Annotated in this window: 53 protein-coding genes and 1 pseudogene (1 of these 54 only partly in view); 35 read left to right on the top strand and 19 right to left on the bottom strand. The window is 69.1% G+C overall.

Translation table 11 applies throughout. The annotated features are described in order from the left end of the window. On the bottom strand, positions 1-1,019 hold the beginning of the coding sequence (gene pulA, locus ACZ7DL_RS29145; RefSeq protein ID WP_470778576.1) for a pullulanase-type alpha-1,6-glucosidase. Its footprint begins 4,387 nt before the window's first position; the window shows 1,019 of its 5,406 coding nt (coding positions 1-1,019); the start codon lies at positions 1,017-1,019; its stop codon lies beyond the left edge, outside the window. 400 nt (positions 1,020-1,419) lie between these two features. Here pulA and ACZ7DL_RS29140 point away from each other — a divergent pair, with 400 nt between their 5' ends. After that, positions 1,420-2,976 (top strand): hypothetical protein, encoded by a 1,557-nt coding sequence (locus ACZ7DL_RS29140; protein ID WP_470778574.1) that lies wholly within the window; start codon positions 1,420-1,422, stop codon positions 2,974-2,976. Here ACZ7DL_RS29140 and ACZ7DL_RS29135 read toward each other — a convergent pair. From ACZ7DL_RS29135 to ACZ7DL_RS29110, 6 genes are all read right to left on the bottom strand, one after another. Then, the gene (locus tag ACZ7DL_RS29135) at positions 2,951-4,408 is read right to left on the bottom strand and encodes a DUF998 domain-containing protein (RefSeq protein WP_470778572.1); all 1,458 of its coding nucleotides are present in this window, start codon (positions 4,406-4,408) and stop codon (positions 2,951-2,953) included. The genes ACZ7DL_RS29140 and ACZ7DL_RS29135 overlap by 26 nt on opposite strands. Before the next feature lie 198 nt (positions 4,409-4,606). Next, positions 4,607-5,980 carry an alpha-amylase gene (locus ACZ7DL_RS29130; RefSeq protein ID WP_470778570.1) on the bottom strand — a complete coding sequence of 458 codons (1,374 nt, stop codon included), beginning with the start codon at positions 5,978-5,980 and terminating at the stop codon, positions 4,607-4,609. 132 nt (positions 5,981-6,112) lie between these two features. After that, entirely contained in the window at positions 6,113-7,798 is a 1,686-nt protein-coding gene (locus tag ACZ7DL_RS29125) for a glycoside hydrolase family 13 protein (RefSeq protein ID WP_470778568.1), read from the bottom strand. 170 nt (positions 7,799-7,968) lie between these two features. After that, positions 7,969-8,874, bottom strand: a complete 906-nt coding sequence (locus ACZ7DL_RS29120) for a sugar ABC transporter permease (RefSeq protein ID WP_470778566.1) — start codon at positions 8,872-8,874, stop codon at positions 7,969-7,971. Positions 8,875-8,893: 19 nt separating this feature from the next. Then, positions 8,894-9,898 carry a carbohydrate ABC transporter permease gene (locus ACZ7DL_RS29115; protein WP_470778564.1) on the bottom strand — a complete coding sequence of 335 codons (1,005 nt, stop codon included), beginning with the start codon at positions 9,896-9,898 and terminating at the stop codon, positions 8,894-8,896. 106 nt (positions 9,899-10,004) lie between these two features. Continuing rightward, positions 10,005-11,279 carry an extracellular solute-binding protein gene (locus ACZ7DL_RS29110; RefSeq protein WP_470778562.1) on the bottom strand — a complete coding sequence of 425 codons (1,275 nt, stop codon included), beginning with the start codon at positions 11,277-11,279 and terminating at the stop codon, positions 10,005-10,007. Positions 11,280-11,624: 345 nt separating this feature from the next. Between ACZ7DL_RS29110 and ACZ7DL_RS29105 the strand changes: the two genes are divergently transcribed. After that, positions 11,625-12,659, top strand: coding sequence for a LacI family DNA-binding transcriptional regulator (locus tag ACZ7DL_RS29105; RefSeq protein WP_470778561.1), 1,035 nt, complete (start codon positions 11,625-11,627; stop codon positions 12,657-12,659). Between the two features lie 68 nt (positions 12,660-12,727). After that, complete coding sequence (locus ACZ7DL_RS29100; RefSeq protein WP_470778559.1) at positions 12,728-13,591, top strand: phosphatase PAP2 family protein; 864 nt, start codon at positions 12,728-12,730, stop codon at positions 13,589-13,591. Here the strand turns inward: ACZ7DL_RS29100 and ACZ7DL_RS29095 are convergent. Together ACZ7DL_RS29095 and ACZ7DL_RS29090 are read right to left on the bottom strand one after the other, a co-directional pair. After that, entirely contained in the window at positions 13,579-16,590 is a 3,012-nt protein-coding gene (locus ACZ7DL_RS29095) for a bifunctional [glutamine synthetase] adenylyltransferase/[glutamine synthetase]-adenylyl-L-tyrosine phosphorylase (RefSeq protein WP_470778557.1), read from the bottom strand. The two genes, ACZ7DL_RS29100 and ACZ7DL_RS29095, sit on opposite strands and share 13 nt — an antisense overlap. Positions 16,591-16,969: 379 nt before the next feature. After that, positions 16,970-17,857 carry a DUF72 domain-containing protein gene (locus tag ACZ7DL_RS29090; protein ID WP_470778555.1) on the bottom strand — a complete coding sequence of 296 codons (888 nt, stop codon included), beginning with the start codon at positions 17,855-17,857 and terminating at the stop codon, positions 16,970-16,972. 127 nt (positions 17,858-17,984) lie between these two features. Here ACZ7DL_RS29090 and ACZ7DL_RS29085 point away from each other — a divergent pair, with 127 nt between their 5' ends. The 6 genes from ACZ7DL_RS29085 to ACZ7DL_RS29060 all read left to right on the top strand — a co-directional run bounded on the left by ACZ7DL_RS29085 (position 17,985) and on the right by ACZ7DL_RS29060 (position 25,845). Beyond that, a complete protein-coding gene (locus tag ACZ7DL_RS29085) occupies positions 17,985-18,881 on the top strand; it encodes an alkaline phosphatase family protein (RefSeq protein WP_470778554.1) in 897 nt (298 codons plus the stop codon). A gap of 1 nt (position 18,882) precedes the next feature. After that, positions 18,883-20,133: an MFS transporter gene (locus ACZ7DL_RS29080; protein WP_470778552.1), complete on the top strand. Its 1,251-nt coding sequence runs from the start codon at positions 18,883-18,885 to the stop codon at positions 20,131-20,133. Beyond that, a complete protein-coding gene (locus ACZ7DL_RS29075) occupies positions 20,130-21,149 on the top strand; it encodes a TolB family protein (protein ID WP_470778551.1) in 1,020 nt (339 codons plus the stop codon). Before ACZ7DL_RS29080 ends, ACZ7DL_RS29075 begins: the two co-directional genes overlap by 4 nt. A 139-nt stretch (positions 21,150-21,288) precedes the next feature. After that, positions 21,289-23,649, top strand: coding sequence for an Orn/Lys/Arg family decarboxylase (locus tag ACZ7DL_RS29070; protein ID WP_470778549.1), 2,361 nt, complete (start codon positions 21,289-21,291; stop codon positions 23,647-23,649). A 97-nt stretch (positions 23,650-23,746) separates the two neighbouring features. Beyond that, positions 23,747-24,850 carry a hypothetical protein gene (locus ACZ7DL_RS29065; RefSeq protein WP_470778547.1) on the top strand — a complete coding sequence of 368 codons (1,104 nt, stop codon included), beginning with the start codon at positions 23,747-23,749 and terminating at the stop codon, positions 24,848-24,850. Positions 24,851-25,047: 197 nt separating this feature from the next. Beyond that, positions 25,048-25,845: a TRADD-N-associated membrane domain-containing protein gene (locus tag ACZ7DL_RS29060; protein WP_470778546.1), complete on the top strand. Its 798-nt coding sequence runs from the start codon at positions 25,048-25,050 to the stop codon at positions 25,843-25,845. A gap of 107 nt (positions 25,846-25,952) precedes the next feature. Here the strand turns inward: ACZ7DL_RS29060 and ACZ7DL_RS29055 are convergent. From ACZ7DL_RS29055 to ACZ7DL_RS29045, 3 genes and pseudogenes are all read right to left on the bottom strand, one after another. Continuing rightward, positions 25,953-26,039: pseudogene (locus tag ACZ7DL_RS29055) on the bottom strand (glutamine synthetase); the annotation flags it as partial. A 254-nt stretch (positions 26,040-26,293) separates the two neighbouring features. After that, on the bottom strand, positions 26,294-26,809 hold the full coding sequence (locus ACZ7DL_RS29050; RefSeq protein WP_470778545.1) for a hypothetical protein: 516 nt from the start codon (positions 26,807-26,809) through the stop codon (positions 26,294-26,296). Then, positions 26,796-27,806, bottom strand: a complete 1,011-nt coding sequence (locus tag ACZ7DL_RS29045) for a hypothetical protein (protein ID WP_470778544.1) — start codon at positions 27,804-27,806, stop codon at positions 26,796-26,798. The genes ACZ7DL_RS29050 and ACZ7DL_RS29045 overlap by 14 nt, the downstream gene beginning before the upstream one ends. Before the next feature lie 715 nt (positions 27,807-28,521). On the opposite strand from ACZ7DL_RS29045, the gene ACZ7DL_RS29040 reads away from it, so the two are divergent. Continuing rightward, the gene (locus tag ACZ7DL_RS29040) at positions 28,522-28,983 is read left to right on the top strand and encodes a GntR family transcriptional regulator (protein ID WP_470778542.1); all 462 of its coding nucleotides are present in this window, start codon (positions 28,522-28,524) and stop codon (positions 28,981-28,983) included. Between the two features lies 1 nt (position 28,984). After that, positions 28,985-29,551 carry an HD domain-containing protein gene (locus tag ACZ7DL_RS29035; RefSeq protein WP_470778540.1) on the top strand — a complete coding sequence of 189 codons (567 nt, stop codon included), beginning with the start codon at positions 28,985-28,987 and terminating at the stop codon, positions 29,549-29,551. Here the strand turns inward: ACZ7DL_RS29035 and ACZ7DL_RS29030 are convergent. Together ACZ7DL_RS29030 and ACZ7DL_RS29025 are read right to left on the bottom strand one after the other, a co-directional pair. Next, positions 29,539-30,012, bottom strand: a complete 474-nt coding sequence (locus ACZ7DL_RS29030; protein ID WP_470778538.1) for an NUDIX domain-containing protein — start codon at positions 30,010-30,012, stop codon at positions 29,539-29,541. The two genes, ACZ7DL_RS29035 and ACZ7DL_RS29030, sit on opposite strands and share 13 nt — an antisense overlap. 3 nt (positions 30,013-30,015) lie before the next feature. Next, on the bottom strand, positions 30,016-30,741 hold the full coding sequence (locus tag ACZ7DL_RS29025; RefSeq protein ID WP_470778537.1) for an XRE family transcriptional regulator: 726 nt from the start codon (positions 30,739-30,741) through the stop codon (positions 30,016-30,018). Between the two features lie 716 nt (positions 30,742-31,457). Between ACZ7DL_RS29025 and ACZ7DL_RS29020 the strand changes: the two genes are divergently transcribed. The 14 genes from ACZ7DL_RS29020 (at position 31,458) to ACZ7DL_RS28955 (ending at position 43,046) form a co-directional block, all read left to right on the top strand. Further along, on the top strand, positions 31,458-31,721 hold the full coding sequence (locus tag ACZ7DL_RS29020) for a DUF6284 family protein (RefSeq protein WP_470778535.1): 264 nt from the start codon (positions 31,458-31,460) through the stop codon (positions 31,719-31,721). 23 nt (positions 31,722-31,744) lie between these two features. After that, complete coding sequence (locus tag ACZ7DL_RS29015) at positions 31,745-32,008, top strand: DUF6303 family protein (protein WP_470778533.1); 264 nt, start codon at positions 31,745-31,747, stop codon at positions 32,006-32,008. After that, entirely contained in the window at positions 32,005-33,012 is a 1,008-nt protein-coding gene (locus tag ACZ7DL_RS29010) for a DUF2637 domain-containing protein (protein ID WP_470778532.1), read from the top strand. The genes ACZ7DL_RS29015 and ACZ7DL_RS29010 overlap by 4 nt, the downstream gene beginning before the upstream one ends. Then, the gene (locus ACZ7DL_RS29005; protein WP_470778531.1) at positions 33,012-33,356 is read left to right on the top strand and encodes an RRQRL motif-containing zinc-binding protein; all 345 of its coding nucleotides are present in this window, start codon (positions 33,012-33,014) and stop codon (positions 33,354-33,356) included. The genes ACZ7DL_RS29010 and ACZ7DL_RS29005 overlap by 1 nt, the downstream gene beginning before the upstream one ends. Positions 33,357-33,404: 48 nt before the next feature. After that, positions 33,405-33,902 (top strand): hypothetical protein, encoded by a 498-nt coding sequence (locus ACZ7DL_RS29000; RefSeq protein ID WP_470778529.1) that lies wholly within the window; start codon positions 33,405-33,407, stop codon positions 33,900-33,902. Between the two features lie 19 nt (positions 33,903-33,921). Then, entirely contained in the window at positions 33,922-34,476 is a 555-nt protein-coding gene (gene traA, locus ACZ7DL_RS28995) for a plasmid transfer protein TraA (RefSeq protein WP_470778527.1), read from the top strand. Between the two features lie 12 nt (positions 34,477-34,488). Continuing rightward, positions 34,489-36,555 (top strand): plasmid transfer protein TraB, encoded by a 2,067-nt coding sequence (gene traB, locus ACZ7DL_RS28990; RefSeq protein ID WP_470778526.1) that lies wholly within the window; start codon positions 34,489-34,491, stop codon positions 36,553-36,555. Between the two features lie 170 nt (positions 36,556-36,725). Further along, complete coding sequence (locus ACZ7DL_RS28985; protein ID WP_470778524.1) at positions 36,726-37,034, top strand: hypothetical protein; 309 nt, start codon at positions 36,726-36,728, stop codon at positions 37,032-37,034. Between the two features lie 13 nt (positions 37,035-37,047). Further along, positions 37,048-37,308 carry a hypothetical protein gene (locus tag ACZ7DL_RS28980; RefSeq protein WP_470778523.1) on the top strand — a complete coding sequence of 87 codons (261 nt, stop codon included), beginning with the start codon at positions 37,048-37,050 and terminating at the stop codon, positions 37,306-37,308. 86 nt (positions 37,309-37,394) lie between these two features. Then, positions 37,395-38,282, top strand: coding sequence for a bifunctional DNA primase/polymerase (locus tag ACZ7DL_RS28975; protein ID WP_470778521.1), 888 nt, complete (start codon positions 37,395-37,397; stop codon positions 38,280-38,282). Positions 38,283-38,284: 2 nt separating this feature from the next. Beyond that, a complete protein-coding gene (locus ACZ7DL_RS28970) occupies positions 38,285-39,763 on the top strand; it encodes an ATP-binding protein (protein WP_470778520.1) in 1,479 nt (492 codons plus the stop codon). A gap of 439 nt (positions 39,764-40,202) precedes the next feature. Beyond that, positions 40,203-40,442, top strand: coding sequence for a helix-turn-helix transcriptional regulator (locus tag ACZ7DL_RS28965; protein ID WP_470778519.1), 240 nt, complete (start codon positions 40,203-40,205; stop codon positions 40,440-40,442). Positions 40,443-40,517: 75 nt separating this feature from the next. Beyond that, positions 40,518-41,768, top strand: a complete 1,251-nt coding sequence (locus tag ACZ7DL_RS28960; RefSeq protein ID WP_470778518.1) for a tyrosine-type recombinase/integrase — start codon at positions 40,518-40,520, stop codon at positions 41,766-41,768. A gap of 201 nt (positions 41,769-41,969) precedes the next feature. Next, on the top strand, positions 41,970-43,046 hold the full coding sequence (locus tag ACZ7DL_RS28955) for an MrcB family domain-containing protein (RefSeq protein ID WP_470778516.1): 1,077 nt from the start codon (positions 41,970-41,972) through the stop codon (positions 43,044-43,046). A 183-nt stretch (positions 43,047-43,229) separates the two neighbouring features. Here ACZ7DL_RS28955 and glnA read toward each other — a convergent pair whose 3' ends face one another. Beyond that, positions 43,230-44,591 carry a type I glutamate--ammonia ligase gene (gene glnA, locus ACZ7DL_RS28950; protein ID WP_470778514.1) on the bottom strand — a complete coding sequence of 454 codons (1,362 nt, stop codon included), beginning with the start codon at positions 44,589-44,591 and terminating at the stop codon, positions 43,230-43,232. A 318-nt stretch (positions 44,592-44,909) separates the two neighbouring features. On the opposite strand from glnA, the gene ACZ7DL_RS28945 reads away from it, so the two are divergent. Continuing rightward, complete coding sequence (locus ACZ7DL_RS28945; RefSeq protein WP_470778512.1) at positions 44,910-46,094, top strand: globin domain-containing protein; 1,185 nt, start codon at positions 44,910-44,912, stop codon at positions 46,092-46,094. 20 nt (positions 46,095-46,114) lie between these two features. Here ACZ7DL_RS28945 and ACZ7DL_RS28940 read toward each other — a convergent pair whose 3' ends face one another. Both ACZ7DL_RS28940 and ACZ7DL_RS28935 read right to left on the bottom strand, forming a co-directional pair. Continuing rightward, complete coding sequence (locus ACZ7DL_RS28940; RefSeq protein WP_470778510.1) at positions 46,115-47,158, bottom strand: FAD-dependent monooxygenase; 1,044 nt, start codon at positions 47,156-47,158, stop codon at positions 46,115-46,117. A 60-nt stretch (positions 47,159-47,218) separates the two neighbouring features. Beyond that, positions 47,219-47,692, bottom strand: a complete 474-nt coding sequence (locus ACZ7DL_RS28935; protein WP_470778508.1) for an RrF2 family transcriptional regulator — start codon at positions 47,690-47,692, stop codon at positions 47,219-47,221. Between the two features lie 138 nt (positions 47,693-47,830). Here ACZ7DL_RS28935 and ACZ7DL_RS28930 point away from each other — a divergent pair, with 138 nt between their 5' ends. The 3 genes from ACZ7DL_RS28930 (at position 47,831) to ACZ7DL_RS28920 (ending at position 51,300) form a co-directional block, all read left to right on the top strand. Further along, positions 47,831-48,514, top strand: a complete 684-nt coding sequence (locus ACZ7DL_RS28930) for a DUF3105 domain-containing protein (protein WP_470778506.1) — start codon at positions 47,831-47,833, stop codon at positions 48,512-48,514. Beyond that, entirely contained in the window at positions 48,511-49,143 is a 633-nt protein-coding gene (locus ACZ7DL_RS28925) for a DUF305 domain-containing protein (RefSeq protein WP_470778504.1), read from the top strand. The genes ACZ7DL_RS28930 and ACZ7DL_RS28925 overlap by 4 nt, the downstream gene beginning before the upstream one ends. A gap of 213 nt (positions 49,144-49,356) precedes the next feature. Then, positions 49,357-51,300, top strand: a complete 1,944-nt coding sequence (locus ACZ7DL_RS28920; RefSeq protein ID WP_470778502.1) for a S53 family peptidase — start codon at positions 49,357-49,359, stop codon at positions 51,298-51,300. A 58-nt stretch (positions 51,301-51,358) separates the two neighbouring features. Here ACZ7DL_RS28920 and ACZ7DL_RS28915 read toward each other — a convergent pair whose 3' ends face one another. Then, positions 51,359-51,625, bottom strand: a complete 267-nt coding sequence (locus tag ACZ7DL_RS28915; protein ID WP_470778500.1) for a DUF397 domain-containing protein — start codon at positions 51,623-51,625, stop codon at positions 51,359-51,361. Next, positions 51,612-52,442, bottom strand: coding sequence for a helix-turn-helix domain-containing protein (locus ACZ7DL_RS28910; RefSeq protein ID WP_470778499.1), 831 nt, complete (start codon positions 52,440-52,442; stop codon positions 51,612-51,614). The genes ACZ7DL_RS28915 and ACZ7DL_RS28910 overlap by 14 nt, the downstream gene beginning before the upstream one ends. A gap of 144 nt (positions 52,443-52,586) precedes the next feature. On the opposite strand from ACZ7DL_RS28910, the gene ACZ7DL_RS28905 reads away from it, so the two are divergent. The 6 genes from ACZ7DL_RS28905 to ACZ7DL_RS28880 all read left to right on the top strand — a co-directional run bounded on the left by ACZ7DL_RS28905 (position 52,587) and on the right by ACZ7DL_RS28880 (position 55,867). Continuing rightward, complete coding sequence (locus ACZ7DL_RS28905) at positions 52,587-52,811, top strand: hypothetical protein (protein WP_470778498.1); 225 nt, start codon at positions 52,587-52,589, stop codon at positions 52,809-52,811. Continuing rightward, the gene (locus tag ACZ7DL_RS28900) at positions 52,808-53,179 is read left to right on the top strand and encodes an ATP-binding protein (protein WP_470778496.1); all 372 of its coding nucleotides are present in this window, start codon (positions 52,808-52,810) and stop codon (positions 53,177-53,179) included. The genes ACZ7DL_RS28905 and ACZ7DL_RS28900 overlap by 4 nt, the downstream gene beginning before the upstream one ends. A 96-nt stretch (positions 53,180-53,275) precedes the next feature. Beyond that, positions 53,276-53,599 (top strand): hypothetical protein, encoded by a 324-nt coding sequence (locus ACZ7DL_RS28895; RefSeq protein WP_470778494.1) that lies wholly within the window; start codon positions 53,276-53,278, stop codon positions 53,597-53,599. A gap of 485 nt (positions 53,600-54,084) precedes the next feature. Beyond that, the gene (locus tag ACZ7DL_RS28890; protein ID WP_470778493.1) at positions 54,085-54,465 is read left to right on the top strand and encodes a TipAS antibiotic-recognition domain-containing protein; all 381 of its coding nucleotides are present in this window, start codon (positions 54,085-54,087) and stop codon (positions 54,463-54,465) included. A gap of 160 nt (positions 54,466-54,625) precedes the next feature. Then, on the top strand, positions 54,626-54,934 hold the full coding sequence (locus tag ACZ7DL_RS28885) for a hypothetical protein (RefSeq protein WP_470778491.1): 309 nt from the start codon (positions 54,626-54,628) through the stop codon (positions 54,932-54,934). A 372-nt stretch (positions 54,935-55,306) separates the two neighbouring features. Then, positions 55,307-55,867: a hypothetical protein gene (locus ACZ7DL_RS28880; protein ID WP_470778489.1), complete on the top strand. Its 561-nt coding sequence runs from the start codon at positions 55,307-55,309 to the stop codon at positions 55,865-55,867. Positions 55,868-56,100: the final 233 nt, after the last annotated feature.

Genomic DNA, 56,100 nt, shown 5'->3' with positions numbered 1-56,100 from the left:
CGCCCGGCCGCGTACCTGTCGAGCGCGGTCGCCCACTGGGTCCAGAACTCCATGTTCACGTGCTTGACGGTGTCGATCCGGAACCCGTCGACGCCGAAGTCCCGCACCCACCGCTGGTAGATCTTCTCCATGCCCCGCACGACCTCGGGACGCTCGGTCCACAGGTCGTCCAGGCCGGAGAAGTCGCCGTACGTGGTCGACTCACCGGCGTACGTCGAGTCGCCCCGGTTGTGGTACATCGTCGGGTCGTTGAGCCAGGCCGGGACCTTGCTCCGGGCGGTGGCCTTCGGCGTGTACGGGAACGAGCCGGTGCCGACGGCCGGGAACTTCGTGCCGCCGGCCGCGTAGTCGCCGTCGTCGAAGGGCTTGCCGTCCTTGGTCAGGTAGGGGAAGGCGCCCTTGGAGAGGTAGTCGTAGGACTTCTCCTCGTAGTCCACGACGTCGGCGGTGTGGTTGGTGATGACGTCGAAGAAGACCTTCATGCCCTTGGCGTGCGCCTTGGCGATGAGGGTCTGGAGGTCCTTGTTGGTGCCGAAGTGCGGGTCGACCTGGGTGAAGTCGGTGATCCAGTAACCGTGGTAGCCGGCGGAGGCGTTGGCGCCGGTGCCCTGCACGGGGCGATTCTTGAACAGGGGCGCCATCCAGATGGCGGTGGTGCCGAGCCCCTTGATGTAGTCCAGCTTCTTCGTCAGGCCCTTGAGGTCGCCGCCCTGGTAGAAGCCCTTGTCGGTGGGGTCGTAGCCGGTCTTGAGCCGGGAGCCGGTGAGTCCGCCGTGGTCGTTGGAGGTGTCGCCGTTGGCGAAACGGTCCGGCATGACGAAGTAGAACTGCTCGCGCGTGTCGTCGTGCCGGGCGGGCTGGGCGGCGAGGGTCGCGTCCGAGGGGGGCGCGGGCGGGGTGGCCGCCTCGGCGGCCAGTGGCTGGATCAGCGCGGCGGCGAGGGCGACGGCGGTGACGGCCGCGGCCCGTCTGACGTGGGCGGTACGGCGCGTCCGGGGCGCCGGCCATCTCGGTATCACAGGCGGGAACTCCTTGCGATTGCGGCTCTCTTGGGTCCGACCCCGCGCGACCGTATCGCCGACGAAAGGTTTACAGCAAGAGGGTTGAAACCCGTAGCAAGAAGTTTCACCTGAATCCACTGCCCTCGGGGCCTCCTGACGAGGGCGGCGGCTGCCGATGCGAGCGGTCCGGGTTGCGACGCGCTGTCCCCGGGGTGAGCGTGGAGGTGAGGGCGATTGCGACGGCGCAGAAACCAGCGAGAAGCGCACAGTGAGCAGCGAGAGCAATGGCGACTGAATCAACGGGCATGTCCCCCTTCGGAGAGCGTCCCCGTGCCGGCTCGTCGGTCACCGGCGAGCGGATCGTCCGGCTCCCCCGGCCGGCTCAACGCCCCGGTGGCTCAGCCCGTCCGGATCCGTGATGGCCAGAACCACCCGGCGACACGTCCTGCACCTGACCGGCGCCTCCGCCGTGGCCGCAGTGCTTGCGCTGCCCGCCGCTTCGGTGACTGCCGCGTCCGCGCCTCAGGCCCAGAGCGAGGCCAGGGCGGACCTGCCCATGCAGTCGACGCCTCCTGCACCTGAGCCTCCGTCGCCGACGCCGGCTTCCCCCTCGGAGCCGAGCGTCGAACCGACCACGACGCCGCCGGGCCCGTCGACGCCGGCCACCCCACCCTCGACGGAGCCGCCTTCCCCGACCACGACCAACAGGACCCCGACCCCGACCGAGACGTCCGAAACCGAGGAGCCGTCCCAAACCGAGGAGCCGTCGGAAACGGGGGAACCGTCCGAAACCGAAGAGCCGTCGGAAACCGGGGAACCGTCCGAAACCGAAGAGCCGTCGGAAACCGAGGAGCCGTCCGGTCCCGCCGAAAGCGACACATCGGCGTCCCCTGCTCCCGCGCAGCAGGAAGAGATGGAAAAGGCGACGGCGGACCTGAATCAGAAGAAGGAGGAGGTACCCGACGAGCTGGTTCCGAGCGTCGAGCGACTGACCACCAGCCTGGGCGCGGCGGAAGACCCAGGGACCCCGCCGCAGGAGCGTGACGCGGTCATCCGCAGCGCACAGGCGGTGAGCGCCACTCTGGCGGTGATCGGCGACACCGGGACACCCCGTGCGGTGCGGGAGGAGCTGACCGGGCTCGTGCAGCAGGTGACCTCCACCCTGGAAGCGGCGAACCAGCCGGAGTTGCCGCCCGAGGATCGGCGCACGCTCTTCTTCGTGGCGCAGAAGTCGGCATCCGCTCTCGACACGTTGGGCAGCCCCGGGACGCAGCGGGAAGTGCGGAAGGATCTGGCCGGAATCACCAGGGACTCGATGCGTCTGGCGCAGGCGCACCCCTCCGACCAGCAGGTCTCGCGGACCGTGCGGCTGCTGCTGGCAAGTGTGCCCACCATCAGCGACCCGAACTCACCCGAGGAGGGGCGGAAAGAGCTGGCGGAGACCACACACGCGGCCAGTTCGTCGCTGAACAAGGCCGGCGATCCGAGGGTGTCGGACGAGGAACGGGAACAGGCGCGAGAAGAGCTGGAGAAGCAGATCGAGCAACTGAAGGAGAAGCAGGAGGAAGTCGCCTCCGCTCAGGGTCTGCCGGACGTACGGCTCGGCAAGGCGGCCGAAGTCTGCACCAACTCCATCTTCGATGCCGCCCCGGAGGACATCCTCGGAAAGGATCTGAAGAGGCTGCTCCCCGATGCGTGGAACACGGAAGGCGTCAAGGACTTCTGGAGATCCAAAGAAAGGGGAGACGACGACTCCCTCGACGTCTTCACGCAGTTGCGGAACGACGAGTTCGCCGACACCCCGCTGGAAATCGAGCAGCTCGTCCCCAGGCTCGCCGACTCGGTACCGGCGAGCGAACTCTTCGGGACCCTCGGCACTCCGGCGCTCCACTGCCTGAGGGCCGCTTTGCAGCTCGACCAGGACTCGGGGGTCAGATCGGGGACCTGGGTCAAGATGGCCGAGGAGAAGGAATAGAACTCAACAATTCAGCCACGGACACCTCCGAATAGGCGTCGACGGTGGAGACGCCGAACCTCTCCACCTCCTTCTTCTCTTCCGCGTAGTCAACCCCCTTGCCCTCGAAGTGGTAGGAGGAGATGGAGTACACGGGACCGCTCCTGGGAGACCAGGTCGCCAGTACGTAGCGCGTGTTGCGCGTCACGTTGAACAGATTGTTGTCGTGGCGCACCCTGCCGAAGTAGACGAGCTTCTCCGGGCACTTCCCCACCGGGCAGTAGAACCGGCCCTCCGTCTTCTTCCACGACGGGTGCGGCTGACGGAAAGCGTCCACGTCGATCCATCCCCGGTCCTTCCGCATGTACGTGAACTGCAGGTCGACGTGGAGCAGGTCGTAGTCGACGTTTCTGGGTATCTGGAACACGTGCTCCCGAGTGTCCTCCTGCCCGCTCTCGAGAACTTTTCCAGGCTCGTAGAACCGCCCGCTGCTCAAGGGGAAGTAGGTGAGTCGATCGACGTGCCGCTCGCCCTCCTCCCTGCGCGCACCTAGATCGAAGCTTTCCTTCCATCCCTCCGAGAGCGAGTTTCCCCGCTCGGAATACTGCGCGGTCCTGCCGTACACCGTGAAGTCGTCGATGATGACGTACACCGAGAACGCCCCGGTGTTCTTGACGGTGAGTTTCAGCGGCACCTGGACGAACGGGAGCCGGCGGTCCGTCCGCGCCGTTCCGAACTCCGCCTTCAGAGCGAAGCGCATGGGGGCCACTGTGGGCTGGTACATGGTCGAGTACGCCAGACTGAGAGCGGTGAGGAGGGCCGACACGACTACTCCGGCCGCGAATTTCCTGGGTTGCGGAACCCCCCTCCAGGGCTTCTCCCTGAGCAGCAGACAGAGTGCCCACACCGACCAGCACCACAGAGGCATGAACGCCAGCAGGTAGGGCGTGTACTCCCTCTCGTCCAGCCACATCAGAAAAAGAAGGCTGTCGGTTGCCAGCGATATGAGGACGCCGAGCAGGACGATGGCACCGGCTACCCTGGACTGCCGTCTTCCCCAGTAGTCGAGTACCGAGATCGCTGCCGCGACCTGCGCCAGACCGGACGCGACGAACAGGGCCCCGGTGACGCGCTGCGCGAAAGTCAGCGCGCCGGAGGCGTCCGGCCATCCGATCAGCCCGTTCAGGACCGCGGACGCGAGCAGTCCCGCGATCATGAGGACGCTGGTCCCGCGTCTTCTCCAGGCCCGGTCGGGCCAGGTACCGCTGTCCCCTCCGCGCCAGCACACGGATGCGGGGTCGTCCACATCCACGTCCGGGTAACCGCGCCGGTCCAGTATTTTCCGCAGCTCACGCAGCGACCAGGCACTGCCTGCGGGGTCGCTGCCCACGGTGACCCGGCGAAGACCACGGCCGTCCGGTGCCTCGACGACGACCCAGGGACGGATGCTCATGGAGCCAGCCTCGAACCGGAGCCGGAACCGTGCATCCGGAGTTGCTCCGGTCGGCCCCGCGCGGACGGCCCTGCCCTTCGGATGCGGATGAGCGGCCGGCCCTGCCGTGCTGATCGGAGGGCGTCGGCAGGATGCGGAGAAGCCGCGCGTGCGGCCGGGCCCGCCGGGTGAACGCGGTGGGCCCGGCCTCAGGTGTGTTCAGCAGCTCGACTTGCCGGCGTAGAGCGCCAGCGCCGTGTTCGAGCCGAGGGTGGCGGTGAACTGTCCGCTGGAGTTCACGGTCACCGTGGTGTTGTTCTGGACGTTGCAGTACGTCCCGGCGGGCAGGGACGTCTGGTAGGTGCGGGTCAGCGACGAGGACTCGTGGTTGATGGCCACATAGCCCTTGCCGCCCCGGCCGAACGCGATCGCGTCGTTGCCGTTGTCCCACCAGTTCGAGACGGCCTGGCCGCGCGTCGCGTTGCGGAAGGCGACCATCGACTTGATCTCCGGCCAGGCGTGCTGGCACTTCCAGCCGTCCTGCCAGCAGGCGGTGACCGAGCCGTTGTTCGGCGGCCCGGCGTCGACGTCGGACCACTCGTAGCCGGAGTTGATGTCCGGGGCGCCGTAGGGGTAGGCGAGCATGAAGACGTTGGCCAGGGTGTAGTCGGCGCCGCTCTTGTAGTTCAGGGTGCTGCCGTTGCGCTCGGTGTCGTGGTTGTCCACGAAGACGCCGGCGCCCGCGCTGCTCAGGTAGCCCCAGCCCTCACCGTAGTTGCTCAGGTAGGCCAGCTTCTCGTTGGTGAAGACCCGCTTGAGGTCGTAGGCGTAGCGGAACTCCTGGACGTCGCCGTTGCCGGTGTACTCGGTGGGCTGGACGGCCTCGTTCGTGCCGTAGATGACCTCCTGCTTCCAGTACACGCCAGGATTGGTCAGGCGGCTCTTGATGTCGGCCAGGTCCGCCGCCGGGATGTGCTTGGCCGCGTCGATGCGGAAGCCGTCGACCCCCAGCGTGAGCAGGTCGTTCATGTAGCCCGCGATGGTCTTGCGGACGTACTCCTCGCCCGTGTCCAGGTCCGCCAGGCCGACGAGTTCGCAGTGCTGGACGTTCCAGCGGTCGGTGTAGTTCGTCACCTGGGCGGTGCAGTCGTCGAAGTCGTAGGAGGAGTAGAGGCCGGGGTAGGCGTACTTCGTGTACGACGAGCCGCCGGTGCCGGTTCCCGATCCCGCCGCCATGTGGTTGACGACCGTGTCGGCCACGACCTTCACGCCCGCCGCGTGACAGGTGTCGACCATGTTCCGGAAGGCCGTGCGGTCGCCGAGGCGGCCCGCGATCTTGTACGACACCGGCTGGTACGACGTCCACCACTGCGCGCCCTGTATGTGCTCGGCGGGCGGGGAGACCTGGACGTATCCGTAGCCGGCCGGGCCCAGGGTGGTGGTGCACTCCTTGGCGACCGAGTCGTACTTCCACTCGAAGAGGACGGCGGTGACGTCCTTGGTGCCGGGCGGGGAGGCGTGCGCGGTGGTTGGGGTCATGACAAAGGTGGCGGCCGTGAGGGCGAGCGCCACGGGGAGGATTCTGCGTGCCATGTGGGGTCCTTCGTCCTTGAAGGCGCTTGCTGAAATGTTCAGCAAACTTGCGGTGACGCAGATGTTAAAGGCCCGCTGTCCGAAAGACAGCGGGCCGTTGTGAAGTTGATGCAAGAACTGTCAGACGGGCCGTCAGGCCAGGGTCGTCCACCACACCGTCGTGTCGCCAGGCACCTTCGCCTCGCCGTCGGCCTCGGTCACCTCACCGCTGGTGAGCAGGACCCGGCCGTACGCCGGGGTCGTGACCGACTCGCCCGTGGTGTTGGCGACGCACACGAAGTCGCCGCGCCGGAAGGCCAGGACGCCCTCGGGCGCCCGCAGCCACTCGACCGCGTCGCCCGCGCCGAGGTCGGACTGGGCGCGGCGCAGGCGCAGCGCCGAGCGGTACAGCTCCAGCGTCGAGCCGGGCTCGCCGGTCTGCGCCTCGACGCTCAACTCGGCCCACGTCGACGGCTGGGGCAGCCAGCTGCCGCCGCTGCCGAAGCCGTAGGAGGAGCCCTCGCGGGTCCACGGGATCGGCACCCGGCAGCCGTCGCGGAAGCCGTCCTGGCCGGCGCCGCGGAAGTACGCCGGGTCCTGGCGCACCTCGTCGGGCAGGTCCACGACGTCCGGCAGGCCCAGTTCCTCGCCCTGGTAGATGTAGGCCGAGCCGGGCAGGGCCAGCATCAGCAGGGTGGCCGCGCGGGCGCGGCGCAGGCCCAGCTCGCGGTCGCCCGCGGTGCGGATCTGGGTGCCGAGGCCGGGCGGGTTGGCGAAGCGGGTGGCGTGCCGGGTGACGTCGTGGTTGGAGAGCACCCAGGTGGCGGGGGCGCCGACCGGGCGCATGGCCTCCAGGGTGCGGTCGATGACCTCGCGCAGCTCGGCCGCGTCCCACTCGGTGCCCAGGTACTGGAAGTTGAAGGCCTGGTGCAGTTCGTCGGGGCGCACGTAGTTGGCGGTGCGCTCGACGGTCGGGGTCCAGGCTTCGGCGACGAAGATGCGCTCGCCGGAGTACTCGTCGAGGATCAGCCGCCACTGGCGGTAGATCTCGTGGACGCCGTCCTGGTCGAAGAACGGCATGACATCGTTGCCCAGCAGTTTCAGCTGGTCGTGGGAGCCGAGGTCCGGCAGGCCCGCCGCCTTGACCATGCCGTGGGCGACGTCGATGCGGAAGCCGTCGACGCCCATGTCCAGCCAGAAGCGCAGGATGGAGCGGAACTCGTCGCCGACGGCCGGGTGCTCCCAGTTGAAATCGGGCTGCTCCGGGGCGAAGAGGTGCAGGTACCACTCGCCGGGTGAGCCGTCCGGCTCGGTGACCCGCGTCCAGGCCGGGCCGCCGAAGATCGACTCCCAGTCGTTGGGCGGGAGTTCGCCGTTCTCGCCCTTGCCGGGGCGGAAGTGGTAGCGCTCGCGCAGCGGGGAGCCGGGGCCCTCGGCGAGGGCGCGCTTGAACCACTCGTGCTGGTCGGAGGAGTGGTTGGGGACCAGGTCCACGATGATCCGCAGACCCAGCGCGTGGGCGTCGCGGATCAGCGCGTCGGCGTCGAGCAGATTGCCGAACATGGGGTCGACGGCACGGTAGTCGGCGACGTCGTAGCCGGCGTCGGCCTGCGGGGAGGCGTAGAAGGGGCTGAGCCACACGGCGTCGACGCCGAGATCACGCAGATAGGGCAGACGGGAGCGTACGCCCTCCAGGTCGCCCATGCCGTCGCCGTTGCTGTCGGCGAAGCTGCGCGGATAGACCTGGTAGATGACCGCGTCCCGCCACCAGTCGCGGCGGGCGGCGACGGTGGCGACGGCGGAGTGGCGGGCCGGTGCGGCAGGGTGCTGCTGGCTCATGGCGTCCTTGATACGTAACTGGGGCATGGTGGTGGTCGGGCGGCGGGCTCGGCGACGGGCCGGGGCGCAGGGCGCGGGATGCGAGGCGGGCCGCGGTGACAGCGGGGTCGGATGGGCACCGCGGCCCGCCTACCCGCGCGGTGAGGCGCGCGGGAGTCCTGCGCCGGGCGTCAGCCCTTGGTGCCGCCGGCGGTGAGGCCGGTGACGAGGTTCTTCTGCACGAGGTAGAAGAACACGGTCACCGGTATCGCGATCAGCACCGCGGTGGCGGCCATGTAGTTCCACTGGGCGTCGTGCTCGCTGACGAAGGTCTGCAGACCGACGGCGAAGGTGTACTTGGAGTCGTCCAGCAGGAAGGTGGTCGCGAAGGCCACCTCGCCGACGGCGGTGATGAAGTTGTAGAACGCGGCGACGGCCAGGCCCGGGCGGGCCAGCGGCAGGATCAGCCGGAAGAAGGTGCCGAAGGGGCTGAGCCCGTCCACGCGGCCCGCCTCGTCGATCTCGAAGGGGATGGTGTCGAAGTACCCCTTGAGCAGCCAGGCGCTGTACGGCACGGCGGTGGTGCAGTTGATGAGGATCAGCGCCCAGTAGGAGTCGATGAGGCCGAGCTCGCTGAAGATCTCGTACATCGGCACGATCAGGATGGCGATCGGGAACGCCTGGGTGAGCAGCAGGACCCACATCAGCTGCTTGTAGCCGGGGAAGCGCATGCGGGAGACCGCGTAGCCGGTGGTGGCGGCGACGAGGACACCGATGAGGGTGGTACCGAGGGCCACGATCATCGTCGACTTGAACCAGTCGAGGAACCCGGTGTGCTCCAGCACGAAGCTGTAGTTGGAGAAGGTGGCCTTGCCCGCGATGCCGCCCGGGTGCAGGTAGTCCTCCTTGTCCGGGCCGAGGGACAGGTAGCACAGCCAGGCCACCGGGGCCAGGGCGATCAGGCTCGCCACGACGAGCCCGCCGTGCAGCAGGGCGGCGCGCAGCGGGCCGCGCTCGCCGCGCCGGCGGACGCGGCGCCGGGGCTCGGGGGCGGTCACCGGGGCGGTCTCGGTGGTGTCCAGGGTCGTGGTGCTCATGGCGGCGGCTCCTGCGGCGTCAGACGGCGAGCTGGTCATTGCGCTTCAGCCAGCGGAAGTAGAAGGAGGTGAAGACGGTCAGGATCGACAGCAGCAGCACGCCGTACGCGGCGGACTGAGCGAAGTCGCGCGGCTGCTGGCCGAAGCCCAGCGCGTAGGCCCAGGTGACGAGGATCTGGGCGTCCGGGGCGGAGTTCTTGCCGAACAGCAGGAAGATGATGACGAACTGGTTGAAGGTCCAGATGATGCCGAGCAGGACGACGGTGGAGCTGACCGAGCGCAGGCCCGGCAGGGTGACGTGCCGGAAGCGCTGCCAGGCGCTCGCGCCGTCCATCTCGGCGGCCTCGTAGAGGGAGGAGTCGATGGACTGCAGGCCGCCGAGCAGCGAGAGCATCATGAACGGCACACCGCACCAGGTGTTGACCATGATCGCGGCGAACCGCTGCCAGAAGGTGTCCTCCAGCCACTCGGGCTGGGGCAGGTGGAGCGCGCCGAGGAGCTGGTTGAGCACGCCGGAGTCGGCGAGCATGATCCGCCAGGAGAAGACGGTGACGAAGGTCGGCACGGCCCAGGGCAGGACGAGCAGCAGCCGGTAGACGGTACGGCCGCGCAGCTTCTGGTTGAGCATGAGCGCGAGGCCGAGGCCGATGGCGTAGTGCAGGGCCACACAGGCGACCGTCCAGAACACGGTCCACAGGAAGTGCGACCAGAACCGGTCGTACGCCGTCGGGCCGAACAGGATGTCCTGGTAGTTGTCGAGGCCGATGAACTTGTAGGTGGCGTCGATGTGGTTGACGCCGATCGTGCGCGCCGAGTTGAGGCTGTTGGCGTCGGTGAGGGTGAGGTAGAAGCCCCGCGCGAGCGGGTAGCCGACGAGGACGCCGAGCACGATGACCACCGGGGCGATCATCGCGTAGGCGTACCAGTACTTGTGGAAGCCGTTCCTGATGCGCTGCCCCAGCCCGGGCCGAGGCGCGCGGTCACCGCGGCGCTTGCCGGTCGCGCGGTCGATGGCGACTGTCATGGTTCGACACCTTCAATGGTTCACGGAGTTGGGCTGGGCACAGGGCGGTGGCCGCCGGATCCTTCCCCCCCTTCTTGTACAGGGAGGATCCGACGGCCACACGGGCTCACTTGCTGAAGTCGGGCACCAGCTTGGTCATGGCCAGCTCGGCGTTGCTCAGGCCCTTGTCCAGCGACTCCTTGCCGCTGGCGACCTTGGGCAGCTCGGTGTCGAGCGGCCCCCACAGGGAGCTGTACTCGGGCAGCGCCGGGCGGGGCTGGGCGGCGGCCAGGACGCCCTGGTAGCCGGCGATGCCGGGGTCGGTCTTGACCTGGGCGGTGTAGGCGTCGGACCGGGTGGGCAGGGTGGAGTTCTTCAGGGCGATGGTCTCCTGGGCCTTCGCCGAGGTCATGAACTTGACGAACTTCAGGGCCGCGGCCTGGTGGGCCTTGTCGGAGCCGGCGTAGACCGAGAGGTTGTGGCCGCCGGTCGGGGCGCCCGCCTTGCCGGCGGAGCCGGCCGGGACGGTGGCGATGCCGAGGTTGGACTTGTCCTTGAAGGCGCTGCCCTTGTAGAAGTTCGTGATCTCCCAGGGTCCCTGGATGATCGCGGCGACCTTGCCGTTGACGAACGCGTCCTGGATGTGGGCGTAGGCGTCGGCGGTGGCGTCGGCCTTGTGCAGGCCCTTGCCGGAGAACAGGCTGAGCCAGGTGCCGTAGGCCTTCTTGGTGGCGGCCGAGTTCACAGTGATCTTCTTGGCACCGGCGTCGACGGTGTCGGTGCCCTCGCCGTAGAGGAAGGTCTGGGCGTAGTAGGCCTGGGTGGAGCCCCAGTAACCGTCGACCTTGGTCTTGCCCTTGATCTTGGCGGCGTCGGCCTTCAGCTCGTCCCAGGTCTTGGGGGCCTCGGTGATGCCGGCCTTCTTGAAGAGGGCCTTGTTGTAGACGAGGGCGAGGGTGTCGGTGACGAACGGCACGCCGTAGGTCTTGCCCTCGTACTGGGCCTGCTTGATCAGGTTCGGCTCGAACTTGCCCTGGTCGGCGAGGGCCTCGGTGCCGTCCAGCGGCAGGAAGAAGTCCTTCTTGGCGAAGGCCGGGGTCCAGCCGACCTCGGAGCGCAGCACGTCCGGGGCGCCGGTGGCGCCGGCCGCGGTGTCGAACTTGTTCTGCGCCTGGTCGAAGGGGACGTTGACGTACTTGACCTTGATGTTCTTGTTGGCCGCCTCGAACTGCTGGACCAGGGTCTTGTACGTCGGCGCCTCATTGGTGGCGTTGGAGGTGTCCCACCAGGTGATGGTGACCGGGCCGTCCGACTTCCCGCTGTCGCTGTCGCTCCCGCCGCACGCCGTCGCCGTCAGGGCGAGGGACGCCACCAGCGCGGAGGCCGCTATGCCACGCCGCATGAGTTCTCCTTGAGGGTTAAGCCCGAGTGATGCCGACTGCGCCTTTGCGGCCGCCGGGCGAGTGGGAACGTAACAGCCGTGTAAGCGTTGCGAAAGACCTTGCAGAAAAAAAGTGCAAGGGGACACGATGGTTACCCCGTCGTGACCGGCCGTCGACCGGCGCGCAACCCAGTCGCGCAGGCGCTGAGCGGCGATGACGACAGTTGTGCAAGACTTGCAAGCTCTTGCCACCAAGTAACCCGAGGGAGCGCGATGACGCAGCAACCCACGGCAGGCCGTGCGCCCGCCCGCGCCCGGCGTCCGGCCGGTGTGCAAGGCGAGATACGACCGGTACAGTCCAGTGCCGTGACCACACGGCTTGCCGACATCGCTGCGCAGGCGGGGGTGAGCGAAGCGACCGTCAGCCGGGTCCTCAACGGGAAGCCGGGCGTCGCCGCCACCACCCGCCAGTCCGTGCTCGCCGCGCTCGACGTGCTGGGCTATGAGCGCCCGGTGCGGCTGCGGCAGCGCAGCGAGGGCCTGGTGGGCCTGATCACGCCGGAGCTGGAGAACCCGATATTCCCGGCCCTGGCCCAGGTCATCGGCCAGGCGCTGACCCGCCAGGGCTACACGCCGGTGCTCGCCACGCAGACCCCGGGCGGGTCGACCGAGGACGAACTGACCGAGATGCTGGTGGACCGCGGGGTCGCCGGGATCATCTACGTCTCCGGGCTGCACGCCGACACCACCGCCGACATGCAGCGCTACGAGCGGCTGCGGGCGCAGGGTGTGCCGTATGTGCTGGTGGACGGGTTCTCGCCGAAGGTGCAGGCGCCGTTCATCTCCCCCGACGACCGGGCGGCGATGACGCTGGCGGTGACGCATCTGGCGTCGCTCGGGCACACCCGGATCGGGCTGGCGCTCGGGCCCAAGCGGTTCGTGCCGGTGCAGCGCAAGATCGAGGGCTTCGTCCGGGCGATGCAGGAGCAGCTGGGGCTTGCCGCGCAGACCGTCGAGACCGAGCTGATCCAGCACTCGCTGTACACGCTGGAGGGCGGCCAGGCGGCCGCGACGGCGCTGATCGAGCGGGACTGCACGGCGGTGGTCTGCGCCAGCGACATGATGGCGCTGGGCGCGATACGGGCGGCCCGGCAGCGGGGCCTGGAGGTGCCCCGGGACGTGTCGGTGGTCGGTTTCGACGACTCCCCGCTGATCGCCTTCACCGATCCGCCGCTGACCACGGTCCGCAAGCCGGTCCCGGCGATGGGGCAGGCGGCGGTGCGCACGTTGCTGGAGGAGATCGGCGGGACGCCGGCGCCGCACAGTGAATTCGTGTTCATGCCGGAGCTGGTGGTGCGTGGTTCAACCGCTTCGGCACCGCATGTCCTCCGTACGTCGTAGGAGGTGCGCCGCGGACCCGACCTTGGGATGATCGGGCGTGGAAGTCTTGTCTGGCAGACTCTGTGCCTATGAGTGACTCGACCGTGACACCGTCGGAAGGTCGCGAGGAGGTGGCCGTTCCGCGGGCCGTCACGGGCGAGGACCGACAGGGTCCGCTGGGCCGGATGCGGCGTCCACGACGGCCACGGCTGTGGTTCGAGATCCTTCTGATCGCGGTGAGTTACTGGACCTACTCACTGATCCGCAACGCCGTACCGGAGCAGCGGGGCAAGGCGCTGCGCAACGCGGACTGGATCTGGCATGCCGAGCAGCATCTGGGCGTCGCCGTGGAGCAGTCCGTCAACCACGGCGTCAACTCGGTGTCTTGGCTCATCGTGGGCATGAACTACTACTACGCCACCCTGCACTTCATCATCACGATCGGCGTGCTGGTGTGGCTGTACCGATGGCATCCCGGGCGGTACTCGGCGACCCGTCTGGTGCTCTTCGCGACCACCGGTGTGGCCCTGGTCGGTTACTACCTGTTCCCGCTCGCGCCGCCCCGGCTGATGCGCGGCGGGCACTTCGTGGACACGGTGATGGTGCACCACACCTGGGGCTCGATGGCCTCCGGCGACCTCAAGCACATGTCGAACCAGTACGCGGCGATGCCGTCGATGCACATCGGCTGGTCGCTGTGGTGCGGGCTGACGATCTTCGCGCTGGCGTCGGTGCCCTGGGTGCGGGTGCTGGGGCTGCTGTATCCCACGGCCACCCTCGTGGTGATCGTCGCCACGGCGAACCACTTCTGGCTGGACGCGGTCGGCGGTGTGCTCTGCCTGGGCTTCGGGTTCGCGGTGGCCCGGGCGTGGTACGGCAGCCTGCCGTACACCCTGCCCCGGCTGGTTCCGGTGCCCGCGGCCCGGCCGCTGCGGTCCCCTCAGTCGGCGTAGAACAGCTCCTCCACCACCGTGCGCGCCCGGCGGGTGGTACGGCGGTAAGCGTCCAGCATGTCCCCGGCGTGTCCGGCGCCGTAGCCCAGGTAGCGGCCGACGGCGGCCAGCTCGCGCGGCTCGGTGGGGAAGGTGTCCCCGGCCCGGCCGCGGACCAGCATGACCGCGTTGCGCACCCGGGTGGCCAGCACCCACGCCTCGTCCAGGATCGCCGCGTCCTCGGCCGTCAGCAGTCCGGCCTCCCGGGCGGCGGCCAGGGCCTGGCGGGTGCGGGGGGTGCGCAGGCCCGCCTCCCGGTGGCCGTGGCGCAGCTGGAGCAGCTGGACGGTCCACTCGACGTCGGACAGACCGCCCGGGCCGAGCTTGGTGTGCAGCTTGGGGTCGGCGCCGCGGGGCAGCCGCTCGGACTCCATCCGCGCCTTCAGCCGGCGGATCTCGCGGACCGCCTCCTCGCCCAGGCCCTGGGCCGGGTAGCGCAGCGGGTCGATCAGCTCGATGAACCGGCGGCCCAGTTCCGCGTCGCCGGCGACCGGCTCGGCCCGCAGCAGCGCCTGTGACTCCCAGCCCAGGGACCAGCGGCGGTAGTACGCCTCGTACGACTTCAGGGTGCGCACCAAGGGCCCCGACTTGCCCTCCGGGCGCAGGTCGGCGTCGATGAGCAGGGGCGGGTCGGTGCTGGGCAGCTGGAGCAGGCGGCGCATCTCGGCGACGACCTTGCCCGCGGCGGCGGCCGCCTCGTGCTCGTCCACGCCGTCCTGGGGCTCGTGCACGAACAGCACGTCGGCGTCGGATCCGTAGCCCAGCTCGTGCCCGCCGAAGCGGCCCATCCCGATGATCGCGAACCGGGTGGGCAGGGTGTCGCCCCAGCCCTCCCGGACGACCGCGCGCAGGGTGCCGGCGAGGGTGGCCGCGGTGAGGTCGGAGACGGCCGCGCCGACCCGGTCCACCAAGGCGCCCTGGTCGGCCTCGACGGGGCTGGTCTCGGTGCCGTAGGAGCCGACGATGTCGGCGGCGGCGGTGCGGAACAGCTCGCGGCGGCGGACGCCGCGGGCCGCGGTGACGCCGTGCACGGCGTTCTCCGCGCGGCCGACGGCCGCCAGGATCTCCTGCTCCAGCTGGGCAGGGTCGCGGGGGGCCAGGCCGCCGCCGACGGCCACGGGGCCCGCGCCGGTGCCGTCGCCGAGCAGGGCGACCGCCTCGGGGGCGCGCAGCAGGAGGTCCGGGGCGAGGCGGCCCGCGGACAGCACGCGGGCCAGGTTCTCGGCCGCCGCGCCCTCGTCGCGGAGCAGGCGCAGGTACCAGGGGGTCTTGCCGAGGGCGTCGGAGACCTTGCGGAAGTTCAGCAGGCCGGCGTCCGGGTCGGCGGAGTCGGCGAACCAGCCGAGGAGGACCGGCAGGAGGGTGCGCTGGATCGCCGACTTGCGGGTCACGCCGGACGCCAGGGCCTCCAGGTGGCGCAGGGCGGCGGCCGGGTCGGCGTAACCGAGCGCCACCAGGCGTTCGCGGGCCGCCACGGGGCTCAGCCGGGCTTCGCCGGGAGCGAGCTGGGCGACCGCGTCGAGCAGCGGGCGGTAGAAGAGCTTCTCGTGCAGCCGGCGGACGACGCCGGTGTGCCGCTTCCACTCGCGGTTCAGCCCGGCCACCGGGTCGGTGCGCAGGCCCAGGGAGCGGCCGAGGCGGCGCTGGTCGGCCTCCGCCTCGGGCACGAGGTGGGTGCGGCGCAGGCGGTACAGCTGGATGCGGTGCTCCATGGAGCGCAGGAAGCGGTACGCCTCGTCCAGGCGGGCGGCGTCCTCGCGGCCGACGTAGCCGCCGGCGGCGAGGGCCTGGAGGGCGTCCAGGGTGGTGCCGCTGCGCAGGGTGGAATCGGTGCGGCCGTGCACCAGCTGGAGGAGCTGGACGGCGAATTCGACGTCCCGGAGGCCGCCGGGGCCGAGCTTGAGCTCTCGTTCGACCTCGGCCGCGGGGATGTTCTCCACCACGCGGCGGCGCATCTTCTGGACGTCCGCCACGAAGTTCTCGCGCTCGGCGGCCTTCCAGACCATGGGTTCCAGCGCGTCGACGTACGCCCGGCCCAGGTCCGCGTCCCCCGCCACCGGGCGGGCCTTGAGGAGGGCCTGGAACTCCCAGGTCTTCGCCCAGCGTTGGTAGTAGGCGAGGTGGCTGCTGAGGGTGCGGACGAGGGGGCCGTTGCGGCCCTCGGGGCGGAGGTTGGCGTCCACCGGCCAGATGGAGCCCTCGACGGTGGTCTCGGAGCAGATCCGCATGAGGTGGGAGGCGAGTTTCGTCGCGGATCTGAGGGCCTTGGGCTCGGGGGTGCCCTCGGCCGGCTCCGCCACGAAGATGACGTCCACGTCGGAGACGTAGTTCAGCTCGTGGCCGCCGCACTTGCCCATCGCGATGACCGCGAGGCGGCAGGCGGCGGCGTCCTCGGGGGCGGAGCGTTCGGCCAGGGCCAGGGCCGCGCGGAGGGTGGCGGTGGCCAGGTCGGCCAGCTCCGCGGCGGTCTCGGCGACGTCCGTGGTGCCGCAGACGTCCCGGGCGGCGATGGAGAGCAGGCAGCGGCGGTAGGCGACGCGGAGGGAGACCGGGTCGGTGGCCTCGGCCAGGCCGCGTTCGAATTCGGCGACGCCCGGATGGAGGTCGTACGGCTCGTACATGACCAGGGCCTGCCAGTCGCTGGGGTGGCGGGCCAGGTGGTCGGTGAGGGCGGCGGAGGCGCCGAGGACGCCGAGGAGGCGGTCGCGCAGGGGCTTCGCCGCGATGAGGGTGTCGAGCAGTTCGCGGTGGCTGGGGCCGTTCTGCGCCTCCAGGAGGCGGACCAGGCCGCGCAGGGCGAGGTCGGGGTCGGCGGTGGCGCCGAGGGCTTCCAGGAGGACCGGGTCGTCGCGGACGGGGGCCAGCTCGGGGCCGTCCAGGAGGCGCTCGGCGGCGGAGGGGTCGGTGAAGCCGTGCCGCAGCAGGCGGGTGAACGTGCTGCTCCTGCGCCCCGGCGTCATCTCCGTGGCCTCCCCTCGGATCTTTCGTCGTCCTGGCCAGAGCCTAACCGGAAGGAGCCGGGGGAGCTTTGTCCGCCGGTGGGTGGGGCTTGTCGTCTCATGCCTGCGGCAGCCCGCGCGGGTGCGCTGCGGCTCACCGACCGTGCCTGCGGCAGCCCCCCGGGGGTGCGCTGCGGCTCACCGACCGTGCCTGCGGCAGCCCGTGCGGGTGTGCTGTGGCTCGGGTCGCGCCTGCGGTCGAGTGGGGGGGCGGGGCCGCGCCGGGCGGTGTCCGTCCTCGGTCCGGCGGGCTGTTTCCCGTGCGTTGCCGGACTTTTCGCCGGCCGCTGCGGGCGGACACGACCCGGCACGTCCCCTTCCCGCCGTGGGCGGCCTCGGGTCAGGTCACGGCCCGGGTGGTGGTGCCGCGCTGGTGCGGGAGCCTCGTCTGCAGGAGGTCCTTGAGGGTCTGGGCCGCTGTGGGGGCCGCGTCTCCGCAGCAGTTGTTGAAGAGGAGGTGCAGTTCGTCCGTGGCCTCCGCCAGGGCTTGGATCCGGGGCAGCCATTCGGTCAGCTCCCGCTCGGTGTACGCGTGGCGGAAGCGGTCCTCCTTCGTTCCCGTGCCCCAGTGGGGGCTGCGGCCGTGGAAGCGGATCACCGAGAGGTGGGGGGTGGTGACGGAGGTGACGGGTGGCATGGAGGTCGGTAGGCCCTGGGCGGTGTCGACGGCCACCGCGGTGGCGTCCAGGTCGGTGAGGAAGGCGGTGGTGCGGGGGGCCTGGGCGGGGTGCCACCAGGCGGGGTTGCGGAACTCCACGGCGAACGGCCAGTCGTGGGCGCGTTCGCGGGCGACGCGGATGAAGGCCTCGGCTTCCGGGCCGGGGGTGAGGGAGGGCGGGTACTGGAAGAGGAGGGTGCCCAGGCGGCCGGAGTGGCGCAGGGGGGCCAGCGCTTCGGCGTAGCGGGTCCAGATCTCCGCGCGCAGGGCCTCGTCGCGGGGGTGGTCGCGGAGGTCCGGGGGGAGGGCGGCGGGGCGGGTGGGGTGGCCGGTGAGGAGGGAGAACGCCTTGACGTCGAAGCGGAAGCCGGGGGGCGTGCGGTCCGCCCAGAGGGCTGTGGTGCGGGGGGCGGGGAGGGCGTAGTAGGGCGAGTCGGTCTCGACGAGGGGGAAGCGGGTCGCGTAGTGGCGTAAGCGCTTCTCCGCGTCGCGGTGGCCGGGTGGGTACCAGCCGCTCCTGAGCAGCTCCGGGTCGGTCCAGCCGCAGGTGCCGATGAGGATCTCCGCCATGCGGGCGCGAGTACCCGGCGTTCATCCGGTCTTCACCCGGGAGGTTGGCCCGCGTGGGCCACGGGAATGGTGGCGTGTGCATGCTCTGTCCGCACCGCCAGCCGTCCATCCATTCCCGGAGGTTGATGTGTCCGGCAGTTCTGCCCGTTCGGCGTATCGCCGTGCCCGTGCCGTCGTGGCGTCCGCGGCGGCCCTCGCCGCGGCCGCGGTCGGACTGTGGACCGGGCTCGGCGGCGACACCGCGCACGCCGCGGGTACCGTGCCCAGCCCGGACCACGTGGTCGTCGTGGTCTTCGAGAATCACGCCTACAGCCAGGTCATCGGATCGTCCAGCGCGCCGTACATCAACTCGCTGAAGTCGGGGGGTGCCAACCTCACCCAGTCGTACGCCGAGACCCATCCGAGCCAGCCGAACTACTTCGCGCTGTTCTCCGGGTCGACGCAGGGCATCACCGACGACGGCTGCTACACGCCGGGCTTCTCGTCGAAGCCCAACCTCGCGTCCGAGCTGATCGCCGCCGGGCGCACCTGGGCCAGTTACAACGAGTCCCTGCCGAGTCAGGGGTCCACGACATGCAGCAGCGGGAACTACGCCCGCAAGCACAACCCCTGGTTCGGGTTCGGCAACGTGCCGACCTCCACCGCGAAGACGTTCGCGCAGTTCCCGACGGACTACTCGACGCTGCCCCAGCTGTCGTTCGTCGTGCCGAACCTGTGCAGCGACATGCACGACTGCTCGGTGTCCACCGGTGACACCTGGCTGAAGAACAACCTGGGCGCCTACGCGACCTGGGCCAAGACCCACAACAGCCTGCTCGTCGTCACCTTCGACGAGGACAACCGGCTGAGCGGGAACCGGATTCCGACCGTGTTCTACGGGCAGCCGGTGGCCGCCGGTTCCACTTCCTCCACCACGTACAACCACTACGACCTGCTGCGCACCCTGGAGGACACCCAGGGTCTGGCCACGCACGCGGGCAACGCGGCCTCCGCCAAGGACATCACCGGCATCTGGGCGTCCTGACGTGTACGTAGCGGACAGCCGCGCCAGTACGTCCGCTCACGATGCCGTCCGGTCTCCGGCCGGGCGGCGCCGTGCCGCGGTCGCCCCCACCGTCGTCGCGCTGGGAACGGTGAGCCTGGTCACCGACGTGTCGTCGGAGATGGTGACGGCGGTACTGCCGTTGTACCTGGTGACCGGTCTGGGTCTGTCGCCGTTGGGATTCGGACTGCTGGACGGGATCTACAACGGGTTCTCGGCGCTCGTGCGCCTGGTGGGCGGGCACTTCGCCGACCGGGGCGGCGGGCGGCACAAGTGGGTGGCCGGGCTGGGGTACGGCATCTCGGCCGTGTGCAAGCCGCTGCTGCTGGTGGCGCACTCCCTGACTCCGATCGGGGCCGTGCTCGCCGCCGACCGGACCGGGAAGGGGCTGCGCACGGCGCCCCGGGACGCCCTGATCTCGCTGTCCAGCCCGCCCGGAACGCGCGGGCGGGCCTTCGGGGTGCACCGGGCGATGGACACGGCCGGGGCCCTGCTCGGGCCGCTGGTGGCGTTCTGGATCCTGCGGGCCACCGTGGACGGGTACGACGCGGTGTTCACCGTGAGTTCCTGTGTGGCGGCGCTGGGCCTGCTGGTGCTCGTGCTCTTCGTGCCGGGCGGCCGGGGTACGGCGGCGGAGCGGCGGCCGGCCCTGCGGGCCGCCGTGGGGCTGCTGCGCGGCCGCGACCTGCGCCGGATCACCGTCTGCGCCCTGCTGCTGGGCCTCGCCACGGTCAGCGACTCCTTCGTCTATCTGCTGCTCCAGCGCCGTCTCGGCGTCCCCGACCGCTGGTTCGCGCTGCTGCCCCTGGGAACGGCGGCCGCGTTCCTGCTGCTGGCCGTGCCGCTCGGCCGGCTCGCGGACCGGTCGGGCCGCTGGGCGGTGTTCCTGGCGGGCCATGGCGCCCTGCTCGTGGTGTACGCGCTGCTGCTCACCTCCTGGCACGGCTCGGTGCTGCCGTATCTCGTGCTCGCCCTGCACGGCGGCTTCTACGCGGCCACCGACGGGGTGCTGATGGCCGCGGCCTCGGACAGCGTGCCGGAGGCACTGCGCTCGTCGGGGCTGGCCGTCGTCCAGACCGGGCAGGCGCTGACCCGGTTCGCCTGCTCGCTGCTGTTCGGCGCGGCCTGGACGGTCTGGGGCGACCGGGCGGCGCTGGCGGGGGCCGCGGTGGCGCTCGCCGCGTGCGCCGCGTTCTCCCTCACCCTGCGCCCGAAGGGGACGGTGACCGCATGACCGTACGCAATCGTGTGCTGATCCTGGTCTCGGCCGTCGCCGTGCTGGCGGCGGTCGGGCTGGCCTCCGTGCTGCACGCCTCCGCGCGGGCGGACCGCCGCAACCACACCCAGGCGGGCGGGCCGAGCGTCACCTCGGGCACGGTGGCGCTGCGCGAGCCCGGGCGGCTGCTGTTCCGGAACATGGCGTGGGGGCCGCACCGGGACGAGGTGACGTCCGTCCCGGCGGACGATCCGGGCGGACCGCGTACCGCCACCGGCCTCACGTGCCTGCGCTTCCACGCCGCTTCCGGGACCGGGGTGTGTCTGCAAGCCGTGCACGGGCCGGTCTCGGACACCTACCGCGCGCTGGTCCTGGACGCGCGCCTGCGGACCGTGCACCGCTACGACGTCCCGGGCATCCCGTCCCGCGCCCGGGTCTCCCCCACCGGGCACTTCGCCGCCTGGACGGCGTTCGTGGGCGGCGACTCGTACGCCGGGACGGACTTCTCCACGCGCACGGCGATCGCCGACACCCGCAGCGGTGCGCTGATCCCGTCGCTGGAGACGTTCCGGATCGTCCGGGACGGGCGTCCGTACCGGGCGGCGGACGTCAACTTCTGGGGGGTGACGTTCGCCGCCGACGACCGCACGTTCTACGCGACGCTGGCCACGCAGGAGCGGACGTACCTGGTCCGCGGCGACCTGCGCCGCCGTACGGTCACCACCCTGCACGGGAACGTGGAGTGCCCGTCCCTCTCCCCCGACGGCACCCGCGTCGCGTACAAGAAGCGGGTCGAGGGGCTGCCCGAGGACGCCCCGTGGCGCCTGTACGTCCTGGACCTGCGCACGATGCGGGAGACCGCGCTCGCCGAGTCGCGGAGCGTGGACGACCAGGCGGTGTGGCGGGACGGCCGTACGGTCGTGTACGCGCTGCCCGGGGACTACGGCGCCGACCTGTACGAGGTACCGGCGGACGGGTCGGGGCGGCCGCGGCGGATCAGCCCGGCCGCCGTGTCACCGGCGTACTCCGGATAACCCGCCCGGGGTCAACCCGGCGGTCCGCGCATTCCTTCATCCCGGTGGTTCACCGGCGCGGGCGCCCGCGTTCCGGCGGGCGCCCCCGAGACTCTCCGGGGCGGCGGCCGGGCGGTCGCCAAGAAGGCGAGGGCACGGGATGGCCGACAGCAGGATCCTGGTCGCGGTACCGCAGCACGCGCGCGCCGAGGGCGCCGGGGCCGAGCAGTTGCGGAAGATCCGGGACGCGGTGGAGGCGGACGGCTTCGAGGTGCGCTGGGCGGTCACCGCCGAGGACGCGGACGCGGTGCTGCGGACCGAGGCGGGGCTGGCCGCGGCCCTGGTCGCCTGGGATCTGCCCGGGCGCGGGCGGGCCGTCGGGGACGGCCCCGGGGCCGCGCTCGCCAAGCCGGACGAGACCGTCGACGGGGCTCTGGGAGGGGCGGCCGTGCTGCGCCGGATCGGGCGGCGGTACCGGGATCTGCCGGTCTTCCTCGTCATGGCCGACGAGGGCCTGCGCGAACTGCCGCTGTGGGTGTCCGAGACGGTCGTCGGGTACCTGTGGCCGCTGGAGGACACGCCGGGGTTCATCGCCGGCCGGATCACCACCGCGGCCCGCGCCTACCGGGAGGACGTGCTGCCGCCGTTCTTCCGGGCGCTGCGCCGCTTCGACGACGCCCACGAGTACTCCTGGCACACCCCGGCCCACTCCGGTGGCGTCGCCTTCCTCAAGTCGCCCGCGGGGCGCGCCTTCCACGACTATTTCGGCGAGCGGCTGCTCCGCTCCGACCTGTCGATCTCGGTGGAGGAACTGGGCTCGCTGTTCGAGCACACCGGCCCCATCGGCGCGGCCGAGCGCAACGCGGCCCGCGTCTTCGGCGCCGACCTCACCTACTTCGTGCTGCACGGCGACTCCACCTGCAACCGCCTGGTCGGCCACTTCAGCGTCACCCGTGACGAACTGGCCCTGGTGGACCGCAACTGCCACAAGTCGGTGCTGCAGGGTCTGGTGGTCTCCGGCGCCCGGCCGGTCTACCTCATCCCGACCCGCAACGGTTACGGCCTCGCCGGCCCGCTGCCCCCGGCCGAGCTTGCGGCGGACTCCATCGCGGCCCGGATCGCCGCGCACCCGCTCGCCGAGGGCGCCGTGTCCCGGGACGCCCAGTACGCGGTGTTCACCAACTCCACCTATGACGGCCTGAGTTACGCCGCCGTACCGACCGCGCGGGCGCTCGCGGCCAGCACGCCCCGCGTGCACTTCGACGAGGCGTGGTTCGCGTACGCCCGCTTCCATCCGCTGTACGCGGGCCGGTACGGCATGTCGGTGGACGCGGCCGCCTTCCCCGGCCCGGACCGGCCGACGGTCTTCGCGACCCAGTCCACGCACAAGCTGCTGGCCGCGCTCTCCCAGTCGGCGATGGTGCACGTACGGCCCGCACCCCGGGCACCGGTCGAGCACGACCGTTTCAACGAAGCCCTGATGATGCACGGCACCACCTCGCCCCTCTACCCGATGATCGCCTCACTGGACGTGGCAGCGGCGATGATGGACGGGCCACAGGGCGAGTGGCTGCTGGACGAGGCGGTGACCGAGGCGGTCCGCTTCCGCCAGGAGATGGTGCGGCTGCGCCGGCGGGTGGAGAGCGCCGGGGACCGTCCGCCGTGGTTCTTCGGCGTGTGGCAGCCGGAGGAGGTCACCGACCCGGTGACGGGCGAACGACTGCCCTTCGACGAGGCCCCGCCGGAGCTGCTGCGCACCGAGCAGTCCTGCTGGCTGCTGGAGCCCGGCGCCGCCTGGCACGGCTTCCCGGGGCTGACCGAGGGCCACTGCATGCTGGACCCGGTCAAGGTCACGCTGACCTGCCCCGGCATCACCGCCACGGGGGAGATGGCCGAGGAGGGCATTCCGGCGCGGATCCTGACGGCCTACCTGGCGACCCGCAACATCGTGGTCGAGAAGACCGACAGCTACACCACCCTGATCCTGTTCTCCATGGGCATCACCAAGGGCAAGTGGGGCACGCTGCTGGACGCCCTGATGGACTTCAAGGCCCTCTACGACGCCGACGCCCCGCTCGACCGTGTCCTTCCGGCGGCGGTCGCCGCGCACCCTCGCCGCTACTCGGGTCTGACCCTGCGCGAGCTGTGCCGGCAGATGCACGAGCAGCTGCGCTCGGCGCGGCTGGTGGAGCTGCTGGACACCGCGTTCCAGCAGCTCCCGGCGCCGGTCCACCCGCCCCAGCACTGCTACCAGCGGCTGGTGCGGGGCGGCACGGAACGGGTCCGCATCGCCGATGCGGCGAACCGGGTGGCGGCGGCGATGGTGACGGTGACCCCGCCCGGCATCCCGGTCCTCATGCCGGGCGAGTCCACCGGCACCCCCGACGGCCCCCTCCTGCGCTACCTCACCGCCCTGGAGACCTTCGACCGCCACTTCCCGGGCTTCCGCAGCGAGACCCACGGCGTGACGATCGACGAGGACAGCGGGGACTACGAGATCGAGTGCCTGCGCCCGGAGTGACGCGGAGCCTGATTACGCTGGCCCGAAGACAACAGGGGGGCGGGCATTGGCGTACGAGAGGTCTCTGCTCAGAGCACGGGCGCGGGTCAGGGAGACGGTGGAGGACTTCGACTCTCTTCCGTTCGACGACCCGGAGCGACGCGAGGAGATACGTCCGCGGCTGATCTGCGCGGCGGTGCGGAGGAACTACGCCGGGCTTCCCTTCACGGAGATGGGGGCGGTCACGAGCGGGTGGGCACTGCTCGCTGCGAGCGCCGCGGGCCTGTTCATCGCCGGTTTCCGCCCCGACGGCGCTGCGCAGGGTCTGCTCGCAGCGGTCTCCGCGGTGCTCGCCATCGCCCTCGTTCTGCTCGTCCTGTTCAGGATTTCCCGCGGCGACACCCGCCTCTATCTGCTGTCCCACCTTCTGCTCTCCGCTTCGGTGGAGATCATCGCCGCGTCGACCGCCCTGATGTTCGGATCGCCGTACCTGGGAAGTCACGCTTCCTACGCCCGGTCCGCGGTCGACGGACTGGCCATCGGGTTCATCGTGGCAGGGTGCTGGGTCTGGCTCATCGCCCTGCTCTCCTATCTCGCCTCCTACAGCCGCAAGCGGACCAGACACATGCACCGCTACGACGCCGCGCTCCTCAGATGGGTGGACGCGACCGCGCTGGTCTGGTTCCATCGCGGCCGGATCAACAACTCGAAGGTGTCGACCATGTGCGCCGTGAGCATCGAACGGGCTGCCCGGAGCGCCGAGAGCGCCGCCCGTTCGAGCGACGTGCTGCACCTCCTGGAACCCCACCAGAAGGCCGAGATCCGAACCGAGTCGCTCAGAATCTCGGAGGTGTTCCGGGCGCACAAGGCAGCGCTTCTGCGGATCGGCAATCGCGACGACCTCGACCGGCTGCTGCAGTCGATGCTGTCCGGCGTCGAAGCCCTGGCGAAGGGTGACCGGGAGGCGCTGCTCGCCAACGCCCCCGAGGAGATCCCCCGGTCGAACCGGATCCACAGGTTCTTCCTCTGGATCCTGCCCCCCGCCCTCCTGATCTCGGCGGGCATCCTGCTCCCCATGATCCCGGCGATCTCCTCGAACGCAGCGGCCCAGAGCCTGCGCTGGTCGCTCATCGTGGCGGGCGTCCTCTCCCTGGTGGCGGCCCAGAAGGACGTAGCCACCCGGATCAACGACACCTTCGGGAAGGCCATCAGCTGGAAGTGAGGGGCTGTGACTTCCAGTAGACATTCCGGAAGCAGGAGATGCATTCTGATTCAGGAACCCGAACGACAATTGGTTACTTACTCAACTTCGCGATGTGACGGCACACACGCGGCGATCAGCACAGGCTTACCGCGCTTTCCGCGTTCCTTGCAGCCGATGACGTAAGTCCATGGCGCGAAGACAATTCAGGAGCGGAGATGCAATACATTGCCATCGATGCCCCCGCCGCGGTCTGGATAGTCGCCTCGGCGGGCGGCGCCGCAGCTGCCCTGATGGCAGTGTTCGCGCACCTGTCAAAAAATGCCACCCGAAAGGTTGAGGCAGATTTCGGAGTCGCCGACCGTAAAGCACCACGGGGGACGGAGAGCGGCGATGACAAACTTGCCCGGGCCGCAGGCACGGCCCTGGGCGCACTGCAGTCCTTGGACAGATCTCCTCACACCGATGTCACCGCAGAGCTCAGACAAATCCACACGGACCTACACAACACAGTGGCCGAACGCGACGAAGAGGGCCCGGCTCTGGATGAGCAGACTCGCCTCGTCCTCAAGTACTACGCTCAAGGAGCCGGGCACGCCCAGGTGAGCTTCTACTGGAGCCTCTCTTTTGCATCGCTCGGCTTTCTGATAATCGTCGGCGGAGTCGTGCTCGCGGTAAGATCCCCCGGCTCCCACTCACTCCAAACAGCAGTGATTACCGGATCGGGAATCATAACCGATGCCATTGCTGCGCTCTTCTTCACAGTGGCCAACCGTTCTCGGCGACTCATGCTTCAATTCATAGACAAACTTCGTCACGACAGGGAGCAGGAGTACAAACATCAGGAAGCGAAGGACCTCATAGATGAAGTCCATTGCCCCAACCTGCGGGATTCACTCCGTGCGCTCACCGCGCTCAAATTCATCGATTCAGAAGCCGACGCCAATACGCTGCCAGGATTTCCGAGCAACTTGACGGGGTCGGTGTCTACAGAGAGTCCCAGCACCGCTGCGTAATCATGCGCGCCATGCAGAGGAGCGGGCTGTGAGACACCGTGGGGCCGGCGGTCCACGACCGTCGGCCCCACGGGATCGTTTCGGCGGCAACCCGCCCTGATCTGCGCCTACAGCACCGGCAGGTTCTTCCGCAGCTCGAAGGCGGTCACCTCGCTGCGGTACTCCTCCCACTCCGACTTCTTGTTGCGCAGGAAGTGACATCGGCCCAAAGCAACCTGACGCGATCGAGGCTGGCCCAGGGCAGACCAGCGATCGAGCGGTCGTCATAGGTCATTGTCGGTCGCCGCAGGCCACCCTTCGACGGCCCACAGACGGCCCAGCTGCAGAGCACCGGCAGATTTACAGCGGGCTAAGTCCGCTAGCTGTGATCTGCAGGTTTGCCTCTGCGTGCTGCTGCGGGGGGACGTCTGGGGAGCTAGGAAGAGGGCGATCTACTGCAGATAGCCCGTTATGGCGTCAGCTCGTTCCTGAAGATGGACCTAATCCTTTTGAGGATTACCATCAACACGAACACAAAGTGCGTAAGCAGGTAGATCAGGCATGCCGTGATCCACGAGTTGAAGTGCTTGAGATCTTTGGACGCCCCCACCGCCAGTCCGATCGTCGCAGCAAGAGCGACCACAAGCGCATACGTCGTATTAGCTTGCAGTTGGCGAATCAGGCGAATCTTGACAGACGTCGAGAGGGTTTCGACTTGCGATTCCCTTACTTGCGCGGCAGCCCGCAAGGCGACATCGAAAGACAACACCAGGAGATTGAATAGCAGGCCGCACATCAACGAGAGCGCCGTGAGTAGATCCCCAATGCCGCCTAGTTTCCAATCCCGCCAGATCGCCACCACTGGCAGCAACAGAGGTATTCCATAAAGGGTAAAGACGTCACCCTTGGATACAGCCTCTGCGCCGCCCGTGCCCGTGCGTAGGGTCTGGAAATGGTCGATAAAGATCGGCTTAAGGTTCAGCATCCTCACTAGGGGGTACCTCCAGCCGGTAGTCAGCCCAGTCATTTGGCCATACAAACTGTTGTTCGGCGACTGAGGAACGCGTAAGACTGACGTCCTCAGCAAGCTCTACAGCCACCTTCAACGCTTCTTGGTAGAAGACGTCATCGGGCAGGGTCCCCTCATCGTCGAGCAGTCCCTCCTCGATGTCGAACGTGACGAGAGGAGTCTTACCAGAGGCCACTGACACCGTCCGCGAGGTACGTCCCACCTGCACCTCAACCCGCAGATCGTCGTAGTTCACGTTCTGCCACTCCAGGAGACTGGACACGTTGGTGGCCCCGTTGATCACTTTCTCAATCGCGTTCTTCCCGAGGAACTTCCGCCGCGGAGCAGTGATCACGGTCTCCAGTGTTCCGAGAGCCTGCTCATGCTGATTCAACTCATATTGATCAGCAATGTCCCTGGGAACACTATTCCGCACTAGTCGAATCTTCTTAATCTGACCTTGACTAAGAACCCGCGACACCGCGGCTTCCGGGGAAAGGTTGTTAACTTCAACGATGTATTCGGGGAACCTCTTCTTAAAAGCCCGAGAGAGCCCGGTGGTGAACAGGGTATAGACGCCGCGATTCTGTACGCGTTCCGTAAGCAGAAGGCCGACTTCCCGCCCCTTGGGGAGAATAATCAGGCTACGGAACTTAAGCATTTCAACGTCGCTTCGTTCCCTGTTGAAGCGAGGCACGCCGCTACCTCGCTCTTCGAATTGCGACGTCACGCCGTACTCACCGCGCGAAAGGGTTACTCGGATATGCCTGTTATGGGGCGTCACCTCGGGCGCCCGGAGAACGTTTCTGGTGTCCGTGTTGTCGTAGCCATCTTCTTGAAGGAAGGCCAGATACCCGTGAATCACCTGAAGGAGATCAGTGCCACCTTCGGTGAAGTTATCGAGGGGGAGTGGATCCTTCTTTTGCCGTCGGTGCACGACGATCTTGTAAGCGGCAATGGAATGCTCAGCCACACCCAACCCCCCTCGGTTACGGTAAGGCGTAGATCGTAACCCAACACGCACGAAGTCCGGCCCCATTGCCGAGAAATGACACATCTCCGCGAAGAGTGCGAAATAGACTTTGCTACCAATTGCCGCATCAAGGGCTTAGGCGGCAACCCGTCTTCCCCCTAACTCCCATCCCGTCCGCCGTCGACCCACACACCGTGGAGCGGGCGTGGTTCAGGGGCGTCAAGGTCGGAGCGCGCCACTGTACGAACGACCTGACACCCCTGGGCCGCGTCTGCTCGGCTCTGCCTGGGTCGACGGTGGACGGGATTGGAGCACCACGCACAAGCCACTACGGACCCGCAGTCGGGAACGGCGCCCCCTCTATCCCGGGGCCGGCCTCCCCCGCCGGAGGCATCGTCTTGACCGTGAGCCGCGCTCCGCGGTGCTCGCCTCATGGCCATCGGCCCTACCCGCATATGGGCGCGCGTCGGCGCAGCGCGGGCGGAGCGAGCCGGAGGCAGGAGCGTCGCCCGCAGCGGAGCCGGGAAGCGCGCCCGGCGGAGCGGAGCGCAGCCGGGGCTTGATGAGGTAGGGCAACTCTGGCCAGGGCGGGAAGGCTTCCCTGTCTGGGGCGTGTAGCGCGCGATACGGCGGCCGCGCGTTCTGGACTCTCTGGGAGGGCCGCGAGTCATGGGAGTCTTGGAGGTGACGACGGGCGAGCGGAGAGGGAGAGCGGGTGTCGCAGCAGGCCAACCCTCGGGGAACCTTCCTGAAGGTCGCTGACGCGCTGAAGGCGCGGATCGAAGGGGACCCGGACATGACGGTGTTGCCGTCGCTGACCGAGGTCGTGCGCGATTACAAGGTCTCGCGTGGCGTCGCTGTTCGCGCGTTCGGCGTGCTGAAGCAGGAAGGCGTTGCCGAACCAGCACCAGGCGAGCGGTGGCGCGTCGTGCGTTCGGGCGCGCAAGTTGACCGGCGTCCACTGCACCAGCGGATCGCGGACGTCATCACGTCTGACGGGCTTGAAGTAGGGGAAGCCTTTCCAAGTGCTTCGGCGCTTGCCGAGCGGTTCGGTGTCTCACGTCCCACGGCGACGAAGGCGCTGGAGAAACTAGAGGCCGCCGGCGTACTGGCGGGGGGCGGACAGGGCAGGGTGCGGACGGTCCGCGCCGTGCCGGCGCGAGAGGAGCGGTCGTAGCTTGCCGAAGTTGACGGAGTGGGCCTATCCGCTGGCTGAGTTTCTGCTCGCCGAGCCGCTGCCGCGGCGGTGGAAGCACTGCCTTGGGGTCGCCGAGAGGGCGCGCACGATCGCGCTCGTCCTTGACCAGAACGCGGATCTGCTGGAAGCCGCGGCGGTCCTACACGACATCGGCTACGCGCCGGACCTGGCCAAGACGGGCTTTCACCCGCTGGACGGCGCCCGCTACCTACGGGATGTGGCCGGCGCCGACGAACGAATCATCAACCTGGTCGCCCACCACTCCTGCGCCTGGATGGAGGCGGAAGCGCGCGGCATGCGCGAGGAGCTGGAGGATGAGTTCCCCCGCGAGCACGAGCACCTGAATGACGCGCTCTGCTACTGCGACATGAACACCACACCAGACGGCACCCCCACAAACCCGATCGATCGAATCAACGAGATCGCAGGGCGGTACGGGCCGGACAGCCTCATCGGTCAGTTCATCCGCCGGGCGGAGCCCGAAATCCTCGCGTGCACATCTCGCGTACTCGATCGGGTCGCCGCGGCCAAGCGTCAGCCGATGTAGGGCGCCGTGCGCGCACGGTCCAAGGCGTGCTCGATCCGGAGCCGCATGGTGGGGTGCACGTCCAACGTCGCCATGTCCGCGGGATCTACCCAGCGGACCTGAGTCGTCTCGTCGCTCGTACGGAATTCGCCGCCGACCGGCCGCGCGCGGAAGCAGATGCTGAACTGCTGGCGCACCTCGCCGTCGTCGTACTGCATCACGTGTCCGGGGTCGGTGTAGAGCCCGGACACGTCGACCACTTCCACCTGGATCCCGGTCTCTTCCCAGACCTCGCGGATGACGGTGTCGCTGATGGACTCGCCCACGTCGTGGCCACCACCCGGCAGTGCCCAGCGCCCGTTGTCGGATCGCTGAATCATTAGCACCTGGCCGGCGTCGTTCTGGACGAACGCGACGACGGACGGTACGACGGAGTTGGCCGGCGGGGCGTCGGGGTCGTGCAGGTAGTCGATGCGTCCCATGGTTCAGGCTCCCGTGATGCTGGCTATGTCCTGGGCGGTGATCGGGCGGGCGTTCTCCCACGTGTGGTCGATGCTATTCGCGTACGTGTCGAAGAGTGCTCCGCCCGGTAGGCGACGCAGGTGCAGGACTGGCGCCAGATAGGCGCCGATGCCGTAGACGTGGGGGTTGACCAGCATCTCGTCGTCGGCACGGTAGATGGAGTTGTAGAGCGTCGAGTCGTGCAGCCGGAAGCCGACGTCCGGGTGGCTGCGCATGAGCGGGCGGTACAGCAGCAGGGCGTTGCGGATCTTGCCGTCCATGATTTGGTGGCCCTCGTCAATGCCGCGCTGTCGGACGGCTGCGCAGTCAGGGTCTCCGAGCAGGATGCGCACCTGGGCGCCAGCCTCCACCTTGGCCTTCACCAGGTCGTGGAAACGGGGATCCTCGGAGAGGAACAGACCGGAGTACACGAGTACGTCCAAGTTCCGCTCGGCGCGACCGTAGAGCTCTCGCCACAGCCCCGACGGCACGGTGTGCCGGTGCGGGTAGACGGTCGCAATTTCGGCTTTCGTGAGGTCCGTCGCGCTGTCAACGGTCCGGCCGTCTTCCCACAGCGTCGTCACGTCGACCTTGAGCACGGCCGCTGTCGCGTACTGGTGGCGCCGGTACGGCACCTTGCCCTGAGTGATCCAGCGTTCGACCGTCTTCGGGCTGACCGCGATCGCTTCAGCGAGGCTCTGCACGGTCATACCGCGGGCGAGAAGGGCCGACCGTAACCGCTCGTTCGACATCTGCACCCCCGTTGGGACGTCTAGGGACTTCTTGACCGTAGCCAGAAGTCCCACAGCTGTCTACGCATGGGGTGACCAACTCCTCTGACGTGCAGCGATGCTGAGTGTGCGTCGAGAAGTCCCGGCGCGACACCAGGAGGGGTTCGTCGGCCTACTTGACGGGCCCTCATGCAGTACCTGTAAAACAGGTACTGCACAGTCGAACGCAACAACTCGGCTGGTTGGCGGCTACATGCCGCATGCGTAAAAGGCGGGGACGCTGCAATCCCGCTGAAGGCCAGGCAGAACAGGGCTACGGCCCGTACTGGCGAGGTGGCCCGGCGACCGCGAGCAACGGCCGGAGGGTGGGGACGTGGTCCCCCTTGCAGTGCTTCACCCCTGTTGACCTGAGCTGATGGGAACCTCGTGCACCGACGAAGACTCTGGGCGCCGCCGCTATGGACCGGCCGGCGAGCGCCAGTACGTCGTCCCGGTCCGCTCCCTACCTGCCATCGCAGTGGCTAGCGCTGCGGCCGGTTGCCTCCCTCGCCCGTCCGGGCCCCGCTGTCCGGGGTTGCCATACGGGCGGGGCGAGGGGAGCCGGAAACGATCCGACTTCAACGGCGCGCGGCTCCGGTGCTGGAACACCGGAGCCGCTGTTCGGGCCGTTCACCCTTCGAGAGGAACCACGACCCATGAAGCCCATCGTTGCACTTCAGGCGGTTGTTACCGCCGACGACTCCGACCGTGAGCCGACGCCGGCCGAGCTGGACGCGGTAGCGGCGGAGATGCCGCTGGTTCTGGCGGAGGTCGAGTTGCTGGACGTCGAGATCAGTCTGCTGAACCGGCCGGCCACCGAGTGGGACATGCGTCGGTTGCGGCGGGCCCGGCGCAGGGTGCTCGCCGCCTGCCGCACGCTGACCAACCGGGGCGCGGTCACCGCGCCGGGGGCGGCGTGATGACGCGGGAGTCCACCGCGCAGATGTCCATGAACCGTGGCCGGTGGCGCCTGTACGTCGCGCTGCTGAACACCATCGAGCGGTGGCCCGAGTACGGCTTCGACCGTGCGCTGCCGGTGCCGACGTTCACCGAGCGAACGGACGCGCTCGGCGTGCTCGGGTTCGAGCCGGTACCGGGCGCAGCGTGGCAGTGGACGGAAGACAGCCAGGACCCCGACGACCCGGCGTCGCCGGTGCTACTCATCGCCGCCGTCCGGGTGCGTTCACGGACGGGGGTGAGCGCGTGAACAGCGTTCAGATCCGTTCAGCCGAGCGCGCGCTGTCCGCGGGCACGTGGTTGATCGTGGCCGGCGCCATGCTCTACTCCATCCTCACCGTGACTCCGCTCGCCGCGGAGCACACCGCCAGTGAGTGGGCGTGGACGGCCCCGATTCTGCCGCTGGTCGTGGACGCGGCCGTCGTGATCGTGGTGCGCCTGGACGCGGTGCTCGCCCGTCTGGGCGGGCACGGGGGCCGGTGGCCGGTGGTGCTGCGCTGGATGACCGGCGCGATGACCCTGGCCCTGAACGTCGCCGACTCCGCCCTGAACAGAGACCCGGTCGGCGTCGCGGTTCACGCGGTCGCCCCACTGCTGCTGATCGTCACCGCGGAAACCGGGCTGGCCTACCGGCGTGCGATCACGCGGGCCGTGGCCGAGTTGGAGAAGAAGCGGCAGGCGGAGCGGGATGCGCGGGAGCGGGCCGCCGCCGACCGGCGGGAAGCGGCCGAGCGGCGGGCCCGTGAGGAGCGTGAGCACGCGGCCATGCTGGCGCGTGAACAGCGTGAACACGAAGCCGCTCTGGCCCGTGAGGCTGCGGAGCGGGAAGAGCGACGCTGGCGCGAGGAGCAGGAACGGAAGGCCGCTGTGGAGGCGGCGGAGCGCGAGGAACGTGAACGCCGTGAACGCGAGCGTCAACAACGTGAACGGGAACGTGAGCGCGCCGAGCGGGAGGCCGCCGAACGCCGCGAGCGTGAGGCTGCGGAGCGGGCCGAGCGTGAACGCCGTGAACAGCGCGATCGTGAGGAGCGGGCCGAGCGTGAACGCGCGGCGCTGCTCGCTGCCGGCCCGGCCACCGAGAAGCAGCCCGAGGAACAGGCCCGGCTGACGGTGCGGGCCGCGTTCGACGCCGGTCTGCCGGTGCGGGCCGCTGCCGAGTTGTGCGGCTGGTCGGTCGGGTGGGTCTCCGCCCGCTACGCCGAGCACCGCGACCCCGGCACGGGCGGGGCTGATCTGGCGATCGCGAGCCGCTGATGGGCGCCCTCCCCGTCTACCCCTGGCGCCTGGCCCCGGACGGGCTGGCGACGCTGCGGCAACTGCGCGCGCTCGGACTCCGACCGGGCGGGCAGGACGTGGTCGCACAGATCGAACGGCCCCGCGGCAGAGGGCGACCGCCGCTGGTCGCCTACCTGTACCGCATCGACCAAGCCCGGCCGGTGCGCCCGATGACCCCGGCCAAGTGGGCCGCACTGGAGCGGGCGAACACCGCCCGACGCACCTGCCCCGAGTGCCACCGGGACGCCGGATACGTCATCCCCGCCGCGCTCGGCATGTGCACCCCGTGCGCCTACCCGGACGACCAGGCCGCCGCGGCCTGAACAGCACAGCACACCCCAACCTGACCACCTCCCGCGAGGAGATTCGCTGTGTCCAGCCGTACCCGTGCCCGCGGCATCAAGGCCGCGGGCGTCCACACCGTCCACATCCCCCGCCAGCGCGGGCGCCGCGGCGCGCAGCCGTTCGTGATCGTCGTCCCCGAGCGGCCCTCCCTGACCTGGGAGGCCGCCGGATGGGTGGGCCGCATGCTGTGGCGTCACCGCGGCGCCCTCGCCCCGACCGGCCTCGCCGTGTTCGCCCTCGCCGCGGCCGGTGTGCTGCACGCCGTGGCGCCGTGGGCCGGCCTGGTCCTCGCCGCCCTCGCCGCCGGCCCGGCCGTGTGGGTGCCGTTCATGCAGCGCCGCCGCCCCGGAACCGGCACGGTCCTGGCCTGGCGCATCGGCCTGGCCCTGCTCGCGACCCTGGCGGGCGGCTGGCTCGCCGCCGCGGCCGGGTTCGGGCCGCTCACCGGCCCGCTCGGCTGGCTGTGGCTGCTGATCTGGGGCACCGCGCAGACCGTCTGGCTCATCGTCCGCCGCACCCACTGACCCGCGAAGGAGTCGACCGATGGCATCCACCACCAACAGCAACGGCGGCGGCAGCAACGCCAACGGGACGAAGTCCAACAAGTTCGCCAACGTCGGGGCCGCGGCCGGCGGCTTCGTCGGCGCCATGGGCAGCTCGTTCGCGCCCCCGGTGAACGTCACCATCAACCGGACCACTAACAACCACCGCGGCGGCACCGGCAACGGGGGCCGTCCGCACGCCAAAGCCCTGCTGCCGGCACCGGAGTTCACCTCGCCGGCCCAAGTGCGGCAGTACTGCAACGCCCTGCGGGCCGCCGCGGTGACGTTGTCCATCGAGGTGGCCATGGGCGCCGAAATCATGAAGGCCGTCCTCGCGGCCGTGCCGGACCCCGAGGGCAGGGCGTTCGGCTCGCGGATCCGAGCGCAGAAGGTGGCCCGCAAGATGCAGCGCAGCGCGGACGCGCTGCGGGACGCGGCGAAGAACGCCGCCGCCTGCTACGCGACCTTCCAGCAGGAATTCGAAGAGGAGATCAACCGCGTCCGTCACCGTGCCCGCCGACCGCAGCAGCCGGTCATGAACTGGGCTCAGCAGTAAGGAGGTACGACCATGGCGCGCAAGTGGACTGACCAGGACGGCCGTACCTACCCGCTCACCATCCCCACCACCGACCCGGGTACGGGCGGCACGGTCCGGGCATACCTGCTGCACCGGGCTAAGCCCCACCTTCCGCCGTGGCTCGCTGTCGGCGCCACCGGCGTGGCCGGCGCGCTCGGCAACTGGCGGTGGGGCGACAGCGCCGCGGCCGGCGTCGGTCTCACCCTCGCCTCCGTCGCCCTGACCGGGGTGACGTGGTGGGCGGGCAAGTCGACCAGCCAGCAGCGCCGTCTGCACTCAGCCATGTCCGTGGCGGCGGGGTCGGCATGGGTGACCGCGGCCTGCCTCGCCGGCCCCACCACCGGCCCCCTGGACGACCTGTTCCTGATGGGCGGGCCCGTCGTGGCCCTGTCCTGGAACGTCCGCATGGTCCTGCGCCACAACGACGCCGACCCGCAGGGCGGCGGAGCCGACAAGGGCCTGCTGGAGAAGGTCGGCCTGGCCCGTGCGCAGATCGGGCAGACGAAGGTGGAGCCGAACCGGGTCACGGCACCTTTGGCGCTGGAGGCTGGCGAGCAGACCAACGACGACGTCTCCAAGGCCTTGGCCCGGATCGCGTCCGCGCTGGACCTTCCCGTCTCCGCCGTCCGCTACCACCCCTCGCCGGACTCCAGCCGGCGCGGGGAACTGGTCATCGTCCCCGAAGACATGCTCGCGCAGCCGGTGGAGTGGGAGGGTCCGTCGAACCTCGGGGGTTCGATCGCGGAACCCCTCGTCATCGGTCGCTATGACGACGGCTCCCTGATGGTCCTGTGGCTCCCCGGCGACCCGGAAGCCAAGCGGAACAGCACCCACGTCCTGATCGCGGGCGGCACTGGATCGGGCAAGGGCGAGACCGCCCTGAACCTCCAGACGGAGATCCTGTCCCGCCGGGACGTGCTGCTGTGGGTGTCGGACCCGAAAGCGTTCCAGGACTTCGCACCGCTGCGGCCCGGGATGGACTGGTCCGCCGAGGGCGGGGCGGACACGGAAGTCATGGTGGAGGCGGTCAAGGCAGTTATCCCCGCCCGCACCCGCTGGCTCGGCGCACACGGCTACCGGCAGTGGGTCCCCGCCGCTGCCCAGACCCAGAACGACCCTGCCCACTCCTGCCAGGCAGGCCGGGCGTGCGGGTGCGCCGGTATGCCGTTCCTGGTGGCCTGGTTCGAGGAAGCGGCGAACACCCTGCGCAACCTCGGCGACGACGCGTTCACCGGGATCGCGCAGGAAGCCCGCTCCGCCGGCGTCGCCCTGATCGTGTCCCTCCAGCGACCCTCCTACGACCAGATGTCCACCAGCACCCGGGCTTCCCTGCCGTCGGTGATCGCGCTCGGCTGCGACCCCCGCGACGAAGGGTTCTCGCTGCCCGAGGCGGTCATCGACGCCGGCGCCCACCCCGGAGCATGGGGCAACCGGCGCCCCGGCTACTGCTACGTCGTCTCCCCGGGCATCCCCGAGGACCGCTACCCCTCCCCGGGCCGCACCTTCGCCTTCCCCGCCCGCGCCGTCCCGCTCATGGAACAGCTCGCGGCATGGGCACTGCGCGAGGGCGCGAACGCCGACCCGGTCACGGCCGGCGCGGTCACCGCGGTCGCCGGCCGCGCCTACACCGGCCGCACCACCCCCGACCCCACCCCGGCCGCGGGCAGTCCACGACTGACCGCCGTACTGGGAGACCACCACATGAACGACGGGCAGGGGCACGGGCTGCTGGTCGACCCCGAGGACGCCGACATCGACCCCGAAGCCGACTTGCCGGGCGACGAGGAAGGCGACGACGCGCCGATCTTCGGACGGGAGACTGGCCGCAAGCCGTCCCCCGACGAGGCCCGGGAACTGTTCGCGATCGCCCTGAAGGAGTTCGAACGGGCCGGACAGATGGTCGTGGGCCCCAAAGACTTCATGGACTGGTGCGACCGGCACAACCTATCCCGCCCGTGGGTGTCCGCACGTCTGAAGGAAGCCGCCATGGACGGCCGACTGGAGCCCACGAACGCCACCGGCCGCTGGCGCATCGTCCCCACTCTGGCCGCCGCCTGACACCTGACACCGTCACGTGCCCCTGACACCCAAACCCCTAGGCAGACCCGCTGTCACACGCTCCTGACACCCCCGTGACACCCCGTCTCGCCCCCGGCCCTGACACCCAACCGGCCGGCCCGCGCCACCCCGGCGCGGCCCGGCCGGCTCACTCGAAGGGAAGCCACGCCATGCCGCACCGCGACCCGCCGGGGATCATCGCCCCGCACATCCCCGCCGACGCCTACCGTCGCGCCGAAGTCACCGGACAGCCGGTCGTCATCGTCGTCCACACCACCGACGGCACCGGTCGCCCGCTCAGCCATTTCCTGTACCCGCTCGCCGTCGCGGGTGCCGGCGCCCTCGGCATCTTCGCCACCATCGCCGCGCTGCTGGCCCTGCTCGACTTCGCCGTCCACACCGCCGTGTCCATCGCCGCCGCAACCGGCCCGATCAGCGTCGGCGGCATCACCGTCAAGCTCTTCGGCTCCAAACGTTGACAGGAGACCACCAGTGATCCGACTCCGCATCCGAGTCACCGGTTGCCCGCGCCGCGCGCTGGTCCTGACCGACACCCCACGCCCCAACTGCCCCGAGTGCGCGGGCACCGGCGGCTTCGAGTCCTTTTACGGCGACTACGACACCGGCGAGTACGCCGGATCCGACTGGGACGTCTGCGACTGCTGGACGGCACGGTCCTGGACCCTGCTCCCCCTGCCGCGCTGGACGCGTCGCACCCCGCCCGGCGGCTACAGCACCGAACCGCCGTTCTAGCTACGCCAAGGGCGGCCCCCCATTCCGCCAAGAACCGGGGCCGCCCTCGTTCCACCCATCCAACTGAACAGTGGAGGTTTTCCAGCATGACGCAACCGACCCTGATCCTGCGAGAGCCTCGCGGCATCGGCACGCTGCCCGAAGCTCTGCGTACCGCGCTGACGCTGGCCGCTACCGGTGTGCCGGTGCTGCCCCTGCGTCGGGGCAAGGTGCCGTTCGGGAACTGCCCTCCCTGCAAGAACAGCATCTGCGGGGACCGGCCCAACATGAGGGTGCCGGGCCCCTGCCGCTGCCCGGCCCCGTGCCACGCATGGGCCGCTGCCACCACCGACACGGCCGTCATCCTCTCGCTCCCGTGGCGGGCGGCGTGGCGGCGGGCCGTCGCCCTCGCCTACCACCCCGGCGGCGCCGGATTGACCGTGATCGACCTGGACGATGCGGACGCCATCGCGTGGGCCCGTACCACCCTGCCGGCCACACGGACCGTGGCAACGACGCGCGGTGAGCACTGGATCTACAAGGGTGTCATGACCTCCCGCAACGCGGTTCGGCCCGGTGTCGACATTAAGTCGTCCATGGCCTACGCCCGCTACCTCGGCGCCGGCACCGGCCGCATGGCATACCTGCCGGACGCCGTACGCTCGCTGGCCGTCAAGGCGCCGTCCCCGGTCCGGCCGGCGCCGCACGCCGTCACCATGCCCGTAGGCTCCGGGTCCGGGGAATGCCCGCACCGCACCCCCGCCTACCTGGAACGTGGCATCACCATGGCCGTGGAGCGCATCACCGAGGCGCGCAGCGCGGTCCACGCGACGGTGTACCGGACGTTCCTCGCTGTGCTGTCCAAGCACGGCCGGTGCGGCTGCCTCACCGACGCGCACGTCGCGCGGCTGTTCACCGCCGCGCAGGCCAAGGGCGAGTCCCCGCGGCACTGCTCGGATGCGTGGGCCAACGCCCGCATCGCGCTGGGACTGTGAGCATGGCGGACGACGAGAAGAACCCGGCCCGCGAGGTCATCACCAATTACGCGCAGGCGCACTTCCGGTACTTCCGCACCGCCGACGGGACCGTGTACGCGCAGAAGAACGGCCACCCCGTGGCCCGCCCGATTCGTTCCCAGGGCACCACCGGCAGTCACCGACAGGAACTCATGGTCGGCCTGTACAAGGATGGAATCGGCGTGTTCAACGGCACTGCGCTCAAGGAAGCATTGGACTTGATCGAAGCTCTCGCGTTGGCCGAAGACGTGCAGCCCGTGCACATCCGCGTCGCCCCGGGGCTCGACGGGGCGACGTGGCTGGACCTGGGTCGCGCCGACGGGCAGTCGGTCCGTATCCACCCCACCGGCTGGGACATCGCAGTGCCCGACCCGCGTGAGGTGTGCTGGCGACGCACTCAGCTCACCGGGGAACTGCCCCTGCCGGCCAAGGACACCAACGGCAAGGGGATCGATCTTCTGCTGCGGCTGTGCAACTTCGCTGGCGCTGAGACGGAGTGCCTGGCCATCGCCTGGCTGATCGGCTGCCTGGGGCCGTCCGTGCCTGTCCCCGCTCCTTTCCTCACCGGCCCGCAGGGCGCGGGTAAGTCCACGGGAGGGCGGATGCTGGTGCGGGTCATCGAGGGGATGAGCGGTGACCTGCGGCGGGCCCCGAAGGATGAGGAGAACCTGATTGCGGCGGTGGCCGCCGGATGGGTCACGGCCCTGGACAACCTCTCGCACATGACGCCGGACCTGTCGGACGCGATGTGCTGCATCGTCACCGGGGCCGAGAACGTCAAGCGCGCGCTGTTCACCGACGGGGACGTCTTCCGTGCCCGCTACCGCCGCCCCCTGCTCCTGACCGGCATCGACGTGGGCGTCATCCGGCCCGACCTCGCGGAACGGCTCCTGCCCCTGCGGCTGGAGCGGCCCAAGGTCCGGCGCACGGAAGCGGAACTGTGGGCGGAGTACGCCGAGGCCCTGCCGGTCATCCTCGGGTCCTTGCTTGACCTCACGGTCAACGTCCGCGCGGCCAAGGCGGACATCCCCACCGACCTGCGCATGGCCGACTTCGCGCACCTGTGCGCGCAGCTCGACGCGGCGACCGGCCTCGGAGCGCTGGGCGCCTACCGGGCCAGCCTGGACGACCTCAACGACGACGTCATTGAGGGTGACTTGCTCGCGCAAACCGTCCTCAAGCATGCCGCCGGCATCGAGCCGGGCACCGAGCAGCGGATGACGTCGGCCGAGTGGCTGCACTGCCTCACGGGCCTCTACGCGGGCGAGGACTTCCGTCCCCTGCCCAAGGGTTGGCCGACCACCGGCAAGGTGCTCTCAGACCGCCTCAAGCGCCTTCAGCCCACCCTCGCCGCCCGGGGCGTCCTCATCGACTGGGGCCGCACCAAGACGGCCCGCTACATCGAGATCACGCGGCCGGCCACCGCCCCGCCCTCGCCGGAGCAGGAAGCGGCCTTCTGACCGCGCGGCACCGTGACCGCTCCGCACAAGCAAGAGGAGCACCCGGCCCCGCGTGCTCCTCTTGCTGTTCGGCGGCGCAGCCGCCCTGCAATGGTCGCGCCGCGAAGCGGCCCGTTCTTCCTCTCTGAGCCGCGCAACACAACAGGCACCCCCCTCTCTTTCCGAAGTAGAGAGACGCTGCGTCACCTGCGTCACCCACGCCCCGTAAACGGCCTGTGACCTGCTGAAAAGGGGGTGACGCAGACGGCCTACTTCTGCGTCACCCCGCGTCACCTGCGTCACCCGATGACGAAGGTCTGTGTCACCGGTGACGCACCTCCTAGGCCCTGCGTCACCTCGAAGGCGCAGGTCAGAACCGCGAATGACGCAGATGACGGAGGTGACGCAGAAATCCGCACCTCGGACACGCGCGGCCCTGCTCTCCCTGCTTGGAGTCCTTATGGCAACGCCGACAGATCCCGACCCCCGCGCCGCTCTCCGAGGCGGTCTCCCGGACCGGTACCTCACCCCCGACGACATCGCCGACATGTTCGGCGTGCCTGTCGAGACGGTTTACCAGTGGCGCAAGAAGCGCACCGGCCCGCGCGGCTTCCGCATCGGCAAGCACCTTCGCTACGACCCCGCCGACGTGCGCGCCTACGTCGACCAGTGCAAGAACGCCGAAACCGCCGCCGCCTAACCGAACACCCGCCACACAGCAGGGAGAGCCGCACGGGCGGCTCTCCCTGCTGCATGTCGAGAGGACCATTGCCTAATGGCAGGGCACATCCAGGACCGGTGGTACAAGACCGAACCTGACGCCGCCGGCAAGCCCCGTCGTGTACGCACGGACCGCTACGGCACCGGAATGCGCTACCGCGCCCGCTACATCGGCCCGGACGGGACCGAGAAAAGCAAGTCATTCCCCGACGGACAGAAGCGACTGGCCGATCAGTGGCTCGCCCACATTGAGGCGGACATGTCTCGCGGGCAGTACGTGGACCCTGCCGCGAGCCGGGTGACGTTCCGGCAGTACGCCGAGAAGTGGCTGAACACCCAGACCACCGAGATGACCACGCGCGAGTCAGTGGAGTCCGCGATTCGCGGCCACGCGATCCCCTATCTGGGGCCGCGACCGCTCGGCTCGTTCAAGCCGGAACACATCCGGGACTGGCTCAGCGAACTGGAACGGGCTGTCCCAGCGTCGTCGTACCGGCGCGTGATCTACAACAACGTGTCGACGGTCCTCAACGCGGCCGTGGACGACGGCCACCTGGCAAAGAACCCGTGCCACGCGCAATCGGTGCGTCCGCCTGCCGCGGGTACTGGTCGCGTTGTGCCGTGGAGCGCAGAGCGCGTCTTCGCTGTGCGGGCAGCGCTGCCGCAGCGTTACCGGGCCACAGTCGACCTCGGAGGCGGATGCGGACTCCGGCAGGGCGAGATCTTCGGGCTTTCCGTCGATGAAGTCAGCTTCGATTCAGGATGGCTGCACATCGCGAACCAGGTGAAAGTGACGAAACAGGGTCTCGTGTTCGCGCCACCTAAGCGGAACAAGGTCCGTGACGTGCCCTTGCCGGATCGTGTGGCGCACATCCTGAAACAGCACATCGAGGCGTTCCCCCCGGTCGAGATCACCCTGCCTTGGCTTCGGACAGACGGCGCCCCCGTCACAAAGCAGCTGCTGTTCACCCGTCTCGACGGTGCCGGCGCGGTTCGGCGGACCGACTTCAACGTCCGGACGTGGAAGCCTGCCCTTGTCGCGGCTGGGGTGATCCCTCAGCCGCGGCCGGGTGAGCGCCACCAGGCCGCCCGCGAGCACGGCATGCACGCCCTGAGGCACTTCTACGCCTCGGTACTGCTAGACGCGGGCGAGAACATCAAGGCGCTGAGCCACTACCTCGGACACAACGATCCGGGGTTCACGCTCCGGGTCTACACGCACCTCATGCCGAGCAGCGACGCACGGGCTCGAAAAGCTGTTGATGGCCTGTACAGCGCTGTCGTTCCGAAGCCAGCCACTACCTGACTGTGTTGACCGGGAGCAGCCGTCGCCCAACGGCTGCTCCCGTACCTGAATCGAACTACAGGCAGGGGTGGTCGCTGCGGGCTGCTGCTCGACTAGGAGCACGTCGACAGCATCGATTCGGTACGAAACGACAAGCGCCAACACCGCACCCAGCAAGGGGACTTCGTGCTGTTGTCAGTGGCCACACGTAGCATCCGTGTTATGGAGCTCGGCAACTTCCTTCACACGGTCGGTACTACCTTCGGGGTCGGCACCGACGCCAGCACAAGCACCGACGCGGCTCAGCTACTTCGTGCAGCACCCGATGAGATCGGACACTTGGTTCCGGCTGGTTACCTCGTCGAGGGCAGCCCGGGCAGGGGCAACGCCGCAGTTTGTCCATGGGTGTCGCTCTTTGACCCCGACGAGACAACCAGCGCAACGCGCGGCATGTACCTCGTCTACCTCCTCGCCGAGGACAGGAAGACCTTCGTGCTCAGCCTCAACCAGGGTGTCACGGAGATCACCAAGGCTCTAGGCGCCCGCGAAGCACGTAAAAGATTGGCTGCACAAGCCGAAGCCATCCGGGAGGCCCTGCCAGTAGAGGCCCGGACGGGCTTGGACACGACGATCGATCTCGGCGGCCGATCGGGATTGCCCCGGTCCTACGAGGCCGGCAACCTCTTGGCCATCACCTACGAGATTGCCGCGCTGCCTGAAGAGCAGACATTGCGCGCAGACCTCAGCCGCATGATCACTCTGTATCAAGACGCCTTGGCAGTGCGCGAGGAAGTTCGTCAGACCACGCGAGACACCATCGTGACCGTGGTCGAACAGCCCCCCGTCAAGTCGAGCGAAACCCTGCTGCACTTCGCTCCCAAGAACGACGAAGAGTATGTTCAGGTTGTCACGGCGAGGCGGCTACGCAAGAGTCGCAGCCACGAAACCCTCGTACGTCAGTACGGGGACTTCCTGCGCAACCAAGGCATCGAGGTGGGGACGAACGTCCACCCCCGAGACATGGTTGTCATCGCCAACGGAATTCATTGGCTCACTGAAGCCAAGTTCATCCGCCGTGGCAACGCCACGGGTGCTGTGCGCGAGGCTCTCGGACAGTTGGCGACATACGCCTTCTGCCTCTACCCGGAAGACGCCCAGCCCCAAAAGATGGCCCTGTTCTCCGAGCCGATCGGCGACGTGTATACCCGGCTTCTGGAACACCACGACATCGCCGCAGTGTGGCGCACGGACGACGGCTGGACGGGGTCTCCATCCGCCCTTGCTGCGGGTCTTGCCTAGCAGGTCCCGCCGAGAGGCCCCCGGCTAGGGGCAGGACCTGAGCGGCGAAGGTGGCTACAGGCCGTCGATCTTCGCTCTGACGGCCCAGAGACGGCCCAGAGACAGTGAGACGCAATGGGGCCGACGGTCCAAGACCGTCGGCCCCACGGGATCGTTTCGGCGGAAACCCGCCCTGACCTGCCCTTATAGCACCGGCAGGTTCTTCCGCAGCTCGAAGGCGGTCACCTCGCTGCGGTACTCCTCCCACTCCGACTTCTTGTTGCGCAGGAAGAAGTCGAAGACGTGTTCGCCGAGGGTCTCGGCGACCAGGTCGCTGCTCTCCATGAGGGTCAGGGCCTCGCCGAGGTTCTGCGGGAGGGGCTCGATGCCCATGGCGCGGCGCTCGGCGTTGGACAGGGCCCAGACGTCGTCCTCGGCGCCGGGCGGGAGCTCGTAGCCCTCCTCGATGCCCTTGAGGCCCGCCGCGAGGAGGAGGGCGTAGGCCAGGTAGGGGTTCGCGCCGGAGTCCAGGGAGCGGACCTCCACGCGCGCGGAGCCGGTCTTGCCGGGCTTGTACATCGGGACGCGGACCAGGGCCGAGCGGTTGTTGTGGCCCCAGCAGATGTACGACGGGGCCTCGCCGCCGGCGCCGGCCGTGCGCTCGGAGCCGCCCCAGATGCGCTTGTAGGAGTTCACCCACTGGTTGGTGACCGCGGAGATCTCCGCCGCGTGCCGGAGCAGGCCCGCGATGAAGGAGCGGCCGACCTTCGAGAGCTGGTACTCGGCGCCGGACTCGTAGAAGGCGTTCCGGTCGCCTTCGAACAACGACAGGTGGGTGTGCATGCCGGAGCCGGGGTGCTCGGAGAAAGGCTTCGGCATGAACGTCGCCTGGACGCCCTGCTCCAGCGCCACCTGCTTCATGACCAGGCGGAACGTCATGATGTTGTCCGCCGTGGAGAGCGCGTCGGCGTAGCGCAGGTCGATCTCCTGCTGACCCGGCGCGCCCTCGTGGTGGGAGAACTCCACCGAGATGCCCATCGACTCCAGCATGGTGATCGCCTGGCGGCGGAAGTCCATGCCGACGTTGGTGGGGGTGTGGTCGAAGTATCCCGAGTTGTCGGCCGGGGTGGGGCGCGAGCCGTCCAGCGGGCGGTCCTTCAGCAGGAAGAACTCGATCTCCGGGTGGGTGTAGAAGGTGAAGCCCAGGTCGGAGGTGCGGGCGAGGGCGCGCTTGAGGACGTAGCGCGGGTCGGCGAAGGACGGGGAGCCGTCCGGCATGAGGATGTCGCAGAACATGCGGGCCGTGCCGGGGGTCTCCGCGCGCCACGGCAGGACCTGGAAGGTGGACGGGTCCGGCTTGGCGATCATGTCGGACTCGTAGACCCGGGCGAAGCCCTCGATCGCGGAGCCGTCGAAGCCGATGCCCTCGTCGAAGGCCTGTTCCAGCTCGGCGGGGGCCACGGCGACGGACTTGAGGAAGCCCAGCACGTCCGTGAACCACAGGCGTACGAACCGGATGTCGCGCTCCTCCAAGGTCCGGAGCACGAACTCCTGCTGCTTGTCCATCTTCCGCTTCCCCATCCTTGCTGGTCAGGCCGCCTGTCCCCCGTACCACGGGAGGCGGTCGGGCACCTGAGCATCCCACCACAACACCATTTCACGCTTGTTGCGGAGCTCGATCGCCCGAGCGACCTCGTTCTGAACGCCTCTCGTACGGCAGGTGTACTGCGCTCTTGCCCATCTTGCCTGCTCGGGCCGACATCCGTAATGGCCGGTTCCCCTCCGCTGGTGAACGACGGTGAGCGACACCACGTCCGTTTAATTTGCATCTTAGATGCAAGTTTTCATAGCGTGCCGGTGAGCCGAGTTCTCCGAGGAGTCCCGATGCTGACCGAGCAGTCCGCAGCCACCGTCCGTGCCACTCTGCCCGCTGTCGCAGCGGCCATCGGCGAGATCACCGAGCGCTTCTACACGCGCCTCTTCGCCGCCCACCCCGACCTGCTGCGCAACCTCTTCAACCGCGGCAACCAGGCCGCCGGCACCCAGCGGCAGGCCCTCGCCGGCTCGATCGCCGCCTTCGCCACGCATCTGCTGGACCACCCGGACCAGCGGCCGGACGCGATGCTCGGCCGTATCGCGCACAAGCACGCCTCCCTGGGCGTGGCCCCCGAGCAGTACCAGGTCGTCCACGAGCACCTCTTCGCCGCCATCGCCGAGGTCCTCGGCGAGGCCGTCACGCCCGAGGTGGCCGCCGCCTGGGACGAGGTGTACTGGCTGATGGCGAACGCGCTGATCGCGATCGAGAAGCGGCTGTACGAGGAGAGCGGCGGGCCGGGCTACCGGGAGTTCCGGGTCGAGGAGCGCATCGAGGAGACCCCGGACGTCGTCACCTTCCGGCTGCGGCCGGCCGACGGGGGTCCGGTGGCCGCCTTCCGCGCCGGACAGTACGTCTCCGTCCGTGTCGCCCTGTCCGACGGCGCCCGGCAGATACGGCAGTACAGCCTGTCCGGGGCGCCCGGCGAGGCGGTGCGCCAGATCAGCGTCAAGCGCGTGCACGGCGAGGCCACGCCCGACGGCGAGGTCTCGAACCACCTCCACGCGCGCGTGCGGGCCAGTGACGTCCTGGAGCTGTCGGAGCCGTACGGCGACCTCGTCCTGGCCGGCGAGCCGGAGAAGCCCCTGCTGCTCGCCTCGGCGGGTATCGGCGTGACCCCGATGACCGCGATGCTGGCCGACCTCGCGGCCGGCGGCCACCGCGCCCCGGTCACCGTCGTGCACGGCGACCGCTCCCCCGCCGACCACGCCCTGCGCACCGACCACACGGCCTACGCCGGCAAGCTGCCCGACGCCTCCGTGCACTTCTTCTACGAGCGGGACGCCGAGCCCGGCACCCGGACCGGCCTGGTCGACCTGACGGACATCGCCGTTCGGCCCGGCACGCGCGCGTACCTGTGCGGCCCGCTGCCGTTCATGCGCGCGGTCCGCGCCCAGCTGATCGGCAAGGGCGTGGCCCCGGCGGACATCCACTACGAGGTGTTCGGCCCGGACCTGTGGCTGGCGCAGGGCTAGAAGGCGCTGGAAAGGGAGTCTCAGGCGCCGAAGCGGAGGGCGCCCTCGCGGCCGGTCTCCTGGTTCTCGGCCACGTACGGGCGCAGCTCCTCCTCGTAGCCGGCGAAGGCCTTGGCGTGGTCACCGCCGGACTCGGCGAGGTGCCGGGCGAGGGTGCGGGCGCCGATCAGCGCCTGCGAGGTGCCCATGCCCGAGGTGGGGGCGGCGCAGTAGCCGGCGTCGCCCACGAGCACCACCCGGCCCTCGGACCAGCGGTCGAGGTGAACCTGGCAGGCCGAGGAGAAGTAGAAGTCGCCGGCGGCGGCCATGTCCTGCAGCAGGCGGGGCACGATCCAGCCGGCGCCGGCCATCCGTTCCCGGGTGATCCGTTCCTGCTCGGCGCGGCCTTGCAGGTCCAGCCGCGGGGAGTCGCTGCCGAAGGAGAGGCTGACGGACATCCGGTCCGGGTCGGCCGCGCTGAACGCGTACACCGCCCGGCCGGGTGACTGCTGCAGCACGCCCCGGTGGTCCAGACCGAGGTGGTTCGGCGCGCTGAAGCCGACCCCGGACAGACCGAGGTGCCGGATGACTTCCGCGTGCGGGCCGAAGGCCAGGCGGCGCACCACGGAGTAGATGCCGTCGGCGCCGACGACCAGGTCGAAGGTTTCCGGCGCGGCGCGTTCGAAGCCGACCCGGACGCCGTCGCCGTCCTGCTCGATCGCATTGATCGAGTCGTCGAAGACGTAGTGCACCGCGTCGCGCGTGTGCTCGTGGAGGATGCAGGTCACCTCGCGCTTGGGCACCTCCAGTTCGCCGGCGAAGACCTCGGCCGGCAACTCGCCGACGCGGTTGCCGTCGGCGTCCAGCAGGTCGGTGCCGCGCATTCCGGTGGCGTGCTTGCGCACCTCCTCCAGGATGCCCACCTCTTTGAGCACCTCGAAGGCCGCGCCGCGGAAGTCGACGGCGTAGCCGCTGTCGCGCAGGGCCGGTGCGCGCTCGACGACGGTGACCTCGTGGCCGTCGCGGTGCAGGAACCAGGCAAGGGCGGGACCGGCGACGCTCGCGCCGGAGATCAGGACCTTCATGACGAACCCCCGTAGTCGTTTCGAGTCGGGGGCCAGCCTTCACGAGGGCGTACCCGATGATCAACGGCCGGTTTCGGCCAAGAGGCCGGCCGCGTCGCCGGCCGGCCCCCGCGTGATGCCCAGCAGCAGCGGGCCGGTCGGGTCGGTGACGATGTCGGAGATCGTGACCGGGTCCAGTGCGGCGAAGAACGCCTCCTGGGCCTGGCGCAGGGCTCCGCGCAGGCGGCAGCCGTGGCGCAGGGGGCAGGGGGTGGCGCCCTCGCAGTCGACCACGTCGCCGTCGCCCTCGAAGGTGCGCACCACCGCGCCCACCGACGCCGCACGGCCCCGCTCGCTCAGTGCCAGTCCCCCGCCCCGCCCGCGGCGGGCGTCGACCAGGCCCAGGTGCTGGAGCTCGGCGACGACCTTCGCGGCGTGCGTGTAGGGGACGTCCATGTCGGCGGCGACCTGGCGGGTCGTGGGCGTGCCGTCGGCGACCACGGCGAGTCGCATCAGGACGCGCAGGGCCAGGTCGGTGGAGCGCAGCAGCCGCATACCTCGAGCGTAGGTAATACGCATGCCGCCTTCAAATTATCCGGTTCCTGTGCCCTCCCTACGGAAGAGCGCCCCTGCCGCATTACGATCAGCGGGCCCCACCGTCCATGCTCTTTCCCTTCCAGAAGGACACGTCTCATGGGTTCCGGCAAGAACAGCAGCACCGCGGCGCGCAAGGCGCGCATAGAGGAGATGCGGCGCGCCGAGCGTGCCCGGGAGCGCCGTAACCGGATCCTCACCATCGCCGCCAGTGCCGTGGTCGTCACCGGTCTCGTCGTCGGCGGTGTGGTCCTGGTGAACTCGCAGCGCGACTCCGACAAGGACGTGGCGTCGCCGAGCGGCGACGCCAAGGGCTCCGGGGACTCCGGGCACTTCACCACCGGCAAGGACGGCGTGCAGACCTGGTCGGGCAAGCTGGCCCGGACGCATGTGACGACCAAGGTGTCGTACCCGATGCACCCGCCGGTCGGCGGCAACCACAACCCGGTCTGGCTGAACTGCAACGGCGACGTCTACACCGAGCCGGTGGCGGACGAGAACGCCGTGCACTCGCTGGAGCACGGCGCGGTCTGGGTGACGTACACCGGCAAGGCGCAGAAGGCCGACGTCGACGCGCTCGCGGCGAAGGTGAAGAAGACGCCGTACTCGCTGATGAGCCCGTACGAGAAGCAGGCCGCCCCGCTGGTCCTGTCGGCGTGGGGCCACCAGGTGGCGGTGAAGAGCGCGAAGGATCCGGAAGTGGACAAGTTCTTCGCCACCTACGTGCAGGGCAAGCAGACGCCCGAGCCGGGCGCCTCGTGCACCGGCGGGGTCATGAAGTGAGGCGGCAGCACATCGGCTGGGCCGCGGGGGCCGCGGCGGCGGTGCTGGTCGCGGCCGGCGCGATCACGTACGCGGTCGCCGAGGACACCGGCGGATCGGATGCGAAGACGCCGGGCGCAAAGTCGGCCGACGCCGGCTTCGCGCGGGACATGGCAGTCCACCACCAACAGGCCGTCGAGATGTCGTACATCGTGCGGGACCGTACGAAGAACGAGGAGGTGCGGCGGCTCGCGTACGACATCGCGCAGACGCAGGCCAACCAGCGCGGGATGCTGCTGGGCTGGCTGGACCTGTGGGGGCTGCCGAAGGTGTCGGCCGAGCCGCCGATGACCTGGATGGGCATGGGCGGCATGGCTTCCGGCAAGGACGGCGCGCTGATGCCGGGCATGGCGACCAACACCGAGCTGAAGAAGCTCCAGTCGCTGAGCGGGAAGCAGGCCGAGATCTTCTATCTCCAGCTCATGACGGACCACCACAAGGGCGGCGTCCACATGGCCGAGGGGTGTGCCGCCAAGTGCGCCGTCGGCGTGGAGAAGCGGCTCGCGCAGGGCATGGTCGACGCGCAGCAGTCGGAGATCGAGCTGATGGCCGGGATGCTCAAGGAACGGGGCGCGCAACCCCGTTCATAACAACGCTGTCCGGACGAAAGCGCCAAATCCCCCTACGGGGCGGTTACTTGAGCTTCTCTTGACTTTTACGTTCCCCTGACATGAACGGTTCATCGAGAGAGTGGCCCCCATCGTGTGATCCATTCGCCGGCCGACACCGCCGCGGGCCGGCGCGCGCATCCACGTGGTACCGACCACCACTACATGCATGCGAACCGCATCGCAGGGGGTTCTATGAGATCCAACCGCGCCACCGTGCGCGCCGGCGTGAGCATGGCAGCGACACTGCCCATGATCGCCGGTGCGCTGGCGCTGGGCATACCCGCGGCACACGCCGTGGACAGCCCCGCCCGTGACGTACTGAAGGGCACCCGGCCGCTGTGGGCCACGGCCAAGGCGGACAAGGGCGCGACCTCGGACAGCGCCCGGGTCAAGGCCCGCGTCTACCTGGCCGGCAAGGACGCGGCCGGCCTCGCCGCCTACGCGAAGGCGGTGTCCGACCCCGGCTCGCCGCTGTACGGCAAGTACCTGAGCACCAAGAAGGCGCAGGCCCGCTTCGGGGCCACGAAGGCCCAGGTCACCGCGGTCACGTCCTGGCTGAAGTCGGCCGGTCTGACCGTCACCGCGGTCACCCCGCACTACGTCGCCGTCTCCGGTGACGTGGCCGCCGCCGAGAAGGCGTTCGGCACCCAGCTGCACAACTTCGCCAAGGGCGCGAAGACCTACCGCGCCCCGGCGCGGACGGCCTCCGTCCCGGCCGCCCTGAAGGGCGCCGTCCTGACCGTCACCGGCCTGGACAACGCCCCGCACAAGGCCAACCACGACGACCAACTGCCGCCCCCTGACGCGGTGTTCAAGAACTCCGGGCCGTTCTCCTCCTACTACGGCTCGAACCTCGCGACCACGCTGCCGGACGCGTACGGCTCGAAGATCCCGTACGCGGTCAAGGGCTACACCGGCAAGCAGCTGCGCGCCGCGTACGGCGCGGGCACCTACACCGGCCGCGGCGTCCGCATAGCCATCACCGACGCCTACGCCTCCCCGACGATCGCCTACGACGCGGGCAAGTACGCGCTGAAGAACGGTGACGCGGCCTGGAAGACCGGCCAGCTGCACCAGGTGCTGCCGAAGAACTACACCAAGACCGAGGAGTGCGGCGCGGCCGGCTGGTACGGCGAGGAGACCCTCGACGTCGAGGCGGTGCACGCGGTGGCGCCGAACGCGGACGTGACGTACGTCGGCGCGTCCTCCTGCTACGACGACGACCTGCTGGACTCGCTCAGCAAGATCGTCGACAACCACCTGGCCGACATCGTCTCCAACTCCTGGGGCGACGTCGAGGCCAACCAGACGCCGGACCTCGCCGCCGCCTACGACCAGGTCTTCCAGCTGGGCGCGGTGCAGGGCATCGGCTTCTACTTCTCCTCCGGTGACGACGGCGACCAGGTCGCCAACACCGGTGTGAAGCAGGTCGACACCCCGGCCAACTCCGCGTGGGTGACCGCGGTCGGCGGCACCTCGCTGGCCGTCGGCAAGGGTGACAAGTACCTGTGGGAGACCGGCTGGGGCACCGAGAAGGCGACCCTGTCGGCCGACGGCAAGAGCTGGGTGGGCTTCCCCGGCACCTTCACCTCGGGCGCGGGCGGCGGCACCAGCAAGACGGTGCCTCAGCCGTACTACCAGAAGGGCATCGTGCCGAAGGCGCTGGCGACGGCCAACAACGCCGGCGGCAACCGCGTCGTCCCGGACATCGCGGCGATCGCCGACCCGAACACCGGCTTCCTGGTGGGCCAGACCCAGACCTTCCCCGACGGCACCGAGCAGTACAGCGAGTACCGCATCGGCGGCACGTCGCTGGCGGCGCCGGTGATCGCGGCGGTCCAGGCGCTGGCCCAGGAGGCCCGCGGCGGCAAGGCCATCGGCTTCGCCAACCCGTCGATCTACGCCAAGTACGGCAAGAAGGGCGTCTACCACGACGTCACGGACGACCCGACGGGGTCCGGCCTGGCGGTGGCGCGTGTCGACTTCACCAACGGCCTCGACGCGTCGGGCGGCCTGCTGACGTCGGTACGCAGCCTGGGCAAGGACAGCTCGCTGGCCGCGGTGAAGGGCTATGACGACGTGACGGGCGTCGGCTCGCCGGCCACCGGTTACGTGCAGTCGTTCCGGCGGCGCTGAGTCGCTCCGCTGAACAGCAGGGGGCGTGAGGTCTTGAGGGCCTCACGCCCCTTCTTCTTCACGGGACCTTGAGCGCGGTGATGAAGGGGGTCCAGGCGGAGGCGGTGAGAAGCAGGGCCAGGCCGTCGGGGACCTTGGAGTCGCGTACGGGGACGAGGCCGGGGATGTTGTCGGCGACTTCGACGCAGTGGCCGCCGTCGCCGTTGCTGTAGCTCGACTTGCGCCAGAGTGCGGCGCGGGGGAAGTCTCCGGCGACTTCGACGCAGTTGCCGCCGCTTTCATTGCTGTAGCTGCTCTTGAACCAGAGGGCGTCACTCAAGCTCATGGGGTTTCTTGCCATTTCGGTAGTCCTCGGCTGCTTGCTCGATGAGGTTCAGGGACGTTTCCGGATCCAGTGCAGCGGCCCTGAGGCGACCGTACGCCTTCGAGTACTGCCTCACGAGTGCCGGATCGTCGATCAACTGGCCGCTGTACATCCCCTCCGTGTACATGATCGGTGGCGCATCATCGAAGGTCATGAACCTCGCCATGCCCATCATGAAGGGATGCGCGCCCAGTTTCCGCGGCACGAGTTGCGTAAACGTCCGGCGCTTGCGCAGCACATCCACGAGGTGGGCCAGCTGTTCCGCCATTTCGTTCGGTGGAAGGAGGGGCTGCAGGAGGACCGACTCATGCAGAACCACCCAGCTGTCGGGTGAGTCCTTGTCCTCGAAGAGCCACGCGCGGCTACGTCGATCAGCAACCTTGGCCGCCAGCCTCTCCTCGGACTCCGTCGGGTAAGCCGCCAAGACCACAGCCTCGATGTACGGCTCCAGTTGAAGAGGGCCTGGGATCAGCTGCGGGTCCCACTCCTCGATCTCCACTGCTCGCTTTTCCAGTTCAAGCACGTCGATGAAGTACTCGGCGTGACCGCCCTTCCGCGCCCTTCGCACATCCTCGCAACGCCGCTCGAAGAACCCGTCCGTCCCCAGCACCCGATCCGCATGCCGAGCGAGATCGATCGGCATCCTGCGCTCCCCGCGCTCGATGTCGCTGAGGTACGTCTTGCCGTAGAAGCTGCCCTCAAGGAACGCCTCCAACGACAACCCGGCCGCCTCCCGCTTCCACCGCAACTCCTTGCCGTAGAAGGTCGGGACGCTCATCGAGCCGTCAATGTCCTTGCCCCGAGCCACCGCTCGCCCACCTCCGCTGCCCTGATCGCGAACGCGAAACCGCTTCCACGGTAGCGAGCGCGGAGACACTCTGTGAGGCGTTCGTCACACACCGCACAGAAGGTGCCGTCCTCCATGCCAGACCACTCCCCCACCGCCTACGACGTGACCCTCTGCGTCGAGGACCTCCGCGCCGCGCTCGCCCTGCACGGCATCACGCTCCCCTCCCTCAGGGTCGACCTGCCGGGTTTCGCCGGCACGTACAACCCGCCCGCGGGACTCGTCACGCTCGGGAACTGCAACACGGCCACGGCACGCGCCCTGGCCGCCGCGTTGCGGAAGGCGGCGGCCGAGCGATGACACCGCTGGAATTCGAGCTGCTCGCCACGCCGAAGGCTGCGCCGGACCTGCGCCACCACCTCCGCGAGCACGACTTCGACGTCCGTCTGTGCGCCACGGAGTTGCTGACGAACGTCATCGACCACCTGGGCGAGGGCACACCGGTGACCGTACGAGTCATCGGTACGGCGGCGAGTCACGGCCGTACCCGCATCGAGGTGACCGACCCCGACCCGCGCGCGTTGCCCGCCCCGCTGTCCGCCGCAGACGCGGCGGAGTCGGGCAGGGGGCTGGCTCTCGTGGACGCCCTGGCCGAGCGGTGGGGGGGGAACAGGGACCGGACCGGAAGACGGTGTGGTGCGAACTGCGGAACCGGGGAACTGAGGTGAGCGGACGTGACAGGGCAGACGCCCCCGCCCCCGCCTCTCGGCACCCAACGGCTACCTTGGCAGCTCAGCCAGGTGAAGCGACCGCACGGAGATGCCATGGGAATTGAGCTGGAGTTGCGGGTCGGGCAAGCCTCTCGGAACAAGAAGCGCCAGGACCTCGTGATCCGCACCTCCCACGAGCACGGGGACGCGCTCGCCCGGGCCCTGGACGGGGTGACCCAGGGGCGGCTCGCCCGGATAGACCCCTACCGGGACACCCGCTTCACCGACCAGGACGCGCAGGCCGCCCTTCCGGAGGTGGCCGCCCTCGTACGGGAGTGCACCAGCCCCTTCCAGGAGGCCGCCCTGCGCGACCTCGCCGAGCTGCTGGAGGCCTGCGTGGCAACGCCGGGCAGCTGCCTCTGGTTCATCGGCGACTAGGGCCTGTTGCGAAAGTGGATCGCCTGTCAGACCTGCCTGGGATGCGTCCTCGGCGAAGGAGGTGTCGCGGACGTGGCGCAGGGACTCGATGTTCCAGTGGGCGCGGACCAGCTTCGCAAGCTGTGCTGGGGCGGCCTGGGGGGCGGTGAGACTCGTGACCTCGTAGACGGTCTTGATGGTGGCCTTTCCGGTCTTGCGGCAGGTACGGCGGCGCTTCATATGGATGGCCTGGCGGGCGCCGGGGAACAGCAGGCTGCTCACGGTGGCGACCTTGATCCGGCGGATCTCGCAGCGCCCGTGGCCGGTTCCTTCGTCCGACCCAGGAGCGGGATGTCCCGCCAGGGAAGCGACTTGAGCTGCATGCGGAGACTCTTCTGGCTGCCCTTGACGAATCGACTGAGCCGCTCAATTAAATAGCTTGCCGAGCCGGTGGTCCTGTGTCACTGTTCCGCCTGGATCAACAGCCGGACAAGAGAATTGGCGCCATGGGGAATCAGTACGAGGAAGAGTGTCGTCGGTCGTTGGCCGAAGAGCAGGCGAAGAGCCTTGCCGAGACCAACAACTGGGAGCACGTTGACAGGCCTCAGGTCCACCAGGACTGGGACGTGCTGTACCGGGAGATCGCGGCCCGCCTGGACGGCTCCCTGCCCGGGGATCCCCAGATCCAGGAGCTCGTCGGCCGGCATTTCGGCATAGCCTGCCGGTTTTACGCCCCCAGCAGGCAAGCGTACGTCGGGATGGCACTCTTCTATGCGGAAGACGACGCCATGAGGGAGTTTCACAACTCCTACCATCCCGGGATGGTGGAATTCCTGGGTGAGGCGATGAGGATATTCGCCGAACGGGGAGTCGGCTTCACTTCGTAGTACTCCTGCTGCAGATCGTGATCCTGCCCGTTGGCAGGGCAGGGCTTCGGCGTTCGTATAGCATCCGGTTCCTGGCGGTTTGTCGGGCTACGGGAACGGAAGTAGGCACGGCTTCCAAGATCATGGAGTTCTCGACGCCCCGTGATCCGACTGGAAGACCGTGCCTGCCGACGCACCATCGCTGATCCCGTCCGCCTTTGACCAGCTCCGCCAGCAGCCCGATCCCAGCCTCCAGGAGGTTCCGGGGCTGCTGGAACGGCTCGCGGAGGTGCCCGACCCGCGCGATCCGCGCGGCGTGCGGCATGCGCTGGTGGTCGTGCGGACCGGCAACGCACCCCGGGCGATGGCCACGTGGCGCAACCTCGCCATCGGCATCCTGAAACGCTCCGGCGTCACCAACATCGCTGCCGCCCTCCGCCGCAACGCTCGCGACCCCCGACGACCGCTCGCGCTCCTCGGCCTCGGATGATCAGAAACCGGGCATCATCCGACTACGCCGAAGCCCTGCGCGCGGACCGCCTTGACCGCTGGTACGGATAGGACAGCACTGCCCACTCCACCCACGGCGAATGGCGTCGCTGAACCGCTCACCAAGGCGTGATTGCAAGGTGTTTGTCTGGCCGTTGAGGTCGTCGGTCAGCATGAGCAGCGCGTCCTCTGACGGGCAGTCGATCTGGTCGCCGCTCCACGCGAACCGGAATCATTTGCTTCGCTTAAGGCCCTCGATCGGTCCAGCTTCACGCCTAAACTCAGGCTGCTTTAGGCCCTGTTGAGCAAGTCGTCTTCACCCGCGGCCGACTCTAGGTGCAGCTCACCTTGTGGCATACTGCCCAAGCCCTTAATGATCAAGCTCGTCTTGAGCGTCCTTTTTGAACTTGAATTTGGAAGTAACACCGTGAAGACTCTCACTCGCTCGGTATTCGCAATGGGAGCGGCGGCCGCTCTCGTTTCCATGGGGATGAGTCCCGCACAAGCGGCAGGCCCGAAGGTCTGCATCAATCCTCATGTCGCCGGCCTCGGCACTACAGGCGATGTGTGCAACACGTGGGACACCTACTACTACGCAGGGACTGTCGGCGAGAACAGGGCCATCGAGGGTGCTCACATCTCGATCTATGGCCTTGGAAGGGTCTGCGTCGACGCTCATCTGCGAAACATGGGGTGGCAGGGAGAAAAATGCTCTGGTGACGGAATGTCGATCTGGGTTGGCACGATGGGCCAGAACCGGCCCATGGAAGCCTTGCGGATCAGGTTGCCCGACGAGGGCGTAGTGAGGGGGATGGGGCACGTGCAGAACGAGGGCTGGCAAAACGAAGTCGATGGCTCGTACATCCAAATCGGCACCGTTGGAAAGGCCCTGAATCTGGAAGCTGTCGCCGTCGTACCGGCAGCCTCGCCCTGATCCAAGAGGTAGCCGCGGCCTCCCTCAAGGGATCAGCCGCGGCACCACTACCTCACCGACATACAGCCCGCACTGCCCCTTCACAGCCACTGAGGGAGCGCCGCGATGCAGACGGTTGCCTCGAAGCGGACCGCAAGCTTGATGCCCCTATGGATGTCAACCGGCGGGGACTGGTGCCGGGGCTTGCTTTCTGGATGTGAGCAGGGCTTGGTAGATCTCGCGGGCCACGTAGC

The sequence above is a fragment of the Streptomyces sp. NPDC036984 genome, from assembly GCF_055607665.1.
This window is presented reverse-complemented; position numbering and strand designations above follow the sequence as displayed.

Bases quoted from the DNA above. Each gene is read 5' to 3' on its own strand.
- ACZ7DL_RS29140 (WP_470778574.1), top strand. From the start codon at position 1,420: ATGGCCAGAACCACCCGGCGACACGTCCTGCACCTGACCGGCGCCTCC.
- ACZ7DL_RS29135 (WP_470778572.1), bottom strand. From the start codon at position 4,408: ATGAGCATCCGTCCCTGGGTCGTCGTCGAGGCACCGGACGGCCGTGGT.
- ACZ7DL_RS29130 (WP_470778570.1), bottom strand. From the start codon at position 5,980: ATGGCACGCAGAATCCTCCCCGTGGCGCTCGCCCTCACGGCCGCCACC.
- ACZ7DL_RS29125 (WP_470778568.1), bottom strand. From the start codon at position 7,798: ATGAGCCAGCAGCACCCTGCCGCACCGGCCCGCCACTCCGCCGTCGCC.
- ACZ7DL_RS29120 (WP_470778566.1), bottom strand. From the start codon at position 8,874: ATGAGCACCACGACCCTGGACACCACCGAGACCGCCCCGGTGACCGCC.
- ACZ7DL_RS29115 (WP_470778564.1), bottom strand. From the start codon at position 9,898: ATGACAGTCGCCATCGACCGCGCGACCGGCAAGCGCCGCGGTGACCGC.
- ACZ7DL_RS29110 (WP_470778562.1), bottom strand. From the start codon at position 11,279: ATGCGGCGTGGCATAGCGGCCTCCGCGCTGGTGGCGTCCCTCGCCCTG.
- ACZ7DL_RS29100 (WP_470778559.1), top strand. From the start codon at position 12,728: ATGAGTGACTCGACCGTGACACCGTCGGAAGGTCGCGAGGAGGTGGCC.
- ACZ7DL_RS29095 (WP_470778557.1), bottom strand. From the start codon at position 16,590: ATGACGCCGGGGCGCAGGAGCAGCACGTTCACCCGCCTGCTGCGGCAC.
- ACZ7DL_RS29090 (WP_470778555.1), bottom strand. From the start codon at position 17,857: ATGGCGGAGATCCTCATCGGCACCTGCGGCTGGACCGACCCGGAGCTG.
- ACZ7DL_RS29075 (WP_470778551.1), top strand. From the start codon at position 20,130: ATGACCGTACGCAATCGTGTGCTGATCCTGGTCTCGGCCGTCGCCGTG.
- ACZ7DL_RS29070 (WP_470778549.1), top strand. From the start codon at position 21,289: ATGGCCGACAGCAGGATCCTGGTCGCGGTACCGCAGCACGCGCGCGCC.
- ACZ7DL_RS29060 (WP_470778546.1), top strand. From the start codon at position 25,048: ATGCAATACATTGCCATCGATGCCCCCGCCGCGGTCTGGATAGTCGCC.
- ACZ7DL_RS29050 (WP_470778545.1), bottom strand. From the start codon at position 26,809: ATGCTGAACCTTAAGCCGATCTTTATCGACCATTTCCAGACCCTACGC.
- ACZ7DL_RS29030 (WP_470778538.1), bottom strand. From the start codon at position 30,012: ATGGGACGCATCGACTACCTGCACGACCCCGACGCCCCGCCGGCCAAC.
- ACZ7DL_RS29025 (WP_470778537.1), bottom strand. From the start codon at position 30,741: ATGACCGTGCAGAGCCTCGCTGAAGCGATCGCGGTCAGCCCGAAGACG.
- ACZ7DL_RS29020 (WP_470778535.1), top strand. From the start codon at position 31,458: ATGAAGCCCATCGTTGCACTTCAGGCGGTTGTTACCGCCGACGACTCC.
- ACZ7DL_RS29015 (WP_470778533.1), top strand. From the start codon at position 31,745: ATGTCCATGAACCGTGGCCGGTGGCGCCTGTACGTCGCGCTGCTGAAC.
- ACZ7DL_RS29005 (WP_470778531.1), top strand. From the start codon at position 33,012: ATGGGCGCCCTCCCCGTCTACCCCTGGCGCCTGGCCCCGGACGGGCTG.
- traA (WP_470778527.1), top strand. From the start codon at position 33,922: ATGGCATCCACCACCAACAGCAACGGCGGCGGCAGCAACGCCAACGGG.
- traB (WP_470778526.1), top strand. From the start codon at position 34,489: ATGGCGCGCAAGTGGACTGACCAGGACGGCCGTACCTACCCGCTCACC.
- ACZ7DL_RS28985 (WP_470778524.1), top strand. From the start codon at position 36,726: ATGCCGCACCGCGACCCGCCGGGGATCATCGCCCCGCACATCCCCGCC.
- ACZ7DL_RS28975 (WP_470778521.1), top strand. From the start codon at position 37,395: ATGACGCAACCGACCCTGATCCTGCGAGAGCCTCGCGGCATCGGCACG.
- ACZ7DL_RS28970 (WP_470778520.1), top strand. From the start codon at position 38,285: ATGGCGGACGACGAGAAGAACCCGGCCCGCGAGGTCATCACCAATTAC.
- ACZ7DL_RS28965 (WP_470778519.1), top strand. From the start codon at position 40,203: ATGGCAACGCCGACAGATCCCGACCCCCGCGCCGCTCTCCGAGGCGGT.
- ACZ7DL_RS28960 (WP_470778518.1), top strand. From the start codon at position 40,518: ATGGCAGGGCACATCCAGGACCGGTGGTACAAGACCGAACCTGACGCC.
- ACZ7DL_RS28955 (WP_470778516.1), top strand. From the start codon at position 41,970: ATGGAGCTCGGCAACTTCCTTCACACGGTCGGTACTACCTTCGGGGTC.
- glnA (WP_470778514.1), bottom strand. From the start codon at position 44,591: ATGGACAAGCAGCAGGAGTTCGTGCTCCGGACCTTGGAGGAGCGCGAC.
- ACZ7DL_RS28945 (WP_470778512.1), top strand. From the start codon at position 44,910: ATGCTGACCGAGCAGTCCGCAGCCACCGTCCGTGCCACTCTGCCCGCT.
- ACZ7DL_RS28940 (WP_470778510.1), bottom strand. From the start codon at position 47,158: ATGAAGGTCCTGATCTCCGGCGCGAGCGTCGCCGGTCCCGCCCTTGCC.
- ACZ7DL_RS28935 (WP_470778508.1), bottom strand. From the start codon at position 47,692: ATGCGGCTGCTGCGCTCCACCGACCTGGCCCTGCGCGTCCTGATGCGA.
- ACZ7DL_RS28930 (WP_470778506.1), top strand. From the start codon at position 47,831: ATGGGTTCCGGCAAGAACAGCAGCACCGCGGCGCGCAAGGCGCGCATA.
- ACZ7DL_RS28920 (WP_470778502.1), top strand. From the start codon at position 49,357: ATGAGATCCAACCGCGCCACCGTGCGCGCCGGCGTGAGCATGGCAGCG.
- ACZ7DL_RS28915 (WP_470778500.1), bottom strand. From the start codon at position 51,625: ATGAGCTTGAGTGACGCCCTCTGGTTCAAGAGCAGCTACAGCAATGAA.
- ACZ7DL_RS28910 (WP_470778499.1), bottom strand. From the start codon at position 52,442: ATGAGCGTCCCGACCTTCTACGGCAAGGAGTTGCGGTGGAAGCGGGAG.
- ACZ7DL_RS28905 (WP_470778498.1), top strand. From the start codon at position 52,587: ATGCCAGACCACTCCCCCACCGCCTACGACGTGACCCTCTGCGTCGAG.
- ACZ7DL_RS28900 (WP_470778496.1), top strand. From the start codon at position 52,808: ATGACACCGCTGGAATTCGAGCTGCTCGCCACGCCGAAGGCTGCGCCG.
- ACZ7DL_RS28895 (WP_470778494.1), top strand. From the start codon at position 53,276: ATGGGAATTGAGCTGGAGTTGCGGGTCGGGCAAGCCTCTCGGAACAAG.
- ACZ7DL_RS28890 (WP_470778493.1), top strand. From the start codon at position 54,085: ATGGGGAATCAGTACGAGGAAGAGTGTCGTCGGTCGTTGGCCGAAGAG.
- ACZ7DL_RS28880 (WP_470778489.1), top strand. From the start codon at position 55,307: ATGATCAAGCTCGTCTTGAGCGTCCTTTTTGAACTTGAATTTGGAAGT.